Source organism: Streptomyces sp. SS7, assembly GCF_037993025.1.
Taxonomy (GTDB): Bacteria; Actinomycetota; Actinomycetes; order Streptomycetales; family Streptomycetaceae; genus Streptomyces.
Window position 1 is genome coordinate 5,975,425 of sequence record NZ_CP141223.1, and the last position, 57,671, is coordinate 6,033,095.

A 57,671-nucleotide genomic window follows, 5' to 3' on the forward strand; every position below is an offset into this window, starting at 1 on the left:
GGAGGAACACGCCGAAGGTGTACATGGAGGCGGCGGCCCAGCCGTCGGGGGCGACCTGTTCGGTGAAGCTGTGGGCGTGTTCGGGGAGGTAGGGGGAGGGCAGGGTGGTCCAGCGCTGGATGTCGGGGTCCTGGGCGGCGGCGAGGACGGCGTCGGTGTCCTGGGGGCCGACGGGGCGCAGCACCAGGCGGTCGGTGGTGAGGGTGACGGGCTCCATCGGGAGATTGTGGTGGGGTCCGGTGGGCGGGCGCCATCGGTTTCCGGGGTGTGTCCCTGCCGCGCGGTCGGTGGCCGGCCCCGGCCGTTGCGGCGGTGGGTGCGGTCGTGCCGGTTTTGCGGGGCGTGAGCGGGTGATCACAATTCGCGCAATTCGTGGGTGGGGTGCGGCACCATCGGCGGGGGCCGGACGTTGTCCCGTTTGAAGAAGATTTTGGCGCGTGTGCGCGACAGTGTGCGGTCCTCGTCACGGCAGGCCTCCCGGCGTGGCGGGGTCCTCGCATACGATGGCCGTTGCTCAGTGAGCCAAATGGAAACCGACCGTGCCAGGCCCGACCGGCAAGGAGACCAACCCCCGTGTCCGTCCTCTCGAAGATCATGCGTGCAGGCGAAGGCAAGATCCTGCGCAAGCTGCACCGCATCGCGGACCAGGTCAACTCCATCGAAGAGGACTTCGTCGACCTCTCCGACGCCGAGCTGCGAGCTCTCACCGAGGAGTACAAGCAGCGGTACGCCGACGGCGAGTCCCTGGACGACCTGCTGCCCGAGGCGTTCGCCACGGTGCGTGAGGCCGCGAAGCGCGTGCTGGGCCAGCGTCACTACGACGTGCAGATCATGGGCGGTGCGGCTCTGCACCTCGGCTATGTGGCCGAGATGAAGACCGGTGAGGGCAAGACCCTCGTGGGCACGCTGCCCGCTTATCTGAACGCCCTGTCCGGCAAGGGTGTCCACCTGATCACGGTGAACGACTACCTGGCCGAGCGCGACTCCGAGATGATGGGGCGCGTCCACAAGTTCCTGGGTCTGGAAGTCGGCTGCATCCTGGCCAACATGACGCCGGCCCAGCGGCGCGAGCAGTACGCGTGCGACATCACGTACGGCACGAACAACGAGTTCGGCTTCGACTACCTGCGCGACAACATGGCGTGGGCGAAGGACGAGCTGGTGCAGCGGGGCCACAACTTCGCGATCGTGGACGAGGTCGACTCGATCCTGGTCGACGAGGCGCGTACGCCGTTGATCATCTCGGGTCCGGCCGACCAGGCGACGAAGTGGTACGGCGATTTCGCCAAGCTGGTGCTGCGTCTGAAGAAGGGCGAGGCGGGCAACCCGCTGAAGGGCCTGGAGGAGACCGGCGACTACGACGTCGACGAGAAGAAGCGCACGGTCGCCATCCACGAGGCCGGTGTCGGCAAGGTCGAGGACTGGCTGGGCATCGACAACCTCTACGAGTCGGTGAACACGCCTCTGGTGGGCTACCTGAACAACGCCATCAAGGCGAAGGAGCTCTTCAAGAAGGACAAGGACTACGTCGTCATGGACGGCGAGGTCATGATCGTGGACGAGCACACCGGCCGTATCCTCGCCGGTCGCCGCTACAACGAGGGCATGCACCAGGCGATCGAGGCGAAGGAAGGGGTGGACATCAAGGACGAGAACCAGACGCTCGCGACGATCACCCTGCAGAACTTCTTCCGCCTCTACAAGCGGCACGACCACGACGGCAAGGAAGTGCCCGGTCTGTCCGGCATGACCGGTACGGCGATGACCGAGGCCGCCGAGTTCCACCAGATCTACAAGCTCGGCGTGGTGCCGATCCCGACGAACAAGCCGATGATCCGCAAGGACCAGTCGGACCTGATCTACCGCACCGAGGTCGCCAAGTTCGAGGCGGTCGTCGACGACATCGCGGAGAAGCACGAGAAGGGTCAGCCGATCCTGGTCGGCACGACGTCCGTCGAGAAGTCGGAGTACCTCTCGCAGCAGCTCTCCAAGCGGGGCATCCAGCACGAAGTGCTGAACGCCAAGCACCACGAGCGGGAGGCGTCGATCGTCGCCCAGGCGGGCCGCAGGGGCGCGGTGACGGTGGCCACCAACATGGCCGGCCGTGGTACGGACATCAAGCTCGGCGGCAACCCCGAGGACCTCGCGGAGGCGGAGCTGCGCCAGCGCGGCCTGGACCCCGAGGAGCACATCGAGGAGTGGGCGCACGCGCTTCCCGCCGCCCTGGAGAAGGCCGAGCAGGCCGTCAAGGCGGAGAAGGAAGAGGTCGAGGAGCTCGGCGGGCTGTACGTGCTGGGTACGGAGCGGCACGAGTCGCGTCGTATCGACAACCAGCTGCGCGGTCGTTCGGGCCGTCAGGGCGACCCGGGCGAGTCGCGGTTCTACCTGTCGCTGGGTGACGACCTGATGCGTCTGTTCAAGGCGCAGATGGTCGAGCGCGTGATGTCGATGGCGAACGTTCCGGACGACGTGCCGATCGAGAACAAGATGGTCACGCGTGCGATCGCGTCGGCGCAGTCGCAGGTCGAGCAGCAGAACTTCGAGACCCGTAAGAACGTCCTGAAGTACGACGAGGTCCTCAACCGTCAGCGTGAGGTCATCTACGGCGAGCGCCGTCGTGTGCTGGAGGGCGAGGACCTGCAGGAGCAGGTCGTGCACTTCATGGACGACACGATCGACGCGTACGTGTCCGCGGAGACGGCCGAGGGCTTCCCGGAGGACTGGGACCTGGACCGGCTGTGGGGCGCGTTCAAGCAGCTGTACCCGGTGAAGATCACGGTGGAGGAGCTGGAGGAGGCGGCCGGTGACCGGGCGGGTCTGACGGCCGAGTTCATCTCCGAGTCCATCAAGGACGACATCCACGAGCAGTACGAGGCGCGTGAGACGCAGCTCGGCTCCGAGATCATGCGGGAGCTGGAGCGCCGGGTCGTGCTGTCGGTCCTGGACCGCAAGTGGCGTGAGCACCTCTACGAGATGGACTACCTCCAGGAGGGCATCGGTCTGCGCGCGATGGCGCAGAAGGACCCGCTGGTGGAGTACCAGCGTGAGGGCTTCGACATGTTCTCCGCGATGATGGACGGCATCAAGGAGGAGTCGGTCGGCTACCTGTTCAACCTGGAGGTTCAGGTCGAGCAGCAGGTCGAGGAGGTTCCGGTCACGGACGCCGAGCCGGTCGACATGGACAAGCAGGACGTGGTGCCGGCGCAGGCGGGTGCGCGTCCGGAGATCCGTGCCAAGGGGCTGGACGCCCCGCAGCGGCGGAACCTGCACTTCTCGGCGCCGACGGTGGACGGCGAGGGCGGCACCATCGAGGGTGAGTTCGACGACGAGGACGAGCCGGTGCGCTCCGAGGCCGACGGTCTCACGCGTGCGGAGCGCCGCAAGCAGGCGAAGGCGCGGGGCCGTCGCAAGAAGTAGTGGTCGGCGTGGGTGAGGGCCGGGTCGCCTCGGGTGACCCGGCCCTTTCGCGTGTCCGCGGCCCGGGGTGCCTCGGGCGGGTTCAGCCGTCCTGGTCGCGGGGCCTGCGGGGGCCGTCGAGTTCTACGGCGGTGCAGCGCCAGCGGTGGTCGGTGCCGAGTTCCAGGCGGAAGGCCATGGCGCGCAGCCGGTCACCGGTGCCGATACGGGCGAAGGCCTCGATGGCGCCGGGGCGGGGGACGTAGTAGCCGATGTCGCGGACGGTCGGGCCGGCGCCGCGGGTGGTGCGCAGGGGGCCGCGTTCGGCGAGGTGGGAGAGGTCGTCGTAGGCGCTGCCGAGGGTGTGGCGGAGCATCGAGTGGACGGGGCGTCGGCCGCTGAGGACCGCGAGGAGGCGGTCGGCGAAGAGATCGGTGGGGCGGGGCTGTGGCGGGGCGGGAGAGGGGCGCCGGGGGCTCGGGGCGGGGGCGGTGGCTGCGGGGGCCGGGCGGCGGGTCGCGGGGGCGTGGGCCTGGCGGGTGCGGGGTGGGGTGCCGACGGGGCGGCGGGGGTCGCGGCGGCCCGGTGGGCGGGTGGCGGCGGTGCCGGGTGTGGCTGCGGGTGGGCGGGTGCCGGCCGTTCCGGGTGCCGCTGTGCCCGCCCGTGCCGTGCCGGTGGGACGGCTGCCCGCTGTTTCGCCGGTGGCAGGGGCGGGGGCGGTTCGGGGGGCAGGGGCGTGCTTCCTCGTCATGACCTTGTTCATCGTGTCCCCGTCGGATCGACTTGATGGGTGGGCGGCCCCGACCTTCTACCGGTCGGTAACTTTCCGTTGCCGATCTTGTACGTGGTCGCACTGCGTGAGGGCAAGTGGGCGTAGAGTAGCGGCAAAGGGGGAGGGTGGTTCACCTATCAGGGTGGTCCGGGGAGAGAAAGGCCCGGTGGGGGCGGTGTGCAGGGTGAATTCCGGGGCGTGAGGTGGACGCTGCGGCGTCTGCGGGGAGGGGCCCGAAAGGGGACGGCCGCACGTATCCTGAAGGCCTCCGGGCCGAGCGCCCGGGCCGAATCCGACGACGAAAAGAGCGGCCTGCCATGCGCGTCTACGTCCCCCTGACCCTCCCCGGCCTCGCCGAGGCGCACAAGACGGGGGAGCTGGGGTCCGGGCCGCTCGTCGCCTACGCCGTCACGCCCGCGTTGCGCGAGTGGTACCTCTCCGACGACATCGAGGAACTGGAGTACGCGGCGCTGAGCCGTGCCGCGCTCGCCTCGCTGCGGCTGCTCGCGGCGGACGGGGGCGCACCGCGCCGCAGGGTCGTGGTCGCCGTCGACGTACCCGACCGCGCGACCGGCGTCGACCCCGACCGGGGCCTGGACCCGGCGGCGCTCGGCGAGGTGCGGGTGTCGGGGGTCGTGACGCTGGCGAAGGCGGCCTCGGTGCACGTCGACGCCGGGGACGCGGAGGCGGACGTGGCCGCGGCGGCGGAGGCGCTCGCCGCGGCGGACGGCGGGGACGACGACGCGCAGTTCGTGGTGGACGGTGCCGAGGACCACGAGCTGCTGTGGTTCGCCACGCAGGAGATCCCGAACCTGGTCGGCGCGGGCGGCTGACGGCGCCTCCGCTCTTGAGTGTCGGTGCGGGCGGGTACGTTTGCTGCATGGGGAAGCAGCAGGTGGCGGCGCACATCGTCTGGGACTGGAACGGGACGCTGCTCAATGACAACGACGCGATCATCGGGGCGACGAACGCGGCGTTCGCGGAACTGGGCCTGGAGCCGCTGACGCTGGAGCGGTACCGGGCGCTGTACTGCGTGCCGGTGCCGAAGTTCTACGAGCGGCTCATGGGGCGGCTCCCGACGGACGCCGAGTGGGAGCTCATGGACGAGGTCTTCCACCGGTACTACGCGCAGCACCGGGTGCGGTGCGGGCTCACCGACGGGGCGGTGGAACTGCTCACGGGGTGGCGTTCGGCGGGGCACAGCCAGTCCCTGCTGAGCATGTACGTGCACGAGGAACTGGTGCCGGTGGTGCGGGGGTTCGGCATCGAGACGCACTTCGTGCGGGTGGACGGCCGGGTCGGGCCGTCCGGGGGCAGCAAGGCGGAGCACATGGTGCGGCATCTGGCCGCGCTGGGGAAGTCGGTGGAGCCCGCCCGGACCGTGGTGATCGGGGACGCCGCCGACGACGCGGTGGCGGCGCTGCACGCGGGGGCACGGGCCGTGCTCTACACCGGAGGCTCGCACAGCCGGGCGAGCCTGGAGGCGGTGGGCGTACCCGTGGTGGACACCCTCGCGGAGGCGGTGGAGGTCGCCTCCCGGGCGGCCGCGTGACGATGCGGCGCCCCGGTGGCCGAGGCCCCCGGAATGTCGCCACTCCGAGCGACCCGCGCCGCACCCCCGGCCCGGTCAGTCGGCCGGAGTTTTCGCCGCTCGCCCCGGCCCGGTCAGCCAACCGGAGCCTTCGCCGCACCCCGGCCCCGGTCAGCCGGAAGAGCCGACATCACGGCCCTGGCCAGCCGGTAGAAGCCGGCATTGCGGCCCCGGTCAGCCGGTAGAAGCCGGCACCCCGGCCCCGGTCAGCCGGAAGAGCCGGCACCCCGGCCCCGGCCAGCCGGTGGAAGCCGGCATTGCGGCCCCGGTCGGCCGGTGGAAGCCGCCACCACCGGCCCCGGCCAGCCGGTAGGAGCCGCCCCCGACCCCGGTCAGCCGGCCGGGGCCTTCTCTCGTAGTACCTTCAGGAACGCCCGCATCCAGGCCGGGTGGTCGGGCCAGGCGCGGGACGAGACGAGGGTGCCGTCGACCACCGCCTCGCTGTCCTGGAAGGTCGCGCCGGCCGACTGCATGTCGAGCTCCAGCGCGGGGTAGGCCGTGACGCGCCGCCCCTGGAGGGCGTCGGACGCGGCGGTGAGCAGCGGACCGTGGCAGATCTGGGCGACGGGTTTGTCGCCGTCGAAGAACGACTTGAGGATCTTGCGGAGTTCGGGGTCGTTGCGCAGGTACTCGGGTGCGCGGCCGCCGGGGATGACGACGGCGGCGTACTGCCCGGGGTCGACCTCGGAGAAGGCGAGGTCGGCGGGCCAGGTGTAGCCGGGTTTCTCGGTGTAGGTGTCGAAGCCGTCTTCGAAGTCGTGGACGACGAAACGGAGCGTCTTGCGGGTGGGGGCGGCGATGTGCACCTCGTAGCCCTCTTCGCGCAGGCGCTGGTAGGGGTAGAGGACTTCCAGGGACTCCGCCGCGTCGCCGGTGACGATGAGGATCTTCGCGGTCATGGTGCGGCTCCTCTCTCGGGGGCGCTTCCCCCTCAGGGTCTCGCGCCCGCGGCACCGCCGTCGACCTCTCCGGTCAGGCCGAGGGGGCCGGTTTCCCGCCCGGCCCCTGTGCAGAACGTCAAAGTTCTGCCCCTGGTTTTGTACACATACGGCTCATGACGGGTCCCCGGTGGGGAGAGATAGCCTTAGTGGCGTGATCAGCGCGATAGTTCGCGGGGGTTCTGTTGCCCCTGCCCTGCGCCCGGTGTGTGCGGACCAACTCCGCGACCGGGCGGCGGACGCTGGTTCTTGCGGGCGGGACAGGGGCGCAAGGGGCCCCGGGACGCCGTACCCACACGCGGAAGGCGCGACGCGGAGAGCAGCGTCACACCTCGCGGCGGTGTCGAGAATGGCCGATAACCCCCCGCTCATCTCATCTTGCGGCATAGCGTCGGAGCAGACCGGAGACCCCGGGCCGTGGCGGCGAGCCGCAAGGAAAGAGACCGTACTTCCTTCTACGTCACGCAACGGCGCGCGACAGGAGTCAGAGGACAATGCAGACCAAGCTGGACGAAGCCAAGGCCGAGCTGCTCGAGAGGGCGGCGCGGGTCGCTGAGAACAGCCCGGTCGGGGGGTACCTACCGACTGGGACGACGAGCGAGGGCACGCCAGGAGCTCCGGGCACCCCGGACCACGACGCCCTGCTCGCGTTCCTCCAGCGCTACTACCTGCACACCGCCCCGGAGGACCTCAAGGACCGCGACCCGGTCGATGTCTTCGGAGCCGCTCTCTCCCACTACCGGCTCGCCGAGAACCGGCCGCAGGGAACCGCCAACGTCCGGGTCCACACCCCGACCGTCGAGGAGAACGGCTGGACCTGCAGCCACTCCGTCGTCGAGGTCGTCACCGACGACATGCCCTTCCTCGTCGACTCCGTCACCAACGAGCTGACCCGGCAGGGACGCGGCATCCACCTCGTGGTGCATCCGCAGGTCGTGGTGCGGCGCGATGTGACCGGCAAGCTCATCGAGGTGCTGGGCGGCGGGCACGCCGGTGTGCTCCCGCACGACGCGCACGTCGAGTCGTGGATCCACGTCGAGATGGACCGCGAGACCGACCGCGCCGACCTCAAGCAGGTCACCGCCGATCTGCTGCGGGTGCTCTCCGACGTCCGGGAGGCCGTCGAGGACTGGGAGAAGATGCGGGACTCCGCGCTGCGGATCGCCGACGGTCTCACCGAGGAGCACACGCCCGGCGATCTGTCCCCGGCCGACGTCGAGGAGGCGCGTGAGCTGCTGCGCTGGCTCGCCGCCGACCACTTCACCTTCCTCGGCTACCGCGAGTACCAGCTGCGCGGGGACGACTCCCTCGCGGCCGTGCCCGGTACCGGGCTCGGCATCCTGCGCGCCGATCCGCAGCACGCCGGTGAGGACGCGCACCCGGTCAGCCCGTCGTTCGAGCGGCTGCCGGCCGACGCCCGCGCGAAGGCCCGCGAGCACAAGCTGCTCGTGCTGACCAAGGCCAACAGCCGGGCCACCGTGCACCGGCCGTCGTATCTCGACTACGTCGGGGTGAAGAAGTTCGACGCCGAGGGCAATGTCGTCGGCGAGCGCCGTTTCCTCGGACTGTTCTCCTCCGCCGCCTACACCGAGTCCGTGCTGCGGGTCCCCGTCGTGCGCCGCAAGGTCGACGCGGTCCTGACCGGCGCCGGGTTCTCGCCCAACAGCCACGACGGGCGCGACCTGCTCCAGATCATGGAGACGTATCCGCGCGACGAGCTGTTCCAGACCCCGGTCGACGAGCTGCGCTCCATCGTCACCTCGGTGCTGTACCTCCAGGAGCGCCGCCGGCTGCGGCTCTACCTGCGCCAGGACGAGTACGGGCGCTACTACTCGGCGCTCGTCTACCTGCCGCGCGACCGCTACACCACCGGGGTACGGCTGCGGATCATCGACATCCTGAAGGAGGAGCTCGGCGGGTCGAGCGTCGACTTCACCGCCTGGAACACCGAGTCGATCCTGTCCCGGCTGCACTTCGTCGTCCGGGTCGCGCCGGGCACCGAGCTGCCGGAGCTGTCGGAGTCCGACAAGGACCGCATCGAGGCGCGTCTCGTCGAGGCCGCCCGGTCCTGGGCCGACGCGTTCGCCGAGGCGCTCACCGCGGAACTCGGCGAGGAGCGGGCCGCCGAGCTGCTGCGCAGCTACAACAACGCCTTCACCGAGGGCTACAAGGCCGATCACACCCCGCGCGCCGCGGTCGCCGACCTCGTCCACCTCGAGCGGCTCACCGAGGAGCAGAACTTCTCGCTCAGCCTGTACGAGCCGGTGGGTGCCGCGCCCGACGAGCGCCGCTTCAAGATCTACCGCAAGGGTGACGCGATCTCCCTGTCGGCGGTGCTCCCGGTGCTGAACCGGCTCGGTGTCGAGGTCATCGACGAGCGGCCGTACGAACTGCGCTGCGCGGACCGGTCGGTGTCGTGGATCTACGACTTCGGGCTGCGCATCCCCAAGGCGCTGGGCGGCGGCAGCACCGATCTGCTCGGCGACGACGGGCGTGATCGGTTCCAGGAGGCGTTCGCGGCGACCTGGACCGGCCGTGCGGAGAACGACGGGTTCAACGCGCTGGTGCTGGGCGCCGGGCTGAGCTGGCGCCAGGCGATGGTGCTGCGCGCCTACGCCAAGTACCTGCGGCAGGCCGGGTCCACGTTCAGCCAGGACTACATGGAGGACACCCTCCGTACGAACGTCCACACCACCCGGCTGCTCGTCTCCCTGTTCGAGGCGCGGATGTCGCCGGGCCGGCAGCGGGCCGGGCTGGAGATCGTCGACGCGCTCCTCGAGGAGCTCGACGCCGCGCTCGACCAGGTGGCCTCCCTCGACGAGGACCGGATCCTGAGGTCCTTCCTCACCGTCATCAAGGCGACCCTGCGCACCAACTTCTTCCAGAGCACCGCGGACGGCACGCCGCACGCGTACGTGTCGATGAAGTTCGACCCGCAGGCCATCCCGGACCTCCCGGCGCCGCGTCCGGCGTTCGAGATCTGGGTGTACTCGCCGCGGGTGGAGGGTGTGCACCTCAGGTTCGGGAAGGTGGCGCGCGGCGGTCTGCGCTGGTCGGACCGCAGGGAGGACTTCCGTACGGAGATCCTCGGTCTGGTCAAGGCGCAGATGGTGAAGAACACCGTCATCGTGCCGGTGGGCGCCAAGGGCGGCTTCGTCGCCAAGCAGCTGCCCGACCCGGGCGTGGACCGCGACGCGTGGCTCGCCGAGGGCATCGCCAGCTACCGCACCTTCATCTCGGCGCTCCTCGACATCACCGACAACATGGTCGCCGGTGAGGTCGTGCCGCCGTCCGACGTCGTACGGCACGACGAGGACGACACCTACCTGGTGGTCGCGGCCGACAAGGGCACGGCGACGTTCTCCGACATCGCCAACGAGGTCGCCGGATCGTACGGCTTCTGGCTCGGGGACGCCTTCGCCTCCGGCGGCTCGGCCGGCTACGACCACAAGGCGATGGGCATCACCGCCCGCGGCGCCTGGGAGTCCGTCAAGCGGCACTTCCGCGAGCTGGGCGTCGACACCCAGGTGGAGGACTTCACGGTCGTCGGCATCGGTGACATGTCCGGTGACGTGTTCGGCAACGGCATGCTGCTGTCCGAGCACATCCGTCTGGTCGCCGCCTTCGACCACCGGCACATCTTCATCGACCCCACCCCGGACGCCGCGGTCTCCTACGCCGAGCGCCGCCGGCTGTTCGAGCTGCCGCGCAGCTCCTGGGCCGACTACAACGCCGATCTGATCTCCACCGGCGGCGGTGTCTTCCCCCGTACGGCGAAGGCGATCCCCGTCAACACGCACATCCGGCAGGCCCTCGGCATCGAGGCGGGCGTCACCAAGGTGACCCCGGCCGATCTGATGAAGGCGATCCTGTCCGCGCCGGTGGATCTGCTGTGGAACGGCGGCATCGGCACGTACGTCAAGGCGAGCACCGAGTCGAACGCCGACGTCGGCGACAAGGCCAACGACCCGATCCGGGTCGACGGCCAGGACCTGCGGGTCAAGGTCGTCGGCGAGGGCGGCAACCTGGGCCTGACCCAGCTCGGCCGGATCGAGTTCGCCCGCCAGGGCGGCCGGATCAACACCGACGCCATCGACAACAGCGCGGGCGTCGACACCTCCGACCACGAGGTGAACATCAAGATCCTGCTGAACGGGCTGGTCACGGACGGCGACATGACGGTCAAGCAGCGCAACAAGCTGCTCGCCGAGATGACGGACGAGGTCGGCGCGCTGGTCCTGCGCAACAACTACGCGCAGAACACGGCGATCGCCAACGCCCTCGCCCAGTCCAAGGACATGCTCCACGCCCAGCAGCGCTTCCTGCGCCACCTGGTGCGTGAGGGGCACCTCGACCGGGCGCTGGAGTTCCTGCCGAGCGACCGGCAGATCCGGGAGCGGCTCGGCTCCGGCCAGGGCCTGACCGGCCCGGAGACGGCCGTCCTGCTGGCGTACACGAAGATCACCGTCTCGGACGAGCTGCTCCAGACCACCCTGCCGGACGACCCCTATCTGCGCGGTCTGCTGTACGCGTACTTCCCGACCGCGCTGCGCGAGCAGTTCCCGGAGTACATCGACAGCCACCCGCTGCGCCGGGAGATCACCACGACCGTACTGGTCAACGACACGGTGAACACGGGCGGTACGACGTATCTGCACCGGCTGCGGGAGGAGACCGGGGCCTCGCTGGAGGAGATCGTGCGGGCGCAGACCGCGGCGCGGGCGATCTTCCGGTCGGCGCCGGTGTGGGACGCGGTGGAGGAGCTGGACAACACGGTCGAGGCGGCCGTGCAGACCCGGATCCGGCTGCACTCGCGCCGGCTCGTCGAGCGCGGTACGCGCTGGCTGCTCAACAACCGGCCGCAGCCGCTGCAGCTGGCCGAGACGGTCGACTTCTTCGCCGAGCGGGTCGAGCAGGTGTGGTCGCAGCTGACCAAGCTGCTGCGCGGCGCGGACCTGGAGTGGTGGCAGAAGATCTACGACGAGCTGAGCGGCTCGGGTGTGCCGGACGTGCTTGCCGCGCGGGTGGCCGGGTTCTCCTCCGCGTTCCCGGCGCTGGACATCGTGTCGGTGGCCGACCGGATGGGCAAGGACCCGCAGGACGTCGCCGAGGTCTACTACGACCTCGCGGACCGGCTGCACATCACCCAGCTGATGGACCGGATCATCGAGCTGCCGCGGGCCGACCGCTGGCAGTCCATGGCCCGTGCCTCCATCCGTGAGGACCTCTACGCGGCGCACGCGGCGCTGACCGCGGACGTCCTGGCCGTCGGCAACGGCACCTCGACGCCCGAGCAGCGCTTCAAGGCGTGGGAGGAGAAGAACGCGGCGATCCTGGGCCGGGCGCGGACGACCCTGGAGGAGATCCAGGGCTCGGAGACGTTCGACCTGGCGAACCTGTCGGTGGCGATGCGGACGATGCGCACGCTGCTGCGGACGCACTCGTAAGGCAACGCCGTAATGCGGTAAGGGGCGCCTCTCCGGGGGAGGCGCCCCTTACCGTTGGGTGGATGCGGCTCAGATCGTCGAGGTCGATTCCGGAGCCGGCTTCGCCGCACGCTTCTTCGCGGCGGCCTTCTTCTTGCCCTGCGGGTCGCCGGTGAACTCCTCGTAGGCGCTCATGACCTCCTCCGTGGGCCCGTCCATCCTCAGCTCGCCGCGCTCCAGCCACAGCACGCGCTCGCAGGTGTCGCGGATGGAGCTGTTGCTGTGGCTGACGAGGAAGACGGTGCCGGCGTGCTCGCGCATCTCGCGGATGCGGTCGGCCGAGCGCCGCTGGAACTTCGCGTCACCGGTGGACAGTGCCTCGTCGATGAGGAGGACGTCGTGGTCCTTGGCGGCGGCGATGGAGAAGCGCAGCCGGGCCCCCATGCCGGAGGAGTAGGTGCGCATCGGCAGGGTGATGAAGTCGCCCTTCTCGTTGATGCCGGAGAAGTCGACGATCTGCTGGTAGCGCTCCTTGATGACTTCCCGGGACATGCCCATGGCGAGGCCGCCCAGGTAGACGTTGCGTTCGCCGGTCAGGTCGCCCATCAGGGCCGCGTTCACCCCGAGGAGGGAGGGCTGGCCGTGGGTGTAGATACGGCCGTTCTCCACCGGCAGCAGGCCCGCGACCGCCTTGAGCAGCGTCGACTTGCCGGAGCCGTTGGTGCCGATCAGCCCGATGGCCTCGCCCTTGTAGGCGACGAAGGAGACGTTCTTGACCGCGTGGATCCGGCGGACGCCCGCCGCCTGCTCGGCCTTCTTGCGGCGCAGGATGCGGTTGAGGGCGACGGTGGCGGAGCCCCGGCCGGCGCCCGTGCCGTTGACCCGGTAGACGATGTCGACGCCGTCCGCGATGACGGTGGGGGTCCGCTCGGCGGTGTGCTGCTCGGTGTGCGGTGCGTTCTCAGCCACGGCCGTACGTCTCCTCAGCCTTCCAGAAGTAGATGAAGCCGCCGACGCCGGCGAGCAGGGCCCAGCCGGTCGCCCAGGCCCACACGTGCGGCGGCAGCTGGCTCGCGTGGAAGGTGTCGATCAGGGCGAAGCGCATCAGGTCGATGTAGACGGCGGCCGGGTTGGCGCGCAGCAGGTCCGTGGCCCAGGCGGGCCAGTCGCTGTGCTTGCTGAGCAGGTTGTCGATGCTCCACATCACGCCGGAGATGTACATCCAGGTGCGCAGCACGAACGGCATCAGCTGGGCGATGTCGGGAGTCTTCGCGCCCACCCGGGCGAGGATCATCGACACACCGGCGTTGAAGGTGAACTGCAGCAGCAGGGCGGGGACGGCGAGGAACCACGAGGTGGCCGGCGGCACGCCGACGCCGAGCAGGATGAACACCAGCGCGGCCATCGAGAACAGCAGCTGCTGGAGCTGCTGGAGGCAGTACGAGATCGGCAGCGCGGCCCGCGGGAAGTGCAGGGCCCGCACCAGGCCGATGTTGCCGGAGATGGCCCGGGTGCCCGACATGATCGAGCTCTGGGTGAACGTCCACACGAACACGCCCGTGACCAGGAAGGGGATGTAGTCCGGGACGCCCTTCTTGGTCTGCAGCAGCACGCCGAAGATGAAGTAGTAGACCGCCGCGTTCAGCAGGGGGGTCATCACCTGCCAGATCTGGCCCAGCTTCGCCTGGCTGTACTGCGCGGTCAGCTTGGCGGTGGCGAACGCGGTGATGAAGTGGCGACGCGCCCACAGCTGACGGATGTACTGGGGCAGGGAGGGGCGGGCACCGCTGACCGTGAGGCCGTGACGGGCGGCGAGGGCCGCCAGGTCGTCGGCGGGGGGTCCGGCCTGTGTCCTGGGCGGTGTGTGGAGTACCTGGCTCACATCCGCTGCTTTCACTCGGGGGGTGGGGGTGTGTGCGGCCGTTCCGGCTGCACGTGGCCGTCGCCCGGCGTTCTCTTACGCTTCTCTTGACGTTTTCTTACGTCGGGACGGGACCGTATCGTCGCATCGTGAGCGTAGGCCCAATCGACGTCGGAACGCAACCGTTTCGTCGTGACGCCCTATGCTGGAGGACATGACGACGAACGCGACGAACGCCGACGAACCGCAGGCGAAGCCGCGCCGCCGTGCTCCGGCGGGCGCGGCCGTGCTTCGCGAGGATGTGACGGAGGCCATCCGGGCTGCCGTGTTCGAGGAGCTCGCCACCGTCGGCTACGCGCGGATGTCCATCGAGGGCATCGCCCGGCGCGCCGGCGTGGGCAAGACCGCGGTCTACCGGCGCTGGCGCTCCAAGCTGCACCTGGTCCTCGATCTCGTCTCGGCGCTCGCCGTGCAGGGCCTGCCGGCCCCGGAGACGGGCAGCCTGGAGGGCGATCTGCGGATGCTGTACGAGGTGACCTCCCGGGCGCTGCGGCACCCCGCGGCCTCGCAGATCATCCCGGACCTCCAGGCCGAGGCGGCCCGCAACCCGGAGATCGCCGAGGCGCTCCAGAAGACGCTGCGCGAGGGGCAGGAGGGGGTCGCGCTGAAGATCGTCGCGGCGGCGGAGCAGCGCGGTGAGGTCCGGATGGGCCTCGACGACGAACTGGCGCTCGATCTGATCTCCGGTCCGCTCTACTGGCGTTCGGTGGTGATCCGCAGTCCGAAGCTGCCCAAGGGCTATCTGGCCGCGCTGGCGCGGGCGACCGCGGCGGCGATCAAGGCGCTGTGACCGCATGAGAGTCGTGCTGGCCGAGGACAACGCCCTGCTCAGGGAGGGACTCGTCCTGCTGCTGACGTCGGCCGGGCACGAGGTGGCGGCCGCCGCCGGCTCCGGCCCCGAGATCCTTCCGCCGCTGCTGGAGCACCGCCCCGACGTGGCCGTGCTCGACGTGCGGATGCCGCCGGCCTTCCGCGACGAGGGGCTGCGGGCCGCCCTGGAGGCCCGCGAGAGGATTCCGGGCCTGCCGGTGCTGGTGCTCTCCCCGTACGTCGAGGAGTCCTGCGCGGCCGAGGGCTCGGCGGCGGCGCGAACGGCGTCGGCCATCTGCTCAAGGACCGCGTGGGCCGCGTCGACGAGTTCCTCGACGCGCTGCACCGGGTCGCCGGCGGCGGTACGGCACTCGACCCCGAGGTGGTCACCGAAGTGCTGACCCGCCGCAAGGACTCCCCCCTCGACCGGCTCACCCCTTGTGAGCGCGAGGTCTCGCGCCGACGGCCGAGGGCCACGACAACACCACCATCGCGGAGACGCTCCTCGTCACCGAGCGCTCGGTCGGCAAACACATCGGCAACGTCTTCCTGAAGCTGGGCCTCCCCCCGAACGCCCGGCCCTGGCTACGCCCGAGCCGCCTGCGGATGCAGCCGCAGCCAGCCCGCCCAGGCCGAGGTGATCATGTCGTGGACGTCGTGCACGGCCTTCCAGTCCAGTTGGGCGGCGATGCGGTCGGCGCAGGCGACCACGCGGGCCGGGTCGCCGGGGCGGCGGGGGGTGACCGTGGGCGGCCGGTGGTGGCCGGTGACGGCGGCGACCCGGTCGATCATCTCCCGGACGGAGACGCCCTCGCCGCGGCCGACGTTCAGGGTGAGGTCGTGGCCGGGGGAGGTGCGCAGGGCCCGGGCGGCGGCCACATGGGCCGCGGCGAGGTCGGCCACGTGGATGTAGTCACGGACGCAGGTGCCGTCCGGAGTGGGGTAGTCGTCGCCGAAGACGCGGGGCGCCGCGTTCTCCGTGAGCCTTTCGAAGATCATCGGGATGAGGTTGAAGACACCGGTGTCGGCCAGGTCGGGGGAGGCCGCGCCCGCCACGTTGAAGTAGCGCAGGCAGGCCGTGGCCAGGCCGGTGGCGCGGCCGGTCGCGCGGACCAGCCACTCGCCGGCCAGCTTCGTCTCGCCGTACGGCGACATCGGCGCGCAGGGGGTGTCCTCGGTGACGGGATCGACGTCCGGCATGCCGTACACGGCGGCCGAGGAGGAGAACACGAAGGACCCGACACCGGCCTCGGTGACCGCCTCCAGGAGGACTCTGAGGCCCTCCACGTTCTCCCGGTAGTAGTGCAGGGGGCGCTCCACCGACTCGCCGACCTGCTTCTTCGCCGCGAGATGCACGACACCGGTGACCGTGTGCTCGGCCAGGGCACGGGCGACCCGCTCCCCGTCCAGCGTCGAGCCCGTCACCAGCGGCACCCCCGCCGGCACGCGCGCGGCGACACCGGTCGACAGGTCGTCGTACACCACCGCCCGCTCGCCCGCCGCGGTCATCGCCCGGACGACGTGCGCCCCGATGTAGCCGGCGCCGCCGGTGATCAGCCAGGTCATGTGGATTCCCCCAAGCAGGACGGCCGGATGCGAGGCGATTCGTCCGCGATCGGCCTGTTCGTCTCACAGTGAAGCAGGCGTACGGCTCTCCCGCAGGGCCTCCGGACGACTGCCGGCGCGCTCGGGGGCGCGTGTCGTCGTCGCGCGCCACAGGCGGACGTACGACAGCACGGCCGCCGCGAGCAGCAGGCCGTTGCGCAGGACCATCAGCCCGGTGCCGGTCCAGGTGCACTCGATGACCTTGCCGTACTCGACCGGGAAGATCACGGCGCTGATCGCGGTCGACGCGAGGATCAGCGCCACCACCGGGCGCTGCGTGGTGTGCCGGGAGGTGAGGCAGACGGCGGCCAGGCCGACCAGCCAGATCATGTACTGCGGGCTGATCACCCTGCTGGTCACGGTGAACAGCAGGACCGCGCTCAGCGCCGCGTCGAAGGGCACGGCCTCGGTCCAGTGCCGGGCCCGGACCCGCCACAGCAGGAGCAGGCCGAAGGCGACCGCGGTGAGGGCGAGCGAGGCGTGCGCCACGCTGGAGACGTACGGCCCGGTGAACTCCATCGCGCCGTACCGGTAGTGGACCTTGCCCGGCCATCCCGCGTGGGTCGCGAGCGAGAGCAGGGTCCCGCCCAGGGACTCGATCTGCACGCCCCGGCCGCCCTGCTGGCGCACGAAGGCGAGCGGGTTGCGGAACGCGAACACCAGCAGCAGGAACAGCGAGGCCCCGGTCAGCGCCACCGACGACCACACCGAGCGGGAGTCGCGCCCGCGCCGCACACCGATGAGCACCAGCGCCGGCCACACCTTCACCAGTGCCCCCACGGCAGCGAACGCCCCGCACACGCGCGTGGAGCGGGCGAGCGCCAGCAGGGAGAGCACCGCGAGCGCCGTGACCTGCACGTCGTAGCGGGCGAACGGGACGCGGACCAGCAGCGGCAGCCCGCCCACCCAGACGGCCGCCCCGGCCAGCCGGCGGCCGGGGCGGGTGCCCGCGCGGGCGAGCGCGCAGGCGACCGCCGCGTCCGAGAGGACGGTGAGGGCGACGAACGCCTGGAAATACGTCCACCACGGCAGCGCGCCCGGCGACAGCAGCACGAGACCGGCGCCCGGCGGGTACTGCCAGAGGGTGTCGTGCGCGGGGAACGCGCCGTGCGCGAGGACGCCGTACCAGTGGTGGTACAGGTGCCACACCTCCCGGCCCACCCGGCCGCCCAGGATTCCGAGGGAGTCGTGGGCGAGCAGCCACAGCATCAGGGCGCGGGAGGCCAGCCAGGTGGCGGCGAGGGCGACGAGAAGGTGACGACGTCTCATGACGGCGGATCGTAAGGCGCCCGAATGCCTCTTTAGTTCAGATACTCCGTCAATAGCCAAGAAGCGGTACTAAATCCAACAAAATGGGGTCCGTGGACATCAGGAACAGGGCCGGTGCGGCGGTGCTCCTTCCCGTCGGGGCGGGGCTCGCGCTCGGTCTGTGGGGGCTGGACCGCGGGGGCATGTGGCGCGACGAGGCCGTCACCTTCCAGGTGGCGCGGCGCTCGGTGCCGCAGATCTGGCGGCTGCTGCACCGGGTGGACGCCGTGCACGGCCTGTACTACCTCCTCCTGCACCCCGTCCTCGCCGTGCGCCCCGGCGAGGTCCTCCTGCGCCTGCCGTCCGTCTGCGCGGCGGCCCTCACGGCGGGCCTGGTCGCGGCGCTCGGCGTCCGCCTGGCCCGGCCGCGGGTCGGCCTGTGGGCGGGTCTGCTGTACGCCGTCACCCCGCTCGTGGGCCACTACGCGCAGGAGGGCCGCTCCTACGCCGTCGTCTGCGCCGGCGCGGCCGGGGCGACCCTGCTGTTCGTCCGGGGGCTCCAGGGGTGCTCCTGGTGGCCGTACGGCGTCGTCCTCGCGCTGACCTGTCTGCTGCACGAGCTGGCGGTGCTGCTGGTGCTCGCCCACGGGGTGACGCTGCTGCACGCGCGCGTGGCGCGCCGGGACGCCGTGCGGTGGGCCCTGGCGGCGGGGGCCGCGCTGCTGGTCCTGACCCCGCTCGCCGTCGTGTCGCGGGCCCAGGCCGCCCAGGTGGCGTGGCTGGCCCGGCCGGGCGCGGGCAGTGCGCTGCGGCTGCTGCACGCGTTCCTCGGCCCGGGCGGGCCCGTCTTCTGGACCTGTCTTTTCCTCGCCCTCGCCGCCCTGCCGGGCCCCCGTCGGCTGACCCTCGCCTCGGTGGCCCTGCCGTGGGCGGTCGTGCCCCCGTCGGTCCTGCTGGCCGTGTCCCAGCTCCGCCCGATGTACGACGACCGTTATGTGCTGTACGCCCTCGCGGGGGCGCCGCTGCTGGTGGCGGCGGGCGCCGACCGGGTGCTCGGGGCGAAGGGAGCCAAGGGGTCGAGGTCGCCCCTGGTGAGGTGGCCCCTGGTGAGGTGGCCCCTGGTGAGGTGGCCCCTGGTCCCGCTCGCGGGAACGCTGGCCGTCGCCCTCGCGTTCACCCAGTACCTGCCCCTGTACCGCCAGGACCGCACCCTGCGCGGCCGCCCCGGCACCCTCGCCGCCGTCTCGGCGCTGGCCGCGCGCGAGGTGCGGCCGGGCGAGGCCGTGGTGTTCCTGCCGTCCATCGGACGGCGGGCGAAGGTGTCCTACCCCGACGGCTTCCGGAGGGTGCGGGACGTGGCGCTCCAGGCGTCCGGCCCCGCCTCCGGCACGCTCTACGGCCGTGAGCGGGGCGCCGCCGAGCTGCGCCGCGAGCTGCTCGCGCTGGACCGGCTGTGGGTGCTGGCCGAGCCGTACGCGCTGCGCTCCCCGTGGTACCCGCGCAATCCCGCCGAGCGGGTCAAGCTGACCGTGGTGACGGAGGAGTTCGTCCCGAGCGAACGGCGGCGGGAGTTCGTCCGGGACGGGGTCACCCTGAGCCTCTACACCCGCCGTCCCGCGCGCGCCCTGCCTACGCCCTGCCCGCGTCCTGGTTCTGCCGGCCGCCCGGCTCCTCCTCCAGGGCCGCCGTGTCCAGGGCGTCGGTGAGCCGGTCGAGGCGCTCCCGCAGCTCGCTGATCTCCTCCAGCCCGATCCCGGTCGCCGCGACGATCCGCCGGGGCACCTGGAGCGCCCGCTCGCGCAGCGCGGCACCCTCCTCGGTGAGCCGGATCTCCACCGAGCGCTCGTCGCGCGCGCTGCGCTCCCGGATCACCAGACCGGCCGTCTCCAGCCGTTTGAGCAGCGGGGACAGCGTGCCGGAGTCCAGGCGCAGATGTTCGCCCAGCTTCTTCACGGGCAGCTCGCCCTGCTCCCACAGCACCAGCATCACCAGGTACTGGGGATAGGTCAGCCCCAGGTCCTTGAGGATCACGCGGTAGACGCCGTTGAAGGCACGCGAGGCCGCGTGCAGGGAGAAGCAGATCTGGCGGTCCAGGCGCAGCCAGTTCTCCGAGGGGACGGGGGCGGGGAGAGAGGTCGACGTCGGGGTCATGGCTCCAGGGTAACGCCAGTGAGCCATTTAGTTGTGCACAACTGAATTGTGTGCTCTACTTACCCCCGTGAGCGGCCCGGACGCGAGAAGCGACCCGGACCGGCCACCCCCCCGACACAGACCCATCCGAGAAGGACGGTTCATTCATGGACGCGCTCTACACCGCAGTCGCCACCGCCACCCACGGCCGCGAGGGCCGCGCCGTCAGCAACGACGGAAAGATCGACCTCGCCCTGGCCATGCCGGTGGAGCTGGGCGGCAACGGTCAGGGCACCAACCCGGAGCAGCTGTTCGCCGCCGGTTACGCCGCCTGTTTCGGCAGCGCCCTCGGCCTCGTCGGCCGGCAGGCGAAGGTCGACGTCTCCGACGCCGCCGTGACCGCCGAGGTCGGCATAGGCAAGCAGGGTGAGGGCTTCGGTCTGAAGGTGACGCTGCGCGTCGAGCTCCCGGACACCCTGGACGAGGCGACCGGCCGCAAGCTGGTCGAGACCGCCCACCAGGTCTGCCCCTACTCCAACGCCACCCGCGGCAACATCGAGGTCGACCTCGTCATCGAGTAACCCCCGGCGGGGCCGCCGAGCCCCGCAAGTCCGGGGCCTCCCGAGGGTCCGCACAGCGGGCCACCCCCTCGGGAGGCCTCCTCCCCCAGGCCGCGCCCCCGAGCGCCCCCTTCACCGGCCTCCCCGCAGGCCGCCCACCGGCACCCCCGCCTCTCACCCCACCCGCGCCAGCACCTCCCCGGTCCGCCGGCTCCACGCCACCACCACCGCCTCCTCGGGCACCCGGTGCCAGCGCGTCAGCAGCAGCCAGCGGACCCCGTAGCGGCGCACGATCGCGGCCCGCCCGGCCCGCGTCGAACCGGGGGCGAGATACGCCCGGACGTCCGCCGCCCGGCGCAGCCGCGCCCGCTCGTCCAGCGCCGCGTCCGGCCAGGGGGGCGCGGCGAGGTTCGGCCCGTACCCGGCGATCGCGTGCACGGCGAAGTACCCGTCGGTGATCACCACCTCCCCGGGCCCGATGTGCCGCGCCGCCCAGTCGTACGCCGGCCAGCGCGGCGGCTGGTCGAAGCCCACCGGATCCAGCGCACGCGGTACGACCGCGCCCGCCTGCACGGTCAGCAGCCCCGCACAGGCCCCGGCGGCCGCCACCGCGCCCAGCGTCCTGCGCCACGCCCCCCACGGCCTCGGCGCCGCCAGCTCCACCGCCAGCGCGAACTGCGGCGGCACCAGCGTCAGGCCGAGGATCCGCCCGTAGGTGTAGTGACCACTGACGAACCCGTACGCCACCACCACGCAGTCCAGGGCGAACATCAGCACCAGCGGATCGCGCACCGAGCGCCGCGCCCGCGCCCACAGCGCCGGCAGGCCCAGCAGCGCCAGCCAGAACTGGCCGGCCACGTCGTCGTACAGCCGCCGGTGCATCCCGTCGACGCTGCCGTCCCCGGCGAGCGCGAACACGTCGAAGTACGGCCAGGCGGCGGCGACCAGCAGCGCCGCCGTGGCCGTCACCGCCCAGCGCGCCGCCACCGCCGGCCGCCACCGACGCTGCAGGCCGAGGACCACCGCGACAGCGCCCGACACCGCCCCCACCGCCGTGATCGGATGCACCAGCAGGATCGTCCCGTACAGCGCGCCGACCCCCGCGTAGCCGGTGAAGCCGCGCAGGCCGTCCGGACCGACGTAGCGGACCAGACGGCCGTCACGCGCGCGTGCCGCCGTCAGCGCCCACGCCCAGAAGGCCAGGCCGATCCCGAAGGTGGACGGATAGCCGAGGTTGCCGGTCATCGACATCAGCCCCAGATAGCCGCTCCACCAGGCGCGTTCCGTACCCCACAGCAGCGTCATCGCCGCCAGCGCGAGCACCGGCGCCCACGGCCGGGGCGTCAGCGCCCGGACGAACCGGCCGAGACCGGTCAGCAGCACGACCAGGTTCACCGGCCCGGCGACCCTCAGCACCGCCCAGCCCCCCAGCCCGGTCAGCCGGGCGAACACGCCCTCGGCCAGCGCGTAGGGCGAGTAGTAGGGGCTGCCCGCGCCCGGCAGATCGGCCATCGGGTGCCGCGGGTGCAGCAGATCGGCCCTCAGACGCTCCACGACCGCCGCGTGCACCCCCGCGTCGCAGCACAGCGGCACCCGCCAGAACGCCAGCGCCGTCACCAGCCAGAACACGAAACCGAAGACCTGGTACGGGCTCGGGCGCCACACCCGCCGGCGGCGCAGCGCCCCGGCGCCGCGCACCGGACGCCGGATCAGGACACCGGCGCTCACCGGGCGCGGACCGGAGGGGGGCAAAAGTGGGTGGAGTTGCGCAAGAGGGGCATTGGCCGTACCTTCCCGCCCGCGTCAACCTCCTCGCCCCCTGTCACCCCGGCGGGTGAGCCCGAACGGAGTCCGTCCCGCGAACGGGCCGCCCGCCGCTGGTGCTAGTGCCGTGACCGGAAGGGTTCACCGGCTCGCGACGCCCGGCACGGCACTAGGTGGACGCCAGGTGCTCGTGCGCCGCACCCGGCGCAGGTACCCGTGCCGTCCCGACGTCAGGGAACTCCTCGCCCAGCAGCAGACGCCGTACGACCCGTTCGGCGGCGTGTCCGTCGTCGTACGCGCAGAAACGCGCCCGGAACGCGGCCCGCAGCCGGGTGGACTCCGCGTCCCGCCAGCTCCCGGAGGCCAGCAGGGCGGCCAGCTCGTCGAAGGAGCGCGAGACATGGCCCGGCGGCTCGGCCGTGATGTCGAAGTAGGCGCCCCGGCTCGCCGTGTACGCCGCCCAGTCGTCGGCGTGCACCACGATCGGCCGGTCCAGGTTGGCGTAGTCGAACATCAGGGCCGAGTAGTCGGTCACCAGCACGTCCGAGGCGAGCATCACGTCCTCCACGTGCGGCTCGTCCGTCGCGTCGACGAGCACCCCGCGCCGGTGCAGATCCGCCAGGCCCATCCCGCGCGCGTGCCCCGTCGCCAGGGACGGATGCAGCCGTACGACGAGGGTGTGCCCCTCGCCCAGGCACGCCGCGAACCGGGCCAGGTCGATCCGGTCGACGTGTCCGCCCCGGACGTACTCCCGCCGCGTCGGCGCGTACAGCACCACGGTGTGCCCGGCCGGCACGCCCAGCCGGGCCCGCGCCGCCGCGCCCGCCCGCGCGTCCGCGCCGATCAGCACGTCGTTGCGCGGGCTGCCGGTGCGGGCGGAGGCGAAGTGGCACGGGTACGCCCGCTCCCACACCAGCTCCGAGTGCCGGTTGGCGACCAGGCTGTGGTCCCAGCGGTCGGCGCGGCGCAGCATCTGCGGCACGTCCACCCCGTAGCGGGCCCCGGGCCGGTGCAGCAGATCGGCGCCCATGTACTTCAGCGGGGTGCCCTGGTGGGTGTGGACGTGGACGCTGCCGGGGCGCTTGACCAGCGCGCCCGGCCAGTTGACGTTGTTGACGAAGAAACCCGCCCGCGCGGTCACCCGCCGGTAGGCGGGCGAGTCCAGCAGGACGTGCTCGACGCCCGCCGGAAGCCCGGCGGCCGTCTCCTCGTCGCGCACCACCCACACCCCGCGCAGCTGCGGCGCGATCTCCAGCGCCTTGCGGTAGACCGCCCCCGGATCGCCCAGCACCCCGCGGTGCGAGAACGCCGAGTACACGACCAGCTGCGGGTCGACCGGCCGGCGGGCGCGCACCCCGTCCACCGCGCGCTGGGCGCGAGCCCCGGCCGCCCGGCGTACGAGCGTCCCGCGCCGCGCCAGCTCCCGCCCCGCGCGCTCGGCCTGCCGCCGCGCCCGGTAGGCCGCGTACCCGTGCTCCAGCACCCGCAGCCCGGCCGGCACCGGTGCGCCGTCCGGCCGGCGGGAGCGGAACATCTCGGCCGTGCGGCGGAAGAACTCCTTCCTGTCGGACGGCGGCAGCCGGTCCGGCTTGGCCAGGATGTCCAGGCAGTGCTCGCCCATCTTGCGGTGCAGATACGGCCGCCAGTCCGCGAGCGCCGGGCGGGAGTCGACGAAGGCGAAGACCCGCTCGTACTGGTCGTGGATGTCGAAGTGCTTGCGGCTGGTGGTGGACAGGATGTTGCCCTGGCGGCGCTGGCGGTAGTTCAGACAGATCCGGTCCAGCACGGCGATCCGCTCCGCGCTGAGCATGACCGGGAACGTCCAGGGAGTGTCCTCGTAGTAGCCGGGCGGGAAGGCGAAGCCGTTCTCCTCGACGAACGCGCGCCGGTAGACCTTGTTCCAGACGACCATCAGCAGATCGAGGATCTCCGGGCGCTCGGCGGCCGTGAAGGTCGGCCCCGGGGCGCCGTCCACGGCCTCGGCGAGGAGGTGCGCGAGGGCGTTGCGGCGGGTGCCGCCCCACCAGTAGGTGCGCGTGTAGTCGAACACGAGCACGTCCGGGTCCGCGGTCTCGGCGAGCCGGTCCGCCATCGCGTGCAGGGCGCCCGGGGTGAGGGTGTCGTCGCTGTCGAGGAAGAACAGGTAGTCGCCCACCGCGTGCGGCAGACCCGCGTTGCGGGCGCGGCCGAGACCCACGTTCTCCGGCAGATGCAGCACCCGGACCCGCTCGTCACGGGCCGCGTACTCGTCGAGGATCGCGCCGCAGCCGTCGGGCGAACGGTCGTCGACGGCGATCACCTCGAAGTCCGCGTACGACTGCGAAAGGAGCGAGTCGAGACACTCGCGCAGGAAGCCCTGCACCTTGAAACAGGGGACGATGACGCTGAAGCGGGGCACTGCGGGGGTCAGCTCCTCACGGGGGTGGCGGCGGGGGCCGGGACGCGGTCGGCGAGCGGCAGCACGGGCTCGATCGCCTCCGGGGGCTCGCCGAGCAGCACCCTGCGCACCACGCGCTCGGCGGCCCGGCCGTCGTCGAACTGGCAGAAACGGGCCCGGAACGCGGCCCTGAGCTGCGCGGACCCGGGCGAGGCGTACGTGCCGTCGCGGAACACCCGCGCCAGCTCCTGCGGCGTACGGGCCACCGGTCCCGGCGGCGCGGCCATCAGATCGAAGTACACGCCGCGCGTCTCGGTGTAGACGTCCCAGTCGTCGGCGTACACGACGATCGGCCGGTCCAGGTTGGCGTAGTCGAACATGATCGACGAGTAGTCCGTGATCAGGGCGTCGGCGGCCAGGCACACGTCCTCGGAGGAGGGGTGCCCGGTGACGTCGAGGACCCGGCCCGTCCCCCGGGCCCCGCCCCGGTCGTAGAAGTAGTGGGCGCGCAGCAGGACGACGACGTCCTCGCCGGCCGCCTCGCAGAAGGCCTCCAGGTCCAGGCCGCCCTCGAAGCCGGTCCGCCAGTCGCGGTGGGTCGGCGCGTACAGCACGGCCGTCCGCCCCTCGGGCACCCCCAGCTCGCGCCGGACGCGGGCCACGTCCTCGGCGGTCGCCGTGTAGAGGACGTCGTTGCGGGGATAGCCGTACTCCAGGTGCTCGTAGCGGCCCGGGAAGGCGCGCTCCCACATCTGGGTGGAGTGCGTGTTGGAGGAGAGGTTGAAGTCCCAGCGGTCCACCCGCCCGAGCAGCTTGGTGAACGAGCCGCTCGCGGCCGCCACCACCGGGTACGTCGACTGGTCGACGCCCATCTTCTTCAGCGGGGTGCCGTGCTGGGTCTGCACGTGCACACTGCCCTCCCGCTTGACCACGCCCTCGGCGAAGTTGGCGTTGTTGACCAGGTACTTGGCGCGGGCCAGGAGCTGCCAGTAGCGGCGGCTGCCGATCACGGCGTGGTCGACGCCCTCCGGCACGGTGTGCGCCCGGCCGGGCTCGACGAGGAACACCGAGCGGATGTGCGGGGCGAGTTCGGCGGCCTTCGCGTGGATCGCGGCCGGGCTGCACGCGTAACCGCGGCCCCAGTAGGCGCAGTACACCGCCAGGTTCGGGTCGACAGGGCGGCGGAGCTGACGCCGGTAGAACAGGCGGGTGCGCAGCCCCCGGGGGCGCGCGAGGAGCCGGGCGGCGGCCGACAGCCGCTGGTTGGCGCCGCGCAGCGCACGGAACGCCGTGTACGCCCCCGCCGCCAGCAGCCGGTGCTGCACCCCGAGGCTCCCGCCCGGTCCGCGCCAGCCGGCCGGGCGGTGGCGGCGGTGGAGCCGGGCCGCGCGGCGGAAGAAGGCCCGGCGCCGGCGGCCCGGCAGCCGGCGCGGGTGCGCGGCCGTCTTGAGGACGAGCGCGAAGAGCTGCTCGAACAGCGGCCCCGACCGCGCGGCGGACAGCCCGAGTCCGGCCGCCGCAGCCAGCACCGGCTCGATCCGGTCCAGCAGCTCGGTGTGGTGCGCGCCCGGCCGGGTGAGCCGGTTGCCCTGCCGGCGCAGCAGATGCCGTACGACGACCGAGCGCAGCACCGCGATCCGCTCGGCGTGCAGGGTGACCAGGCCGCCGAAGCCGAGGTCGGTGAAGTGCCCCTCGGGGAAGGCGATCCGCCGCTCCTCCAGGAAGGCGCGGCGGTAGGCGGCGCTCCAGGCGGGCAGCAGCACCCCGGTGATCCGGGGCGCCTCGGCCGGGCCGAAGGCGCCCGAGGGGGCCTTCGCCAGCAGTGGCGCCGCCGGGTTGGCGGGCTCGCCCTCCCACCAGGGGACCCGCTCGTGCTCGGTGTACAGGACGTCCACGTCACCGGTGACGGCGAGGCGGGCGTCCAGCGCCGTCAGGGCGCCCGGGGCGAGGGTGTCGTCGCCGTCGAGGAACAGCAGATACGTCCCGTGCGCCGCCCGCGCCCCGGTGTTGCGCGCCCCGGCCAGGCCCGCCGACGGCGGCGAGTGCACCGGCGTCACCCGGGGGTCCCGCTCGGCGTACCCGGCGGCGACGGCGCCGGCCGGGGCGTCCGGCGCGTCGCAGACCGGGATCAGCTCGAAGTCGCCGAAGGACTGGGCGAGGACGGAGTCCAGCGCCAGGGACAGCCGCCCCGCGACCCCATGGGACGGGACGATGATGCTGAAGCGGGGCATGCTGCTCTTTCTCCGTGGGGGCTCTGTCGGGGCTCTGCGGGCCTCTGCGGGGGGCTCTGCCGGGTGTGCCGTGCCGGTGTGTCCGTCGGGGCCAACGGTGTTCAGCGGCCGTCGGTGACGGGCTGTGCGCCGGAAGGCTGCGGTACGGCGGTGAGCGGGGGGTGGCCCGAGGCCGCCGCCGACGGCACGGGCCGGCGCTCGGCGAGCGGCACCACGGGCGGCAGCTGGGTCTCGCCCAGCACGATCCTCCGTACGACCCGCTCGGCGGCGCGCCCGTCGTCGTACGGGCAGAACCGCTCGCGGAACGCGGCCCGCAGCTGGGCCGAGCGGGAACCGTGCCAGTGGCCGGTGCGGAAGATGTCGATCAGCTCGTCCTCGCTGCGGGCCACCACGCCCGGCGGGACGGCCCGCAGATCGAAGTAGACGCCGCGGGCCGCCCGGTACGCCGCCCAGTCCTCGTCGGGGGCGTGGACGACGATCGGCCGGTCCAGGTTGGCGTAGTCGAACATGATCGACGAGTAGTCCGTGACCAGCGCGTCCGAGGCGAGGCAGAGCGACTCGACACTGGGATGGTCGCCGACGTCGATGACCCCGGGCGTGCGCCGGGCGACGAGGGAGCCCTGCCAGTGGTGCGGGCGGGCCAGTACGACGAAGCGCGGCCCCAGACGGCGCAGGACGCGCTCCAGGTCCAGGGCGGGGTACTGGGTGCGCCGGTGGTCGCGGTGGGTGGGGGCGTACAGGATCGCGACCGTGTCGCGGGGGATGCCGAGGGAGTCGCGCAGCCGGGCCACGTCCGCCGCGGTGGCCCGCTGGAAGACGTCGTTGCGCGGGTAGCCGTACTCCAGTGTCCGGTACCGGCCGGGGTAGACGCGCTCCCAGGTCAGGGTGGTGTGGCGGTTGGCGGACAGCACGTAGTCCCAGGTGTCGACGCCGCGCAGCAGCGCCTCGAAGTCCATGTCACGGGCGGCGGCCGGGCGTTCCTGGAGGTCGAGGCCCATGTGCTTGAGGGGGGTGCCGTGCTGGGTCTGCACGAAGACCTGGCCGGGCCGTTTGACCAGGCGGCGGTCGAAGTTGACGTTGTTGACGAGGTACTTGGAGCGGGCCAGCGCCGTCCAGTAGGCGGCCGTGCCGGGGGTGAGGGGGCGCGGGCCCGGCGGCACCGCCTGCCGGTGCTCGGGGCGGGCGATCCACGCGGTGCGCACCTCGGGCGCGTAGGTGCGGAACGCGGCCTCCAGCGCGCCCGGGTTGCAGCCGTGCCCGCGCCCCCAGTACGCCCCGAAGACCGCGCGGTCGGCGCGCAGGGGCAGCCGCAGCTGGACGCGGTAGTGCGTCTGGAGCAGGCCGGCCCGCAGGGCGCGGGCGAGCTTCACGGCGAGCTTCAGGGTGCGGCGGCGCAGGGTCATGGCCGCCTGGAGACCCCGGTAGGTGCGGTGCAGGCCGAGGTGGACGAGGGCGTGGCGCAGCCGGGAGCGGGCCGGGATCGTGGTGCCGGGGGTGAGGTAGCGGCGGTAGTGGGCGCGGGCGCGGCGCAGGAACTCGGCGCGGGCGGCGCTCGGCAGCCGGTCCCGCTTGGCGAAGATCGTCGTGAAGTGGTCGACCATGCGGCGGAACAGCACCGGCCGCCAGCGCGCCAGCTCGGGGTGCTCCTCGACGAACGCGAAGACCCGGTCGTACTGCTCGAAGACGTCGAAGTGCCTGCGGCTGGTGGTGGACAGGATGTTGCCGCGGCGGCGCTGGCGGTAGTGCACACAGACCCGGTCGAGCGTGGCGATCGACTCCGCCGACATCAGCACCGGGTACGTCCACGGCGTGTCCTCGTAGTAGCCCGGGGGGAAGGCCAGGCCCGCGCGGTCGACGAACTCCCGTCTGCAGGCCTTGTTCCAGGCGACCATGAGCAGCCGGAGCAGCTCCGGGCGGTCCCCCAGCCGGAACGGGGTGGGGCCCTGTTCGGCGAGCACGGAGGCGACCTTGTTGCGTTCGGACTCGCCCGTCCAGTAGGTGCGCGCGTAGTCGTAGACCAGGACGTCCGGCTCGCCGGTCTCCTTCAGCCGGTCGGCGATGGCGCGCAGCGCGTCCGGGGTGAGAGTGTCGTCGGAGTCCAGGAACAGCAGGTAGTCGCCGACCGCCACGCGCATCCCGGCGTTGCGGGCCCGGCCCAGACCCGCGTTCTCGGGCAGGTGCACCGCGCGCACCCGCGGGTCACGCGCCGCGAACTCGTCGATGATCTCCCCGCAGGCGTCCGGCGAGCAGTCGTCGACGGCGATCAGTTCGAGATCGGTCCACGACTGGGACAGCACCGATTCGAGGCACTCGTGCAGATACGCCTGAACCTTGTACGCGGGGACGATGACACTGAACCTGGGCAACGGACATCCATGGGTCGGCGCGGACAGGGCCTTGCCCGGGAACGGCCGATGGAGTGAATCGGTTACGGTTCGTACGGCATTCGGGGGATTGCGGGTGAACGGGGAAGGGCGGGACCGTGACGTCCCGCCCCCGTGGCGGTTATTTGACGGCGCCCGCCATCACCCCGGACACGAACTGCCGCTGGAACGCGAAGAACACGGCCAGCGGGATCACCATCGAGATGAAGGCGCCGGGCGCCAGGACGTCGATGTTGTTGCCGAACTGGCGCACCTGGGTCTGGAGGGCGACCGTGATGGGCTGGCTGCCGGCGTCGGTGAACACCAGCGCCACCAGCATGTCGTTCCACACCCACAGGAACTGGAAGATGGCCAGGCTCGCGATCGCCGGACCGCCCAGCGGCATCACCACCCGGAAGAACAGGCGCAGTTCGCCCGCCCCGTCCAGCCGGGCCGCCTCCAGCAGTTCGCGGGGGATCTCCGCGAAGAAGTTCCGCAGCAGGAACACCGCGAACGGCAGACCGAAGCCGACATGGAACAGGATCACCCCGAAGACCGACCCGAACAGGCCGAGCTTGCCGAAGAGTTCGGCGATCGGGATCAGCGCCACCTGCACCGGCACCACCAGCAGCCCCACGACGGCCAGGAAGCACCAGTCGCGACCCGGGAACTCCATCCAGGCGAAGGCGTATCCGGCGAGCGAGCCGATGAAGACCACCAGCAGGGTCGCCGGGACCGTGATCAGCACCGTGTTGACGAGCGAGTCGGTGATGTCGCCGTTCTCCAGGAGCTTGCGGTAGCTGGCGAAGGTGAGCCGGGAGGGCTCGGAGAACACCGTCCACCAGCCGCCGGCGCTCAGGTCCTCCGGGGAGCGCAGCGAGGAGATCAGCAGACCGATCGTCGGCACCAGCCAGAACAGGCCGACGACGAGGAGGAAGCCCCGGACCAGACCGCTGTTGACCTTCCCGACCAGCCACCTGCCCGCGGTCGTCATCGCCGCACCTCCCGCCTGAGCCTGCGGACGTTGAACCACATCACCGGGACCACCAGCAGCAGCAGGAACACGGCGATCGCGCTGGCGATGCCGGGCTGGTTCTCCGAGAAGCCCTTGCGGTACAGCTCCAGCGCCAGCACGTTCGCGTCGTCCTGCGAGGAGCCCGGCGCGATGATGAACACCAGGTCGAACACCTTCAGCACATTGATCATCAGGGTGACGGTGACGACCGCGAGGACCGGCGCGAGCAGCGGGACGGTGACCCTGCGGAACACCTGCCACTCGTTGGCCCCGTCGACCCGCGCCGCCTCCAGCAGTTCCCGCGGCACCCCGGCGAGCCCGGCCGCGATCAGCACCATCGCGAAACCGGCCCACATCCAGATGTACGACCCGATGATCGCGGGCGTGACCAGCGAGGGGCCCAGCCAGTCCAGGCCGTTGTACGGCTCCGCGAAGTTGCTCGCGGGCAGCCGCAGCCGGGCCCCGTCGGCCGCGGCGGGCAGGGTGAAGGTGCCGTCGTCGGCGGCCGTGGTGGACGCGACCACCTTGCCGTCCTTCACGGCCTCGATCCTCATCCCGGCGTAGCCCAGCTCGGTGGGGTCCGGGGCGCCCGGGGTGCCGACGCCCTTGCCCCGGGTGAAGTCCTGCCAGGTGGTGCCGGTGATCGCGGCGGGGTCGGCCTCGGCCGCCGCGGCCTTCTTCGCGTCGCCGGGCATCCGGTCGGGCGCGACACCCACCAGCGGGAGGGAGACCGTCTCGCCGGTGTGCACGGTCGCCCTGGTGACGTAACCGCCGCCCTCGGCCGTCAGGGGCGAGTCACGGCCGGGGTGGGCCTTAGGGAACGCGGACGCCTGGGCGAACGTGTCGTGCACCCCGACCCACACCGCGTTCGCGACCCCCTTGTCGGGGTCCTGGTCGTACACCAGCCGGAAGATGATCCCGGCGGCGAGCATGGAGATCGCCATCGGCATGAAGACGACCAGCTTGAACGCCGTGCCCCAGCGCACCCGCTCGGTCAGCACCGCGAAGACCAGACCGAGGGCGGTCGCCACGGTCGGCGCGAACACCACCCAGATCACGTTGTTCTTCAGGGCCGTGCGGATGCCGTCGTCGGTGAAGAGGGCCTGGTAGTTGTCGACGCCGACGAAACCGTCGCCCGACGGGTCGTAGAAGCTGCGCGCGACCGAGTACCCGATGGGGTACACCACGAGCGCGCCCAGCAGCACGAGGCAGGGCAGCAGGAACAGGGCCGCCACGGTGATGCGCGTGCCGGTTACGGACCGCCGCATCGCCGGGTCAGTTCCCGTACGCAGCCGCCGCGTCCGACTCCAGTTTGCGCTGGGTGCCGGCCACGTCCGTCGGGTTCTTGAGGAAGTCCTGGAGGTCCTTCCACTCGCCCTTGCCGGGCGTGCCGCCGAAGGCCTGCGGGGCCTGGTCGGACATGTCGAAGCGGAAGTCGTCGCCGGACGCGATCAGCGCCTTGGCGATCTTCTGCTGGACCTCGTTCGGGTACGAGGAGATCGCGACGTTCTTGTTCGGCGAGAGGTAGCCGCCCAGCTTCGCCTGGATCGTCGCCGCGTCCGGCGAGGCCAGGAAGGTCGCCAGCGCCTGCGCGCCCTTGGAGTCCTTGAAGACGACCGCCGCGTCACCGCCGGACACCACCGGCGCGGTGTCACCGGCCTTCGGGAAGGGGAACACCTTGGCGTCCGTGCCCACCTCGGCCTTGGTGTCCGCGATGTTGACCTGCACGAAGTCGCCCTCGTAGACCATCGCCGCCTTCGGCTGGTCGCCGCCGGTGAACGTCTGCGTCACCGAGGCCGGGAACTCCGTCTGGAGCGCGCCGCTCGCACCGCCCGCGATCCAGTCCTTCTTGCCCCAGATCTGCGCCAGCGTGGTCAGCGCCTTCGTCACCGACGGATCCGTCCACTTGATCTTGTGCTGGGCGAGCTGGTCGTACTTCTCGGGGCCCGCCTGCGACAGATAGACGTTCTCGAACCAGTCGGTGAGCGTCCAGCCGTCGGCGCCGCCGATCGAGAACGGCGTGACACCGGAGTCGTACACCGTCTGCGCGGTGCTCAGCAACTCGTCCCACGTCTTCGGCTCGCTCGCGCCCGCGTTCTCGAAGACCGGCGCGTTGTACCAGATCAGCGACTTGTTGGCGGCCTTGTAGTAGACGCCGTACGGCTTGCCGTCGACCTTGCCGATGTCCTGCCAGCCCTGCGCGTAGTTCTTCCGCAGCTCCGCCAGGGCGTCGGCGCCCAGCGGCTTCGCCCAGCCCTGGTCGACCGCCTGCTTGATGGCCCCGGGCTGGGGGAGCATCGCCACGTCCGGCGGCGAACCGCCCGCGATCTTCGACCCGAGGAAGTTGATGATCGGGTCCTGCGCGGGCACGAAGGTCACCTTCGCGCCGGTGCGCTTCTCGAACTCCGCCAGGACCTTCTTGAAGTTCGCCTGCTCCGCACCGGTCCACACGGCGGCCACCTCGAGCGTGGTCCCGTCCAGCTTCGGCAGGCTCACTCCGCTGCCGGTGTCCTCGGTGCCGGTTCCGCTTCCGTTGCCGGTGCTCTTGTCGTCGTCCCCGCCGCACGCGGTGAGCGAGAGCGCGAGGGCTCCCGCCGCCAGTGCGGCGGCCGTCCTCACGGTCCTGCGTGTCCGGATGGTGTGGCTCGTCCTGCGCATCACGACCCCGTTCTTCGGATCTCGTCGAACGTCGAGCGCTGTCCCGTGACCACTGGTCTACGCCGGGTGACGGAGATCGGCAAGAGCGCCCGCCCCGTCCACCGGGGGATCGTGACCGCGTCGTGACTGCACGGCGCACGTTCTCGCCCGGGGGGCCTCTCAGACCCCCGAGGGACTGCGCGAGGCCCGCTCCAGCGCGCTCGCCAGCAGCGCCAGGTCCGTCGGACCGTTGCCCAGCTCGCGGACCGGGCGGCGGGCCGGCGGGTCACCCATGCGCTGCCACTCCAGGGGAACCACCGTGGGGCGCAGGGTCGCCGTGCGGGGGATGCGGCCCGTGACCCTGCCGCCCTGGAAGGGCGTGAGACGGCCGTCCGCGCCCCGGAGGCGGCCCCGGCCGGGTGCGGGCTCGTCGACGCCCGAACCCGGCGGCTCCAGGCTGACCCGAACGGTGGAACGGCGGGCCGGTTCCGACTCCGCCGTGCGGGCGTCCGGAGCCGTCGCGGCCACCAGGTGCACGCCGAGCCGGTCGCCCTCGCGGGCCACCGCCTCCAGCGCGCGCATCACCGAACCCGCGGCGGGGCGCCCGGGAGAGCCCAGGGCGGGTGAGACCAGCGCGTCGAGGTCGTCGACCACGACCACCAGACGGGGCAGCGGGGCGGGAGCCTCCTCCTGGCGGCGGGCGGCCGCCGAGGGGCGCAGCCGGATCGTGGCGCTCGGCGGGGTGTCGAGGTCGGCGGCACCGGGGGACGAGGGCGCCGGGGTGCGCTGCGCGACGATCCGGCCGGACACCTCGCGGTGCGTGTGCCACTCCGCGAAGTCGGAGAGCCCGAGCAGCTCCGCCCGCCGCTTCAGCTCGGCGCTCAGCGACTGTGCGAACTCCCGCATCCGGACAGGGTCGTTGGCGGTCAGATGACCGGTGACATGCGGTACGTCCGTACACACGCGCAGACCGTCGCCCTGGCCGGCGGTGCCCTTGCCGACGGTGTCGCCGCCGTCCAGCAGCAGCACGCTCAGCCGGTCCGGGCGCTCGGCGGCGGCCAGCGAGGCCACCACCGCCCGCAGCAGTTCCGTACGGCCGCTGCCGGACGGGCCCTCGATCAGCAGATGCGGGCCCTCGGCGGCGAGGTCCACCGCGACCGGACCGCGCGGGCCCGCGCCCAGCACGGCCCACGCCCGGCCGCCGAGCGCCTCGGTGTCGTCGGCCGCGTCCGCCCAGCGGGCCATCAGGGAGGCCGGGGTGGCCCGGGCCAGGCCCAGTTCGTCGAGGAGCCGCGCGGACGGGGGCAGGGGGGCCGACACGCGGGTGTGCCGCTCGCCGCCGCCGTCGGGGCGCAGCGGGGCCAGGGCGCGCGCGAACCGCTCCGCCCAGGCGGGGGAGACCGCGTCCACGGCGGCCAGCGTGCCCTGGCCCACCGGGCCCGACCGGCCGTCACCCTCCGGCGCCACCCGGAACAGCCGCAGCGCCGTCGCCACGTCCCCGCTCAGCAGTGCCACCGCCCCGCACGCGCGGAACGCCGGTGCCGCCGCGCAGGCCGCCTCATAAGCCTGCGTCACCGGGGCGGCCGGTGACACGGCGGACGTCTCGGCCAGACACAGCACATGGATGCCGGCCCGGGGGCCCGCCACCGCGAGCCGCGTCACCGCCTCGCGCAGGTCGGCGCCGCCCGGGTCGCCGTCCACGACGACCACCGTGTACGGGCCGGGGAACGCCGCCCCGTCCTCGGCCCGCGCCCAGGACGGGCGGTGCGCCGTGGCCGGCGCCGGGGCGCCGCCGTCCGGCTGCCGGTCCGCCAGCCGCCGCAGCAGCTCGTCGGTGCGGGCCGCCGCCTGCTCGTGGTCGTAGGCGAGCAGCAGACGGCAGTCCTGGCCGTGGCCGGGCCGCAGATGGGGCAGCCAGCCGAGCCAGGCCCACTCCGCGGCGCGTTCCTGCTCGCCGCGCGCCCGGTCCGTGCTGATCAGGACGATCTCCAGGACGTCCGGCGAGTGCAGCGCGGCCAGCTGCGCCAGCACCGCGCGGGCCAGCCCCGCGAGCCGCGGGCGCGGTCCGGCCAGGCCCAGCGCACCCGCCTCGCGCAGACCCGCCGTCACCGGGACGGCGGGCAGCAGGCCCGAGCCGTCCGGCGCCGGCCGGTCCGCCGTGCCGAGCCGGACCGTCAGCGCCTCCGGGTGACCGGGGGCGCGCTCCCACAGCCGGGGGCCCGGGGCCAGGGCCGTCAGCAGCAGCGCCGCCGGGTCCGGCCACGTCTCCGGCGCGGGCGCGGCGACGGCCGAGGAGGGGGGTACGGCGCCCGGTGCGTCGTCATGGGCGTCGGTGTCGGTGTCGGGGGTGTCCTGGGAGCCGCCGCGGCCACCGGCCAGCTTCCGCGCCCAGGCGGAGAGACCACCGCGTTTGCGCAGGCCGGGCGGGACGTCGGTGCCGCGCAGGGGGGTGCCCTTGCGGCGGGACGCGGCGGGGGTGTCGTCGTCGGGGGCGGTGCGGTGGGGGGCGTGAGGGGCGTGCTGCGGCTCGGTGCCGTGGGGCTCGCCGTGGTGCGGGCGGCCGTGGTGGGGCTCGCCGTGGTGCGGGCGGGCGAAGGAGCCCGCGCCCGCGTGGCCGGCGTGCGTGTCGGCCTGCGGGTCGATACCGGGAGCGTCGGGTGCCCCGGCGGAGGGCGCGCGGCGTGTCTCGCCGGCGGCCGGGTGGCTCTCGATGTGCGGGGCGCCGCCCTGGCCCGGCACCGAGGGGGGCCCGCCCGAGGGGTGGGGGCGCTCGGGCCGGCGAGCGGCGGCACCGGTCCAGTCGACCGTGCCGTAGGCGTGGCCGGTCGGGCCGTGCGGCGGTGCGGGGGCCGCCGACGGTTGGCGGACCTCGGTCCGCGCGCCCGGCACGCGCGCGGGGGCGGGCAGGGGGGCGGATCCGGGGGTGCCCGCGAGGCCGTCCGGTCGCGTCCCGGGTGTCGCGCGCGCGTGCCCCCCGGCCGCGGGTGCCGAGGGCGGGGCGCCCTGTGCCGTACCGGCGCCGCACGGCACGCGGACGTGCCCCTCGCCGTCCGGGGTGGTGGCCACGGGGGCTCCCGGGCCGCCGGGCGGAGCGAGCCGCAGGGCCGACTCGCCGACCCGGAGCAGCGCGCCGGGGGCCAGCCGGACGGGACGGGACTGGACCCGGCCGCCGTCCAGGGTGGTGCCGTTGGTGGAGCCGAGGTCGGTGACCGTGGCGCGCCCGTCGGGGGTCAGGGTCACCGCGCAGTGCAGCCGGGAGACGTCCGGGTCGTCCAGCGGGACGTCGGCCTCGGCGGAACGGCCCACCCGGACCTGACCGCCGTGCAGCAGGTGCACCCCGCCGGCGTCCGGGCCCGCGACCACGTGCAGCCGCGCCGGGGCGTCGTCGACCTCGGGATGCGGCTCGGGGTCGGCCGGGGCGCCCACCGCCAGGACCGCGCCGTCGATGAGGGGAGGCTCGCCCAGGGTGCAGCGCCGGCCGTCGAGCCGCTCCGCGCCCGCGTACAGGACGACGGGCGCGCCGCTCGTGCTCTCCCCGGAGACCGCGGCGGACAGGGCGGACGCGACCTCGGCCAGCGCCGTGCCGGCGGGCGCCGTGACCAGTACGTCGCAGCTCGCGGCGCGGCCCCGCCCCTCCGTGGACGCGCCCAGCGGGTCTACGACGGTCAGCCGGATCTGCATCGCCGTCAGCGGTCCCTTCTGCCCGGGCGCGGACAACCCCCCACCCCGCACGAGCACATCGGCCAGTACTGCAGGCATCCTCGCACCTGTCACCGACAATCCGCCCACCGCCCGCGAGCAAGTGATCTTGATTGGTCGGCTCTGCCCGCAAAAGTGCCTGACCATTCGATCGCCGGCGACCGGACGACGATCAGTTGAGATCGGTCACGCCGGGGTGCGGCAACCGGGGGACCGGGGCGCGCGTCTTCCCTTCGAACGGGCAGGGAAGAAAGCACGTAACCGTGCGCAAGGCCCACGGGAAACCGCGCGCAAGGCCCACGGGAAACCGTGCGCAAGGCCCACAGGAAGAGGACAGCCCGGTCCGGGGACCCCGGCACTACAGTGGGTCGGACACACAGGCAGTACAGGCAAGCAAGCAGCAGGGAGCGCGTGACGTGCGGCCAGTCGGCAGCAAGTACCTGCTCGAGGAGCCGCTCGGACGCGGCGCCACGGGCACCGTCTGGCGAGCCCGCCAGCGCGAGACCGCGGGCGCCGAGGCGGCCGTGCCCGGTCAGCCCGGGGAGACCGTCGCCATCAAGGTCCTCAAGGAGGAGCTCGCTAGCGACCCCGACGTCGTGATGCGCTTCCTGCGCGAGCGGTCGGTGCTGCTGCGCCTGACCCACCCGAACATCGTCCGGGTCCGCGACCTGGTCGTCGAGGGCGATCTGCTGGCGCTGGTCATGGACCTCGTCGACGGCCCCGACCTGCACCGCTATCTGCGCGAGAACGGACCGCTGACGCCCGTCGCGGCCGCGCTGCTGACCGCCCAGGTCGCCGACGCGCTCGCCGCGAGCCACACCGACGGCGTGGTCCACCGCGACCTGAAGCCGGCCAACGTCCTGCTGAAGCAGGAGGGCGGCCAGATGCACCCGATGCTCACCGACTTCGGCATCGCCCGCCTCGCCGACTCCCCGGGGCTGACCCGCACCAGCGAGTTCGTCGGCACGCCCGCGTACGTGGCGCCCGAGTCGGCGGAGGGCCGTCCGCAGACCTCGGCGGTCGACATCTACGGCGCCGGCATCCTGCTGTACGAACTGGTCACCGGCCGTCCGCCGTTCGCCGGCGGCTCCGCGCTCGAAGTGCTCCACCAGCACCTCAGCGCCGAACCGCGCCGCCCCTCCACCGTCCCCGACCCGCTGTGGACGGTCATAGAGCGCTGCCTGAGCAAGACCCCCGAGACCCGGCCGAGCGCCCAGAACCTCGCGCGCGGGCTGCGGATCGTCGCCGAGGGCATCGGGGTGCACGCCAACTCGATGCAGATCGCCGCCGCCGAGGGAGTCGTCCACCTCCTCGCCCCGGACCCGGCGCCCGCACAGGTGCCGGGCGCGGACGCCGGCGCGGGCCTGTCCCAGGGGGCGTACGACCCGAACGCCGCGACCAGCGTGCTCCCGCACACCGGTGCCGCCGCGGGACCCGCCGGCTCCGCCGACCCCACCGCCGTCCTGCCGCACACGGGCGGCCCGGGCGGCGCCGACCCGACGGCCGTCCTGCCGCCGGTGCCCGGGCACCGGCCCGGACAGCAGCAGCCCGAGCAGCCGCACCCCTGGCAGACCCAGCTGCGGGCGGCCCGCGACCGCAACGAACAGACACAGGTCCAGCAGTACCTCGACCCCGGTGAGGACCCGCTGCGCCGCCGCCCCCAGCGGCAGGTCTCCCGGCAGCCGCAGCCGCAGCCGCCGCAGCGGCCCCAGCAGGGCGGCTACCCGCCCCAGCAGGGCGGCGGCTACGGCTACCAGCAGCCCCAGCAGCAGTACGCGCCGCCGCAGCAGCCCCAGCAGCAGCCGCAGCGGTACGCCCCGGCACCGGCTCCCCAGCCTCAGCCGCAGCGGCAGGCCCCGCGGCCCGCGCCCGAGCCGCGGCAGCCCCGCGAGCCCCGCGAGCCGAGGCAGCGCAGCGCCAACCCGATGAAGATCCCCGGGCTCGGCTGCCTCAAGGGCTGCCTGTTCACGATCGTCATCTTCTTCGTGGCCGGCTGGCTCATCTGGGAGTTCAGCCCGCTCCAGGACTGGATCGGCACGGGCCGGAGCTGGTGGGGCGAGCTGACCCACCTGTTCGGCCAGTTCACCGACTGGGTCGGTGAACTGGGCCAGGACTCGGGCGGACCGGGCAAGCCCTGACGCCGAGTCTGTGGACTTGTCGACATCTGGCGGGTGATTTCCGTCTCCGCGGTGAAGGTTGGCTCGTAGGACGCGTACTTTGTTCGGCAACACGCGTCGGTAGGAGCAGTCTTGGCACGGAAGATCGGCAGCCGGTACACCGCCCACCAGATCCTGGGCCGGGGCAGCGCCGGCACGGTGTGGCTGGGCGAGGGACCCGAGGGGCCCGTCGCCATCAAGCTGCTGCGTGAGGACCTCGCCTCCGACGAGGAGCTCGTGGGCCGCTTCGTGCAGGAGCGCACGGCCCTGCTCGGGCTCGAACACCCGAACGTCGTCTCCGTACGGGACCTGGTGGTCGACGGCAACGACCTGGCGCTCGTCATGGACCTCGTCCGGGGGACCGACCTGCGCACCCGGCTCGACCGGGACCGCCGGCTCGCGCCCGAGGCCGCGGTGGCGATCGTCGCCGACGTCGCGGAGGGACTGGCCGCGGCGCACGCCGCCGGGGTCGTGCACCGGGACGTCAAGCCCGAGAACATCCTGCTCGACATGCAGGGCCCGCTGGGCCCGGGCGGCTCGCACCGCGCGCTGCTGACCGACTTCGGGGTCGCGAAACTGATCGACACCCCGAAGCGGACCCGCGCCACGAAGATCATCGGCACGCCGGACTACCTCGCCCCGGAGATCGTCGAGGGGCTGCCGCCCCGGGCCTCCGTGGACATCTACGCCCTCGCGACCGTGCTCTACGAGCTCCTCGCCGGGTTCACCCCGTTCGGCGGGGGGCATCCGGGGGCCGTGCTGCGGCGCCATGTCACGGAATCGGTCGCGCCGCTCCCCGGCATTTCCGACGAGCTGTGGCAGCTGATCGTGCAGTGCCTGGCGAAGGGGCCGGCCTCACGGCTGCGGGCGTCCGAGCTGGCGGCGCGGCTGCGGGAGCAGCTGCCCACCCTGGCCGGGATGCCGCCGCTCGACGTGGACGAGCCGGACACCGAGCCGACGGCCGAGGGCGGCGAGCCCGCGGACCCGGCCGCGCCCGCCCCCGCGGCGCCCTCCGGCCGGGTACGGCGGGGGTCGGTGCCGCTCGTTCCGGGGGCCAAGCCGGACTCCAACCGGGACACCCACACCTCGATGCGGGTGCCCGCGCCCGACGAACTGGCGGGCGGGGCGCACGGGACGGCACGGGTGCCCAGGGCCGCGGGGGCACCCCGCCCCGGCTCCGCGCGGAACCGGGCGGTCACCCGGCGCCGCCGGATCACCCTGGGCGCGGCGGCGGTCGCGCTGGTCGCGGCGGTGGGCGTCGGCACCTGGGCGGCGACCTCGGGCGACGACGCGGGCGCCTCCCCGCAGGACACCGGCACCTCCGCCCCGTCGGCGCCGTAGTCCCGGGGACCGCGACCGGCGCCGGAGGGGAGCGGATGGCGGGTCCGTTACGCTGGAGGCGTGGCAGTCGTCGATGTATCCGAAGAGCTCAAGTCCCTCTCCTCGACCATGGAGTCGATCGAGGCCGTTCTGGACCTCGACAAGCTGAGGGCAGACATCGCCGTGCTCGAGGAGCAGGCGGCCGCGCCGTCCCTGTGGGACAACCCGGACGAGGCGCAGAAGATCACCAGCAAGCTGAGTCACCTGCAGGCGGAGGTCCGGAAGGCCGAAGCCCTCCGCGGGCGGATCGATGATCTCGCCGTGCTCTTCGAGATGGCCGAGGAGGAGGACGACCCGGACACCCGTGCCGAGGCCGAGTCCGAGCTCGCCGCCGTCCGCAAGGCGCTGGACGAGATGGAGGTGCGGACGCTGCTCAGCGGGGAGTACGACTCCCGCGAGGCGCTCGTGAACATCCGCGCTGAGGCCGGTGGCGTGGACGCCGCCGACTTCGCCGAGAAGCTCCAGCGCATGTACCTGCGCTGGGCGGAGCAGCACGGCTACAAGACCGAGATCTACGAGACCTCGTACGCGGAAGAGGCCGGCATCAAGTCGACCACCTTCGCCGTGCAGGTGCCGTACGCCTACGGAACCCTCTCGGTGGAGCAGGGCACCCACCGGCTGGTGCGCATCTCGCCCTACGACAACCAGGGGCGCCGTCAGACCTCCTTCGCGGGTGTCGAGGTCCTCCCCGTGGTCGAGCAGACCGACCACATCGAGATCGACGAGTCCGAACTCCGCGTGGACGTCTACCGGTCCTCCGGTCCCGGCGGCCAGGGCGTGAACACCACCGACTCCGCGGTGCGCCTCACTCACCTGCCCACCGGCATCGTCGTCTCCTGCCAGAACGAGCGCTCGCAGATCCAGAACAAGGCGACCGCGATGAACGTCCTCCAGGCCAAGCTCCTCGAGCGGCGCCGGCAGGAGGAGCAGGCCAAGATGGACGCCCTGAAGGGCGACGGCGGCAACTCCTGGGGCAACCAGATGCGGTCCTACGTCCTGCACCCGTACCAGATGGTCAAGGACCTGCGCACCGACTTCGAGGTCGGCAACCCCGAGGCCGTCTTCAACGGTGAGCTCGACGGGTTCCTGGAAGCGGGAATTCGCTGGCGCAAGCAGCAGGAGAAGTAGTTTTGTCGACAAGGCAACCGCCCCTGAATCAAGGGCGGTTGCCTTTCGTCTTGCCTTTTACGTCACAATCACGGCTTCAACCTCGGTCAAAGACTCCCGACTTGGACATTGCGCCCGCAACGACCTTGACGTTGATATGAAAAATCGGGAGGGTGCAGTGTGGCATGCGTATCTTCGGGGCGCATGTGAACCGGGGGGTTTGAGCCAGTAGTTCAGCTACCCCCGTCGATCACCGCCCCGAGCGCGCCCTCATCGACGATTCAGCTACTGGGGGTAGCAGCTATATGACAAAGAAGACGCGGATCCGGGTCGCGCGGCTCGCGGCCGGCGCCGTGATCGCCGCGGGCGCCTCCCTGACCGTGGCGGGGGTCGCCTCGGCAACCGGAGACGGCGACAGCAACCTCGTCTCCACGGCCGAGGACGCCGTGGCCGGCACGCGGACGGATCCCGACCCGTGCGACCCGATCGGGGTCTGCACCACCACGGGCACGACGGGCACCACGGGCACGACGGGCACCGACACCACGGGGACGACCGGCACCACCGGTACGGACACCACGGGCACGACCGGCACGACGGGCACCGACACCACGGGCACGACCGGCACGACCGGTACGGACACCACGGGGACGACCGGGACGACCGGTACCACGGGCACCGACACCACGGGCACCACCGGTACCACGGGCACGACCGGTACCACGGGGACGACCGGTACCACGGGCACGACCGGCACGACCGGCACGACCGGCACCACGGGTACCACGGGCACGACCGGCACGACCGGCACCACGGGTACCACGGGCACGACCGGCACGACCGGCACGACCGGTACGACCGGCGACGACTCCACCGGCGGCTCCGGCTCCACCTCGGGCAGCTCCACCGGCACCAGCGGTTCCTCCACCGACGGCGGCAGCTCCACCACCGGGGGCCCCGACACCGACGGCACCTCCACCCAGGAGGAGGGCACCTCCGCCCTGACCGACACCTCGGACAGCGCCTCCGACACCACCGCCCAGGGCGGCGGCGGGGAGCTCGCCGAGACCGGTGCCGGCGAGACCACCTTCCTGATCCTCGGCGCCGCCACCATGATCGCGGGCGGTGTCGCCTTCCGCGTCCTGCCGCGCGTGGTCGCGGGCCGTGGCGGTGCCGCTGCCTGACGGTAGCCGTACCAGCGCGTGACGTGAGGTGACGTACGCGGGAAGGGCCCGGAGCCGATCGGCTCCGGGCCCTTCCCGCGTCATGGGGTCGGCGTCGTGGGGTGGCGGCTACGCGGTCTGGTGGGCCAGCAGCGCCACCGCCGCCACCAGCACCGCCAGCAGCGCGATCAGCGCCATGGGGTTCAGCCCCGAAAGGAAGTTCTCCTGCTGCAGCCGCTCGCGGTTCGCACGGCACACGGGGCACCGGCCCTCGCTCACGGGCGCCGCGCAGTTAGCGCACACCAGCCGGTCGTACGTCATGCGCCTCGCCCTCCTTGCAACCGGTTCCACATATCCCAACGCTCACGCAACCGAGAACGTTCCCCCTCCACTGTGCCAGGTTCCCGGCAGGGCCGCGCGGCCCTGCCGGAGAGGGGCCCGGACGAACTCCTCGACAAAGTCCCGTACAAAAACGCACAAGCCTGCCGCAACCCCTCCCGGCGACTGCGCCCGCGCGCCCTATTCGCGTATGGTCACGCTCATCTACCCCCGGCGACCCGTGGTGCACCCGTGATCCGATTCGACAACGTCTCCAAGGTCTACCCCAAGCAGACCCACCCCGCACTCAGGGATGTCTCCCTGGAAGTGGAGAAGGGCGAATTCGTCTTCCTCGTGGGGTCCTCCGGCTCCGGAAAGTCCACCTTCCTGCGGCTGATCCTCCGCGAGGAGCGGTGCAGCCACGGCCAGGTGCACGTCCTCGGCAAGGACCTCGCGCGGCTCTCCAACTGGAAGGTGCCGCAGATGCGCCGCCAGCTGGGGACCGTCTTCCAGGACTTCCGGCTGCTGCCGAACAAGACGGTGGCGGAGAACGTCGCCTTCGCGCAGGAGGTCATCGGCAAGTCCAAGGGCGAGATCCGCAAGTCCGTGCCGCAGGTGCTCGACCTGGTCGGGCTCGGCGGCAAGGAGGACCGCAGGCCCGGTGAGCTCTCCGGTGGTGAGCAGCAGCGCGTCGCCATCGCGCGAGCCTTCGTCAACCGGCCCAAGCTGCTGATCGCCGACGAGCCGACCGGCAACCTCGACCCGCAGACCTCCGTCGGCATCATGAAGCTGCTCGACCGGATCAACCGGACCGGCACGACCGTCGTGATGGCCACGCACGACCAGAACATCGTGGACCAGATGCGCAAGCGCGTCATCGAGCTGGAAAAGGGCCGCCTCGTCCGTGACCAGGCGCGCGGCGTCTACGGCTACCAGCACTGACCGCCCCCGCAGACGTTCCCGGAAAGGCCTCAAGTACACGCCATGCGTGCCCAGTTCGTACTCTCCGAGATCGGTGTCGGTCTCCGTCGCAATCTGACGATGACCTTCGCCGTCATCGTGTCCGTGGCCCTGTCGCTCGCGCTGTTCGGCGGGTCGCTGCTGATGAGCGACCAGGTCAGCACCATGAAGGGCTACTGGTACGACAAGGTCAACGTCTCGATCTTCCTCTGCAACAAGAGTGACGCCGAGTCGGACCCCAACTGCGCCAAGGGCGCGGTGACCGACGACCAGAAGAAGCAGATCAAGACCGACCTCGGCAAGATGTCGGTGGTGGAGAAGGTGACGTACGAGTCGCAGGACGACGCGTACAAGCACTACAAGGAACAGTTCGGCGACTCGCCGCTGGCCGCCTCCCTCACCCCGGACCAGATGCAGGAGTCGTACCGGATCAAGCTGAAGGACCCGGAGAAGTACCAGGTCATCGCGACCGCCTTCGACGGCCGGGACGGCGTGCAGTCGGTGCAGGACCAGAAGGGCATCCTGGACAACCTCTTCGGGCTCCTCAACGGCATGAACTGGGCCGCGCGCGCGGTGATGGCGCTGATGCTGGTGGTCGCGCTGATGCTGATCGTCAACACGGTGCGGGTCTCGGCGTTCAGCCGCCGCCGGGAGACCGGGATCATGCGCCTCGTCGGCGCCTCCGGCTTCTACATCCAGGCCCCGTTCATCGCCGAGGCCGCGGTCGCCGGGCTGATCGGCGGCACGGTCGCCTGCGGCTTCCTGGTGATCGCCCGGTACTTCATCATCGACCACGGCCTGGCCCTGTCGGAGAAGCTGAACCTGATCAACTTCATCGGCTGGGACGCGGTCCTGACGAAGCTTCCCCTGATCCTCGCGACCAGCCTGCTGATGCCGGCGTTGGCGGCGTTCTTCGCGTTGCGCAAGTACCTCAAGGTTTGACCGCTCCCCTTCCCGACGGGAGGGGATTCCTGGCTCAGGCAGCCTCCTGGAGCGACGCTCCAGGAGGTCTTGCGCCCTCGACACCAGCCGGGTCCAGACCTGCCCGGAGGAGCATCACACGGGCGGAGTTCTTGTCCCGGGAGGACATGTGCCCGCACGCGATGCAGTGATAGGTACGTTCCGACAGCGGGAGGGCGTGGTTGGTTCCCGCTCCGCACCTTCCGCAGTCCATGGTCGTGTGAGCGGGATGTACCAGGCGTACGTCCCGCTCGTGCTTGCGGCCCATCTCGATCAGGGCCTGTTTCGCCGCTCCGATCGCGGCGTCCGCGGCCTTGCGCGCCATGGGCGTCTTGGCAAGGAACTTCGGTCGGAAGTCCTCACGGCGATCGCATCATGATCACGATCTGACGGCACTGTCCGATTCCGTCTGCCCGACGTCGGCTGCGGCGGTGACGCATGCCACGAGAGTCGTACGGTCATGGGCGCATACGGCTCTTCGCGTTCCCCTAGACTCACCGCCATGTCAGGCCGCGACCTGTTCTGTCAGCCCCGCCGTTTCGGCCGCGGGGCCGCCCTGACATTGGTGTTCGCGAGCGTGCTCGTCGCCGGCGCCGCGACCGGGGCGCTGCCGGGCGACGGGCGGCGGAGCGCGGCGGGCGAGACGCGTGAGGTGCCGCCCGCCGGGCACGCGCGGGACGTGACCCGCGCGGCCCAGGAGGCCGCCGCCGTCGGCAAGTCCCCCATGGAGGCGGCGGAGCGCGCGGTCAGCCGCAGCGGCGACCGCTGGGCCGCCGTCTACTCCGCGGGGGAGTACGAGGAGTTCGAGGAGTCCCTCGACGGCCGCTACACGGGCGTCGGCCTGTGGGCGCGACGCGACGCGCAGGGCCGCATCGAGGTCACCGAGGTACGGCCCGGATCGCCCGCGGCCGGTGCCGGGATCCGTCCCGGGGACCGGCTGCGCAGCGTCGACGGGCACGTGGTCGACGGCCGTCCGGTCACCGAGGTGGTCTCCTTACTGCGCGGTGACGCCACGGACGCGGCCGCCGGCACGACCGTCACCCTGGGCCTGCAGCGCGGTCCGCGCGCGTGGCGCGAGACGCTGCGCCGGGTCCTGCTCTCCACGGACCCCGTCACCGTCCGCCACGCCACCGGCGGCGCCGTCGTCATCAGGATCTCCGCGTTCACCAAGGGCGTCGGCGACGCCGTCCGCTCCGCCGTCCGGGCGGCCCCCGCCGGCGCCGGGATCGTCCTGGACCTGCGCGGCAACTCCGGCGGGCTGGTCGCCGAGGCCACCGCCACCGCCTCCGTCTTCCTCGACGGCGGTCTCGTCGCCACCTATGACGTGGACGGCGACCAGCGCGCCCTGCACGCCGATCCCGGTGGCGACACCGACCGCCCCCTCGTCGCCCTCGTCGACGGCGGCACCATGAGCGCGGCCGAACTGCTCACCGGCGCCCTCCAGGACCGCGGCCGCGCGGTCGTCGTGGGCTCGCGCACCTTCGGCAAGGGCTCGGTGCAGATGCCGAGCGAGCTGCCCGACGGCTCGGTCGCCGAGCTGACCGTGGGCCACTACCGCACCCCGTCCGGCCGCGCGGTCGACGGCACCGGCATCACCCCCGACCTGGAGGTCACCCACGGGGCCCTGGAACGGGCCGAGACGGTGCTCGGCGGCCTCGGCGACCCCTCGTGAACGCGTCCGCCGTCCCCGCGTAATCGGCTTTCCCTCCGGCCCCCTCCGGGTGCGAAAATGGCGGCACTATGAGCAAGGGAATGTACGTACCGAAGGAGTCCCAGCCCAAGCAGGGCGGGACGGCCGCCAAGGCCAAGGACGGCGAGAAGGGCGGCAAGCGCAAGATCGTCGCCCAGAACAAGAAGGCCCGCCACGACTACGCGATCATCGACACCTACGAGGCCGGGATCGTCCTGACCGGCACCGAGGTCAAGTCGCTGCGCCAGGGGCGGACCTCGCTGACCGACGGCTTCGTCCAGATCGACGGCGGTGAGGCGTGGCTGCACAACGCCCACATCCCCGAGTACAGCCAGGGCAGCTGGACCAACCACTCGGCGCGCCGCAAGCGCAAGCTGCTGCTGCACCGCGCGGAGATCGACAAGCTGGCGGTGACGTCCGAGGAGACCGGGCACACCATCGTGCCGCTCGCCCTGTACTTCAAGGACGGCCGGGCGAAGGCCGAGATCGCGCTGGCGCGCGGCAAGAAGGAGTACGACAAGCGGCAGACCCTGCGTGAGCAGCAGGACCGCCGGGAGACGGACCGCGCGATCGCGGCGGCCAAGCGGCGGCAGCGGGGCGTCTAGCCAGCCGGAATACAGTGGCATCCGCAGGCGTTGGTCACGTACGATGGCAGCGCACTCCACAGAGGGTGCGACTCCCTCTCCGGAGGGTTTGAAAAATCAACATGGGGATGATCGGTTTCGACAGCGGCTGTCGAAGCAGGGGAAGCGTGTCGAGAAAGCGGCCATGATCTCGTAAACCACAGGCCGAAAAAAATAATCGCCAATTCCAAGAGCGATTCTCCCGAGCTCTACGCTCTCGCTGCCTGATCAGGTAGTGATCGTTTAGCTCCTTCATGGGAGTGTCAGCCCGGGCTCGTTCCCGACCCGGTTCCTGGCATCAGCTAGGGGACTAAACCTTGATCCCGGTCACGGGGTGAAGAGGGAAATCAAACAGTGACTGGGCCCGTCGGCGACTTGTTCGCGTGATCGCCGGGGCCGAGAAAATCGCAGCGAACTGCACACGGAGAAGCCCTGGTTCCGCACCGTTGGACGCGGGTTCGATTCCCGCCATCTCCACTCATCCCATGTGCAGAAGGCCCCGTCGCGTTGCGGCGGGGCCTTCGTGCTGCTCGGGACCGCCCATGGCGCGGCGGCGGCCCCGGCGGACGGCGCGCGGCGGCACGGGGCGGCCGGCCGGGCCGACCGATGGCACGGCATCATCACGTTTCTCACAATTCTCTCAGAAACCTCTTGTCCTGAACCCGTCACCTCTGCCTATGGTGATCGCCGCGCCCGACGGAGCCGACCACTCCGTCACCGTGCGCGACACAAGGCGACCGGGGGGATGTCCGTCGCCACGGGGAGAGACAAACCGTTGCGTCCTGCCGCGAGCCGGCTCTTCACGCATGCCCTGACGCGGGGCCGCCCCCGGGGCGCCTCCATGCGATGAAGGGATGCCTCTTGCGCCCCGTACGAGGGTTCATCAGGCCCGGATCACCACGGTCCGGGCCACTCACCACACTGCTGACGGCCACCGTCGCGGCCGCCGTGCTGGGCGGCCTCGCCGTCCAGCCGTCGCTGCTCGGCCGGTACGCGGCCGACGACATGGCGCCGGTGGCGGACAGCTACGACGGCTTCGACGCGAAGGCGGCCGAACAGCTCCGCCAGGACCAGTGCCTCATGACCGAGGTCCTGCGGATGGGCGGCCCGGCCATGTACGGCGTCGCCCAGAACGGTCTGAACCAGCCACCGGACAAGCTGCACACGGCGGCCGACCGGCAGTACTGGAACACCACCGCGCTGAGCACCGCGTTCCAGAAGGACCGCGACGACATCGACAAGATCGACCTGTACGGGCGGCTCCAGGAATGGAAGAAGCCCCTGTCCACCCTCTCCTACCCGGGTGGCTTCAAGAGCGTCGCCGACTTCCAGGACCCGCCGGGTCTGCCCGGAGGCGGCAAGGACTACTTCGAGCAGGTCGGCATCAGCCCGTGGCTCGGCGCCCGGTGGTGGAAGAGCGAGAGCGACTACTACGAGGACCCGACCCCGAAGGCCGACGACGCGACCGCGAAGGCCGTCACCGACCTCGGCACCCCGCTCTACGGCAAGGACCCCGACCCGCACCTCCCGCATGACGAGTGGAACCGGGCCCTGGCCGAGCAGCGGGCCTGGGAAGACCGCGTCTTCATGCACAAGCAGTGGGCCGACGACGCCCGCATCTTCCTCTCCTCCGGCGGCTTCCCGCGCACGGCGCCCGAGCCGGGCACCGTCGAGCACCGCATCGCGGTCGAGGACCTGAAGTCCCGGTTCGCCTCCTGCGACTGGCACAGCCCCGCCGACCCGAACAAGGTCCTCGGCAAGCAGGTCGCGGACGCCTCCGCCGAGTGGCAGCAGGAGATCGCCGCCCAGGCGACCCAGCGCAACCAGATCCTGAACGCGAGCCGTGACGCCACCAAGGCCCTCGCCGACGGCTCCACCGCGCTGGGCGAGATGCTGGGCCAGTCCTGGATCGCCGACCATCTCGCCCGCTGGCAGGACTGGTGGTCGGCCGGCGGCCCCGGCTGGATCGGCGACAGCCCGTTCGTGATCCACGCCCACGGTGCCACGGACAAGTGCCTGGAGGTCGCGGGCGCCAAGAAGGACAACGGCACGCCCGTGCAGATCTACACCTGCAACGGCGGCGCCGGGCAGAAGTGGCAGATCGAGGGCGACCACCTGGTCAACGTCAACTCGGGCAAGTGCCTGACGGTCAAGGGCGGCGCGAGCGCGAACGGCACGGCCGTGCAGATCTCCACCTGCTCCAGCAGCACCTCGCAGAACTGGGAGTACGGCACCCACGGCACCAGCCGCCTCTACAACCCGGCGACCGGTAACTGCCTGGACCTCGCGGACTACACCAACAGCCGTGACGGCCGGATGTGGGACTGCACCGGCAAGGCCCCGCAGCAGTTCGACGTCGTCCCTTCCGGCCACAACGGCACGGACAAGCTGGACTACCCGACGAAGGCGCAGTTCGACAAGGCGAAGAAGGGTGTCACGGACGCGCAGGCCGCGTCGAAGAAGCAGCTCGATCTGCTGAAGGCGCAGGCCGCCGCGGCGAAGAAGGCCGCCACCGACACCGACACCGCGACCCAGGCCGCCTATGCGATCGCCGACAAGGCGGGCGCGCCGCGTGGCCGAGGTCTGCTGGTGGCGCAGCAGAAGGCCCAGGTGACCAAGGCCTCGGCCGCCGCTCTGGAGGCGCTGGCCAAGGCGGGTGACACGGCGTACTCCGCGACGAAGGCCGCCGCCGGGGACAGTGAGACCATCGCGGCCCGCGCGCTGACGCAGGCGGCGCAGTCGAAGGCGGCGTTCCGTACGGCGGCCGCGAACGAGGCGCGGGCGCAGGCGAAGGCCGCCGCCGACGCCGCCGCCGTCCAGGCGCAGGCCGCGAAGGCGGCCCGTGACCTGGCGAAGGCGAAGCTCGCCGAGACGCAGAAGGCCGAGGCCGACGCCAAGGCCGCGGCGGCCGACGCGCACGCCAAGCGGCTCGCGGCGGAGGCGGAGGAGGCCACGGCGAAGGCGGAGAAGGAGACCGCCGCCGCCAAGCAGGCCGAGGCCGCCCAGCACCGGCGGAACGCCGAGGGCTACGCGACCACCGCGAACGAGGCCAAGGGGCGGGCGGAGAGCGCCGAGTCCACCGCCCGCAGCAGGCGTCAGGACGCCGAGGCGGCCCGTGACCGGGCCAAGGGCAAGCGCGACGACGCCTGGGACGCGGAGTCCAAGGCGAACGCCGCCCGCGCGAAGGCCGACGCCAAGGACGCCTACGCCGACGCCCATGACTCCGACGCGAACGCCAAGGAGTCCCGGGCCGCGGCCGACGCCGCCGACTCGGCGGCCGACGACGCGCAGTCCGCGGCGACTTCGGCCCGTGCCGAGGCGAACGCCGCGACCCAAGCCGCGGCCGACGCGGACGCCGCCGCCACCCGCGCGGAGGCCGCCGCCAAGCGCGCCCGCTCCGACGCGGACGCGGCCCAGGCCGCGAAGCTGAGGGCGGACGCCGCCGTCCGTACGGCGACCAGCGCCGCCGCCGACGCGATCAAGGCCTCCGAGACGGCCGCTTCCGCCGCCCGTACGGCGGTGAAGCTGGCCGATGAGGCGGACAAGCACGCGGCCGACGCCAAGGCCCAGGCCGACGCGGCGAAGGCCGAGTCCGTCAAGGCGCTCGCCTCGGCGGCCGACGCGGCCGGGCACGCCTACACCACCGCCCAGGCCGCCGCCGACGCCGGCGCCTCGGCCCAGCAGGTGGCCGCGCCGGCCAACGACGCGATCCAGCTCGGTTCCCCGTACGTCGACACCGACGCCACCGCGGGGCTGGTGGTCCTGACGGGCCAGTCGTCGAAGACGATCGCCGAGCAGCAGAAGGCGGTCGCGGAGGCGCACGCCGCCAACGCCCAGAAGAACGCCGAACAGGCGGCGAGCCTGGCCGCGGCGGCGACGGGCGACGCGAAGGCGGCGTACACGCTGGCCGCCGAGGCCGCCGGCTTCGCCGCTGCCGCCCGCAAGTCGGCGAAGGAGGCGCTGGGTTACGCGTCCGAGGCCGCGCAGTACGCCGCCGACGCGCAGGCCTCGCTGGCCCGCACCATCGAGTACGACCAGCAGGCCGGCGTCGACGCGGCGGCGGCCGACCAGGCCGCCGGGCGCGCCGAGGGCTACGCCACCGACGCCCGCGCGTCGGCCGACCAGGCCGCCCTGGACGCGGAGGCCGCCCGCAGCGCCGCCGCGCAGGCGGAGCAGGCCGCCAAGGACGCCCGCGCGGCGGCCGACCGCGCCGACGCCGAGGCCACCCTCGCCGAGCAGGCTGCCAAGGACGCCCAGAAGTACGCCGACTCCGCGCAGCAGGCGGCGGACTCCGCCGAGCGCAAGGAGGCCAACGACCAGGTGCAGGCGGGCGCCGGCACCGGTGAGAACGGTGTCTTCTACGTCATCGAGAAGATGACCGACGCGGCCCCGGCCAAGCAGCTCAACAAGTGCGAGTACACCCTGCAGGGCTGCACGGTGACGTACGAGCTGCACCTGGACCTCACGGTCAGCTACTACATGTGCATCAACCCGGACGTCCCGGCCACGGAGTCCGGCTGCCCCGCGGAGGACACCCTCTTCCTCAAGACGGTGGTCCTCAAGGACCAGAAGCAGGAGTGGACCCACCACTTCTCCGCGGGCGACATCACCCGCCTCGGCTGGCAGGCCCTCTTCGGGGACACCCTCGGCGCGGTCCTCTACGAGGTCGTCCTCGGTGACGCGGTCCGCTGCTACCACGGCGACAAGGCGGGCTGCGCCTGGTTCGCGTCCAACTTCATCCCCGGCAAGGCCTTCACCAAGGTGGCCGAGGCGATCCGCGCCCTCGACGCCGCACTGAAGACCGGGGTCGGGGTCGCGGACGCGTACAAGTCGCTGAAGGCCCTGGACCTGTCGGCCGAGACGCTCGCCGACCTGGAGCGGACGGTCAACGCGGCCGAGGACATCGCCGCCTCCTGCAAGATCAACAGTTTCCCCGGGGACACGACGGTGCTCATGGCGGACGGCTCCCACAAGGCCATCCGTGACGTGCGGGTCGGCGACCTCGTGCGGGCCACCGATCCCGGCACCGACCGCAGCGGCGCGCAGCGGGTCACCGCCACCTACCGGCACGACGCGCCGTACCTGAACACCGTCGAGTTCACCGACGGCACCACACTGACCAGCACCCCGGGACACCGCGTGTACACCGAGGACCGGGGTTGGACGTTCGTGTCCGCGCTGAGCCAGGGGGTCACGGTCCGGTCGGCCGACGGAGCCCCGCGCACCGTCGCCGGGCTGCGGGTCCAGGGCCGCCAGACGCACACGGTGTACGACCTGACCGTCGGTGAGACGCACACGTTCTACGTGGGCACCCGGGGCGCAGGCGCCGGGGACGTGCTCGTCCACAACTGCTACAACCTGGCGGACGAGGCCCTGTACCCGGAGACGGGGGCCCACACACGCCGCGACCACATCGGCAAGACGCGCGCCGAGGCGGAGCGGATCGCGGCTTCCAAGGACAGCGGGACCAACACGATCTGGACCGACGAGGACGTCGCGCAGCAGGCCATCGACCGGGTGGTGGCCGACTGGTTCTACCCGGGCGGCAAGCGCAACGCCAAGGAGTTCGAGAAGCTCACCAACTGGATCAACAAGAAGGGCAGGTGGCGGAACGAGCCCTACTTCAAGATCACGGGAAGCTGGGACAAGTACCCTTCGCTGGGCACGATGTACAAGGCGGACCGGTCGGCGCCCGTCGCCGTCGGGAACGACGTGATCATCCTTCTCAAGAGGAACCCGGGCAAGAGCGGACACGGGGGCTTCATCATCTACACGGCCTACCCGGTCTAGTCTCCTGACCTTTCGCATTCCCGCGGCCCGCTCCTCCCCCGACGGGGAGGGGCGGGCCGCTCCGATCGACGGACAGAACGAGAAAAGCAGCCATGAGCCCACGACGTGACCGGTATATCGAGCTGTACGACGGCGACTTCGGCCTCAGCGGGGTCACCGAGAGCCTCGCCCACCCAAGTGCGCCGTCCGTGCTCGACGTGGTGGCGGCGCGAGCGGAGGAGGCCGAGGGGGAGTACGCGCGGGACCTGGGCCGGGAGGTCCGGGCGCTGTGCGGTTCGCCCCTGTCCGACGACCGGATCCGCGCCGTGCTGCTGGCGGCGACCCGGCGGGTCTTCGACCCCGGGCACGGGTCCGGCCCCCGCGACTGGCTGCGCCGTGTCGCGCAGGTCTGCGACGCCCGCACCCCGCGCGGAAGACGCCCGCAGGCCCGCACCGGCCTGCCCGGTGACCCGGCCACGGGCCCGCAGGACCTCCGGGGGGCGGTCCTGAGGGAGCTGCGGACAGCCTCCGACGACCTGGAACGGGCGCTGGAGACCAGCGGTGCCCCCGTGCCCGACGTGGTGCCCGCCCTGGAGCAGGTCGTCGCCGACGTCGACGCGGACCTCGGACTCAGGCTCGTACTCAGGGTCCTCAAGGCGTACTCCGTCCCGGTCCCGCTGGGCGGGTACGACCGTCTGTGGGCGCTCGGCGAGGAGCTCGGCTACAGCTGGCCGCTCGTCGTCGACGGACTGAACGTCCTGTGGCCCCCCTTCGACGAACCGGCCGCCACGCGGCGGCGGTTCCCCGACGACTTCGGGCTCTCCGAGCTGACCGCCGCGGTGGAGCGCTCCTACCCGGAGGAGGAGACCCCCGCAGACGTCCTGCGCCGCGCCGTCGCCGCCGACCCGGACGTTCCGGGCGCCCAGGCCTTCCTGCTGCTCCAGGACGTCTCCCGGTTGCGGGACTCGACGCTCTCCCCCGAGGCGATCACCGCGCTGTGGAGGGCCGCGACCGGTCAGGATCTCGGCGTGGACGGCGTCGAAGGCCGTGACCTGCTGCGCCGGATCGAGGACGCCTGCGTCGAGCGGCTGCGCACGTTGCGGCCGGGCTTCGCACCGACCCCGCCCGGCACACCCCCGACCGCGGGGACGGAGGAGGTACTGAGGGAGCTGCACGACCTCGCACCCGCACTGAACGCCGCACTGACGGGCCGTCCGTCCCGTCCCGTGCAGGGCGCCGTTTCCGCCCTGGAGGAGGTGTGCGCCCGTGTCGATCCCGATCTCGGATTCCGGCTCCTGCTCAGGATCCTGACGGCCTCCTCGGTCTCCCTCACCGGTACCCGGTACGCCCGGTTCACCGCTCTCGGCGAGCGGCTGGGACTCGCCGCCGGCCTCGTCGCCGAGGCCGAACACCTCGTGCGTCACGACTAATGGCCGGACGGCCGACCGACGTCTGCGGCGTGGGTCGGGTCTGTCAGTCGCAGGTGGTGAAGAGGTCGTCGGCGGTGGTGGCGTGGACCGCTCGCCGGGACCAGGTGGTGAGCGGGTCGAGGTCGGTGCAGGCCTCGACGCGGTCGCGCACCTCATCGGTGACGTCGATGCCGCGCCGGCGCAGAATGTTCAGGACCATCTCGGCCCGCCCCTGGACCCGCCCCTCCTCGCGGCCTTCTTCGCGGCCCTCTTCCCTGGCTTCCTCGGCGAACGGGTGGCGCCAGAAGTACTTCATGGCCGTCATCAGGTCTCTCCACATCTGCCGGCCTTGGGGGTCTGCCAGGCCCGAGTCGGCGTTCATGGCCGCGAAGTCGTGTGGCTCGGGGCAGGGGATGTGCAGCACCTGTCCGACGTGATCAACGAGCTACGCCGCCGGAGGTTCGCAGCGGACCCGACCCGCGCCCGTTGACGTTGCCGGGCGGTGCGGCGGGCATCCGTGGGGCCGCCGGCGTGCGGCCCAGTGGCTGCGGAGCCGTCAGGTGACCGGGCTGACGCCGCCCCGACGTCGCGGGCGCGCCACGGTGAGGGAGATGAGCAGGGCCGTCGTCGCCGCCGTGAGCGGGACGGTGAGGGCGGTCGCGGGGGAGGCGTGTTCGGTCAGCCAGCCGGCCGTCGCGCTGCCGCAGGCGATGCCGCCGAGCAGGCCGGTGACCGCGAGGGTCATGCCTTCGTTCAGGCGGGCCACCGGGGTGCGTTCCTGGATCAGGGCCATGGTGGTGACCATCGTGGGGGCCGTCGCCGTGCCCGACAGGAGCAGCGCCACGGCCAGCAGGGGGAGCGAGTCGAGGACGGTCGCCGCCAGCAAGGGCAGGGTGAGGAGCGCGGTCATCGCCGCCACGCACCAGGGGTGTCGTCGGGAGGCGGGGGCGGAGGGGCGTATCGCTCCGTACGCCAGACCGGCCGCGCAGGAGCCGGCCGCCTGCAGGGCGAGCGCGAGTCCCGCCGCCGTAGGGTGGCCGTGCTCGTCGGCGAACGCGATCGTCGCCACCTCCGTCGCCCCGAACACCGCGCCCAGGGCGAGGCAGACGGCGAGGAGAGGGGGCAGGGCGCGGCTGCGCAGCGGGGATGCGGCCGTCGGGCGGGGGTGCGGGGGCGGCTCGGTCGTGCGCTGGGCGGCGAACGTCAGGATGCCCGTGACCAGCAGCACCACCCCCACCAGCGTGCCCGCCTCCGGGAAGAACGTGCCGCACAGGAAGGCCGCGACCACCGGGCCCAGCATGAAGCACAGTTCGTCGACGGCCTGTTCGAAGGAGTTCGCGGTGTGCAGGGCGGCCGGATCGCCGGCCAGCAGGTGGTTCCAGCGGGCGCGGGACATCCCGCCGGTGTTGGGGGTCGTCGCGGTGGCGGCGTACGCGGCGAACAGGGTCCAGTCCGGGGCGTCGTAGCGGACGCAGAGCAGCAGGGCCAGGCTGCCGAGTGCGGCGAAGAGCGTCGCCGGCACCGCGACCCTGGACTGCCCGTACCGGTCGACCAGCCGGGCGGTCCAGGGGGCGAGGAGTGCGGTGACCGCGAGGCCGGTCGCGGTGACAGACCCGGCGAGGGCGTACGAGCCGCGCGCCCCGGCGATCATCACCACCGCGCTCACGCTGAACATGCCCATGGGCAGCCGGGCGAGCAGGTTCCCGGCGGTGAAGGCGCGGGCTCCGGGGAGGGAGAGGAGACGGCGGTAGGAGTGGGGCGGGGGTTCGGGGGCGCGGCGGTCGAGGTCGACGATCACCAACGTGTCGGCGGTGACCGTGAAGAGAGGCTGCGGTGGTGGAGTGCGGTGGGGTGGCTGGCTGTCCGGCATGGGGAAACGGTCCCCCGGGGGGGATCAGGGGGTCCAACACCTCTTCGGTGCCGATTCACGCATCCTCGTTGTAAGTTCGCCCGATGTCCGCATCCGGCCGTTCCCCCGTCGACCCCCGTCTGCTGCGCGCCTTCCTCGCCGTCGCCGAGGAGCTGCACTTCACCCGCGCCGCCGCCCGGCTGTACGTCGCCCAGCAGGCGCTCAGCCGGGACGTGCGGCGGCTGGAGCGTGAGCTCGGGGCCGAGCTGTTCGTCCGGACCACCCGGCAGGTGACGCTGACGGCGGACGGGGAGCGGCTGGTGCCGTTCGCGCGCCGGGTGCTCCAGGCGCAGGACGACCTGGTCGCCGCGTTCGGGCAGGCCCGGCCGCTGCTGGTCGACCTGAACTCGCCGAACCTGGCCACCGGGCGGCGCGTCCTGCACCGGGCCCGGGAACTCGCCCCCGAGCTGGAGCTGATGGCCCGGTACGAGAGCGGGCTCACGGGCGCGGCGGCCGAGATCGTCGCGGGCCGGCTGGACGCGTCGTTCGGGCGGTACGCCGGGCTGGACCCGGTGCTGCGCGGGAGGCTGGAGCACCGGCTCGTGCGCTACGAGCCGATGGCGCTGGTGCTGCCCGAGGGGCACCCGCTGGCGGGGCTGACCGAGGTGCCGCTGGCCGCGCTCGCCGGGGAGACGGTGTACGCCGGGGCCGGCAACCCCCGGACGCCGGAGTGGACCGATCTCGCGGAGCGGCTGTTCGAGGGGCACGGCATCCGCCTCGCGCCGCCCGCGCCACTCGCCGTCGGGGAGGAGGAGTTCCGGCGCATCACGACGACGGTGGGCAGACCCGTCCTTGCCGTGGTGGGTTTTCAGGCCATGACGGGGACCGTGTCGCGGCCCTTGACCGACCCGGTCCCGTTGTCGCCCGTGTCACTGGTGTGGCGCAAGGGGCTGGTCCATCCCGGCCTCGACGCGCTGCGGCGGGCCGCGGCCGAGATCGCCGGAGCGGAAGGCTGGCTTCAGCGGCCCGCCGACGGATGGATTCCCGCCACGGACATGGCCGTGACGGCCGTACGCACATGACACGTCGCCCGACGGCCCGTGCACCCGTACCGCCGACCTCTCACCCGGCCGCCGCCGGAGGTGAGAGCAACGTTCCCTTCCGGTCACCGACAGCCACAGGACCGGAAACGCGCCCTCCCTACCTTCGGGACTCATCACCGCTCATCCCCCCGAACCGCCCGAGCCCGGAGCACGTGGAGGCGTCATGACAGCCCCGAGCACAGACACCGCACCCCCGTCCCCCACCGTCTCCCCCACCAGGAAGGGGAGCCGCTGGATCGAGGAGTGGGACCCGGAGAACGAGACCTTCTGGAACGACAAGGGCGAGAAGATCGCCCGCCGCAACCTCCTGTTCTCCGTCCTCTCCGAGCACATCGGCTTCTCGATCTGGACGATGTGGTCCGTGCTGGTGCTCTTCATGGGCCCGGAGTACGGCCTCACCCCGGCCGACAAGTTCCTGCTGACGTCGATGGTGACGCTGGTCGGCGCGGTCGTCCGGGTGCCGTACACCTTCGCCGTCGCGATCTTCGGCGGCCGCAACTGGACGATCGTCTCCGCGGCGCTGCTGCTGATCCCGACCGTCGCCGCCTTCGCGGTGATGGAGCCGGGGACCTCCTTCTCCACCTTCCTGCTGGTCGGCCTGCTCGCGGGCATCGGCGGCGGTAACTTCGCCTCCTCCATGACCAACATCAACGCCTTCTTCCCGCTGCGGAAGAAGGGCTGGGCGCTCGGTCTGAACGCGG

The 57,671-nt window shown here is 72.2% G+C and carries 38 protein-coding genes, 1 other RNA gene and 2 pseudogenes (2 of these 41 only partly in view); 21 read left to right on the forward strand and 20 right to left on the reverse strand.

What is annotated here, in order from left to right; translation table 11 throughout:
- On the reverse strand, window positions 1-217 hold the 5' portion of the coding sequence (locus U5640_RS27705) for a GNAT family protein (protein WP_340378434.1). It extends 365 nt beyond the left edge of the window; only the first 217 of its 582 coding nucleotides appear in the window; its start codon is at window positions 215-217; its stop codon lies off the left edge, out of view.
- Window positions 218-573: 356 nt separating this feature from the next.
- Between U5640_RS27705 and secA the strand changes: the two genes are divergently transcribed.
- Window positions 574-3,417: a preprotein translocase subunit SecA gene (gene secA / locus U5640_RS27710; RefSeq protein ID WP_340378435.1), complete on the forward strand. Its 2,844-nt coding sequence runs from the start codon at window positions 574-576 to the stop codon at window positions 3,415-3,417.
- 82 nt (window positions 3,418-3,499) lie between these two features.
- Here the strand turns inward: secA and U5640_RS27715 are convergent, their stop codons facing one another.
- Complete coding sequence (locus tag U5640_RS27715) at window positions 3,500-4,147, reverse strand: Rv3235 family protein (RefSeq protein WP_340378436.1); 648 nt, start codon at window positions 4,145-4,147, stop codon at window positions 3,500-3,502.
- A 338-nt stretch (window positions 4,148-4,485) separates the two neighbouring features.
- Between U5640_RS27715 and U5640_RS27720 the strand changes: the two genes are divergently transcribed.
- Window positions 4,486-5,001: a hypothetical protein gene (locus U5640_RS27720; RefSeq protein ID WP_067243597.1), complete on the forward strand. Its 516-nt coding sequence runs from the start codon at window positions 4,486-4,488 to the stop codon at window positions 4,999-5,001.
- A 47-nt stretch (window positions 5,002-5,048) separates the two neighbouring features.
- Window positions 5,049-5,720: an HAD family hydrolase gene (locus U5640_RS27725; protein WP_340378437.1), complete on the forward strand. Its 672-nt coding sequence runs from the start codon at window positions 5,049-5,051 to the stop codon at window positions 5,718-5,720.
- A 371-nt stretch (window positions 5,721-6,091) separates the two neighbouring features.
- Here the strand turns inward: U5640_RS27725 and U5640_RS27730 are convergent, their stop codons facing one another.
- Window positions 6,092-6,658, reverse strand: a complete 567-nt coding sequence (locus tag U5640_RS27730; RefSeq protein WP_340378438.1) for a DJ-1/PfpI family protein — start codon at window positions 6,656-6,658, stop codon at window positions 6,092-6,094.
- Between the two features lie 533 nt (window positions 6,659-7,191).
- On the opposite strand from U5640_RS27730, the gene U5640_RS27735 reads away from it, so the two are divergent.
- Window positions 7,192-12,144 carry an NAD-glutamate dehydrogenase gene (locus U5640_RS27735; protein WP_340378439.1) on the forward strand — a complete coding sequence of 1,651 codons (4,953 nt, stop codon included), beginning with the start codon at window positions 7,192-7,194 and terminating at the stop codon, window positions 12,142-12,144.
- Window positions 12,145-12,213: 69 nt separating this feature from the next.
- On the opposite strand, the gene U5640_RS27740 is transcribed toward U5640_RS27735, so the two are convergent.
- Both U5640_RS27740 and U5640_RS27745 read right to left on the reverse strand, forming a co-directional pair.
- Window positions 12,214-13,092, reverse strand: a complete 879-nt coding sequence (locus U5640_RS27740) for an ABC transporter ATP-binding protein (protein WP_340378440.1) — start codon at window positions 13,090-13,092, stop codon at window positions 12,214-12,216.
- Entirely contained in the window at window positions 13,085-14,005 is a 921-nt protein-coding gene (locus U5640_RS27745) for an ABC transporter permease (RefSeq protein ID WP_340378441.1), read from the reverse strand. The genes U5640_RS27740 and U5640_RS27745 overlap by 8 nt, the downstream gene beginning before the upstream one ends.
- Window positions 14,006-14,198: 193 nt before the next feature.
- Here U5640_RS27745 and U5640_RS27750 point away from each other — a divergent pair, with 193 nt between their 5' ends.
- A complete protein-coding gene (locus tag U5640_RS27750; protein ID WP_340378442.1) occupies window positions 14,199-14,834 on the forward strand; it encodes a TetR/AcrR family transcriptional regulator in 636 nt (211 codons plus the stop codon).
- Between the two features lie 4 nt (window positions 14,835-14,838).
- Window positions 14,839-15,427: pseudogene (locus tag U5640_RS27755) on the forward strand (response regulator transcription factor); the annotation flags it as partial.
- A 12-nt stretch (window positions 15,428-15,439) separates the two neighbouring features.
- Here U5640_RS27755 and galE read toward each other — a convergent pair.
- Entirely contained in the window at window positions 15,440-16,420 is a 981-nt protein-coding gene (gene galE, locus U5640_RS27760) for a UDP-glucose 4-epimerase GalE (RefSeq protein ID WP_340378443.1), read from the reverse strand.
- Window positions 16,421-16,483: 63 nt separating this feature from the next.
- On the reverse strand, window positions 16,484-17,728 hold the full coding sequence (locus U5640_RS27765) for a glycosyltransferase family 87 protein (RefSeq protein WP_340378444.1): 1,245 nt from the start codon (window positions 17,726-17,728) through the stop codon (window positions 16,484-16,486).
- 92 nt (window positions 17,729-17,820) lie between these two features.
- Here U5640_RS27765 and U5640_RS27770 point away from each other — a divergent pair, with 92 nt between their 5' ends.
- Window positions 17,821-19,413 (forward strand): glycosyltransferase family 39 protein, encoded by a 1,593-nt coding sequence (locus tag U5640_RS27770; protein WP_340378445.1) that lies wholly within the window; start codon window positions 17,821-17,823, stop codon window positions 19,411-19,413.
- On the opposite strand, the gene U5640_RS27775 is transcribed toward U5640_RS27770, so the two are convergent.
- On the reverse strand, window positions 19,337-19,858 hold the full coding sequence (locus U5640_RS27775) for a MarR family transcriptional regulator (protein WP_340378446.1): 522 nt from the start codon (window positions 19,856-19,858) through the stop codon (window positions 19,337-19,339). The genes U5640_RS27770 and U5640_RS27775 overlap by 77 nt on opposite strands.
- 146 nt (window positions 19,859-20,004) lie before the next feature.
- On the opposite strand from U5640_RS27775, the gene U5640_RS27780 reads away from it, so the two are divergent.
- Window positions 20,005-20,418 carry an organic hydroperoxide resistance protein gene (locus U5640_RS27780; protein WP_340378447.1) on the forward strand — a complete coding sequence of 138 codons (414 nt, stop codon included), beginning with the start codon at window positions 20,005-20,007 and terminating at the stop codon, window positions 20,416-20,418.
- Between the two features lie 153 nt (window positions 20,419-20,571).
- On the opposite strand, the gene U5640_RS27785 is transcribed toward U5640_RS27780, so the two are convergent.
- The 8 genes from U5640_RS27785 to U5640_RS27820 form a co-directional block, all read right to left on the reverse strand.
- Window positions 20,572-22,125 (reverse strand): hypothetical protein, encoded by a 1,554-nt coding sequence (locus U5640_RS27785; protein ID WP_340378448.1) that lies wholly within the window; start codon window positions 22,123-22,125, stop codon window positions 20,572-20,574.
- 205 nt (window positions 22,126-22,330) lie between these two features.
- Entirely contained in the window at window positions 22,331-24,559 is a 2,229-nt protein-coding gene (locus U5640_RS27790; RefSeq protein WP_340378449.1) for a CDP-glycerol glycerophosphotransferase family protein, read from the reverse strand.
- An 8-nt stretch (window positions 24,560-24,567) separates the two neighbouring features.
- A complete protein-coding gene (locus tag U5640_RS27795) occupies window positions 24,568-26,769 on the reverse strand; it encodes a CDP-glycerol glycerophosphotransferase family protein (protein ID WP_340378450.1) in 2,202 nt (733 codons plus the stop codon).
- Window positions 26,770-26,870: 101 nt separating this feature from the next.
- Complete coding sequence (locus U5640_RS27800) at window positions 26,871-29,135, reverse strand: bifunctional glycosyltransferase family 2 protein/CDP-glycerol:glycerophosphate glycerophosphotransferase (protein WP_340378451.1); 2,265 nt, start codon at window positions 29,133-29,135, stop codon at window positions 26,871-26,873.
- A gap of 139 nt (window positions 29,136-29,274) precedes the next feature.
- Window positions 29,275-30,126: a carbohydrate ABC transporter permease gene (locus U5640_RS27805; RefSeq protein WP_340378452.1), complete on the reverse strand. Its 852-nt coding sequence runs from the start codon at window positions 30,124-30,126 to the stop codon at window positions 29,275-29,277.
- Window positions 30,123-31,415: a sugar ABC transporter permease gene (locus U5640_RS27810; RefSeq protein WP_340378453.1), complete on the reverse strand. Its 1,293-nt coding sequence runs from the start codon at window positions 31,413-31,415 to the stop codon at window positions 30,123-30,125. Before U5640_RS27810 ends, U5640_RS27805 begins: the two co-directional genes overlap by 4 nt.
- Window positions 31,416-31,422: 7 nt before the next feature.
- A complete protein-coding gene (locus U5640_RS27815) occupies window positions 31,423-32,805 on the reverse strand; it encodes an ABC transporter substrate-binding protein (protein ID WP_340378454.1) in 1,383 nt (460 codons plus the stop codon).
- 159 nt (window positions 32,806-32,964) lie between these two features.
- Window positions 32,965-36,465 carry an FHA domain-containing protein gene (locus U5640_RS27820; protein ID WP_340385375.1) on the reverse strand — a complete coding sequence of 1,167 codons (3,501 nt, stop codon included), beginning with the start codon at window positions 36,463-36,465 and terminating at the stop codon, window positions 32,965-32,967.
- 434 nt (window positions 36,466-36,899) lie between these two features.
- Here U5640_RS27820 and U5640_RS27825 point away from each other — a divergent pair, with 434 nt between their 5' ends.
- The 4 genes from U5640_RS27825 to U5640_RS27840 all read left to right on the forward strand — a co-directional run bounded on the left by U5640_RS27825 (window position 36,900) and on the right by U5640_RS27840 (window position 42,310).
- Window positions 36,900-38,621, forward strand: a complete 1,722-nt coding sequence (locus U5640_RS27825; RefSeq protein WP_340378455.1) for a serine/threonine-protein kinase — start codon at window positions 36,900-36,902, stop codon at window positions 38,619-38,621.
- Between the two features lie 111 nt (window positions 38,622-38,732).
- On the forward strand, window positions 38,733-39,980 hold the full coding sequence (locus tag U5640_RS27830; RefSeq protein WP_340378456.1) for a serine/threonine-protein kinase: 1,248 nt from the start codon (window positions 38,733-38,735) through the stop codon (window positions 39,978-39,980).
- 60 nt (window positions 39,981-40,040) lie between these two features.
- The gene (prfB, locus tag U5640_RS27835) at window positions 40,041-41,147 is read left to right on the forward strand and encodes a peptide chain release factor 2 (protein WP_340378457.1); all 1,107 of its coding nucleotides are present in this window, start codon (window positions 40,041-40,043) and stop codon (window positions 41,145-41,147) included.
- Between the two features lie 284 nt (window positions 41,148-41,431).
- The gene (locus U5640_RS27840) at window positions 41,432-42,310 is read left to right on the forward strand and encodes a hypothetical protein (protein WP_340378458.1); all 879 of its coding nucleotides are present in this window, start codon (window positions 41,432-41,434) and stop codon (window positions 42,308-42,310) included.
- Window positions 42,311-42,418: 108 nt separating this feature from the next.
- Here U5640_RS27840 and U5640_RS27845 read toward each other — a convergent pair whose 3' ends face one another.
- Window positions 42,419-42,610: a hypothetical protein gene (locus U5640_RS27845; protein ID WP_067243640.1), complete on the reverse strand. Its 192-nt coding sequence runs from the start codon at window positions 42,608-42,610 to the stop codon at window positions 42,419-42,421.
- Window positions 42,611-42,859: 249 nt separating this feature from the next.
- Between U5640_RS27845 and ftsE the strand changes: the two genes are divergently transcribed.
- Window positions 42,860-43,549, forward strand: a complete 690-nt coding sequence (ftsE, locus tag U5640_RS27850) for a cell division ATP-binding protein FtsE (protein WP_059203505.1) — start codon at window positions 42,860-42,862, stop codon at window positions 43,547-43,549.
- A gap of 42 nt (window positions 43,550-43,591) precedes the next feature.
- Complete coding sequence (gene ftsX, locus U5640_RS27855; protein ID WP_059203504.1) at window positions 43,592-44,509, forward strand: permease-like cell division protein FtsX; 918 nt, start codon at window positions 43,592-43,594, stop codon at window positions 44,507-44,509.
- 34 nt (window positions 44,510-44,543) lie between these two features.
- Here the strand turns inward: ftsX and U5640_RS27860 are convergent.
- Window positions 44,544-44,911: pseudogene (locus tag U5640_RS27860) on the reverse strand (zinc ribbon domain-containing protein); the annotation flags it as partial.
- Between the two features lie 118 nt (window positions 44,912-45,029).
- On the opposite strand from U5640_RS27860, the gene U5640_RS27865 reads away from it, so the two are divergent.
- The 5 genes from U5640_RS27865 to U5640_RS27885 all read left to right on the forward strand — a co-directional run bounded on the left by U5640_RS27865 (window position 45,030) and on the right by U5640_RS27885 (window position 54,039).
- Entirely contained in the window at window positions 45,030-46,199 is a 1,170-nt protein-coding gene (locus U5640_RS27865; protein WP_340378459.1) for a S41 family peptidase, read from the forward strand.
- 80 nt (window positions 46,200-46,279) lie between these two features.
- Window positions 46,280-46,822, forward strand: a complete 543-nt coding sequence (gene smpB, locus U5640_RS27870) for an SsrA-binding protein SmpB (RefSeq protein WP_340378460.1) — start codon at window positions 46,280-46,282, stop codon at window positions 46,820-46,822.
- A gap of 103 nt (window positions 46,823-46,925) precedes the next feature.
- Window positions 46,926-47,320, forward strand: a transfer-messenger RNA (tmRNA) gene (ssrA, locus tag U5640_RS27875).
- Window positions 47,321-47,845: 525 nt separating this feature from the next.
- Entirely contained in the window at window positions 47,846-52,630 is a 4,785-nt protein-coding gene (locus U5640_RS27880) for a ricin-type beta-trefoil lectin domain protein (RefSeq protein ID WP_340385377.1), read from the forward strand.
- A 92-nt stretch (window positions 52,631-52,722) separates the two neighbouring features.
- Window positions 52,723-54,039, forward strand: coding sequence for a hypothetical protein (locus U5640_RS27885; RefSeq protein ID WP_340378461.1), 1,317 nt, complete (start codon window positions 52,723-52,725; stop codon window positions 54,037-54,039).
- 43 nt (window positions 54,040-54,082) lie between these two features.
- On the opposite strand, the gene U5640_RS27890 is transcribed toward U5640_RS27885, so the two are convergent.
- Together U5640_RS27890 and U5640_RS27895 are read right to left on the reverse strand one after the other, a co-directional pair.
- A complete protein-coding gene (locus U5640_RS27890) occupies window positions 54,083-54,343 on the reverse strand; it encodes a hypothetical protein (protein ID WP_340378462.1) in 261 nt (86 codons plus the stop codon).
- A gap of 231 nt (window positions 54,344-54,574) precedes the next feature.
- Window positions 54,575-55,888: an MFS transporter gene (locus tag U5640_RS27895; protein ID WP_340378463.1), complete on the reverse strand. Its 1,314-nt coding sequence runs from the start codon at window positions 55,886-55,888 to the stop codon at window positions 54,575-54,577.
- An 83-nt stretch (window positions 55,889-55,971) separates the two neighbouring features.
- Here U5640_RS27895 and U5640_RS27900 point away from each other — a divergent pair, with 83 nt between their 5' ends.
- Window positions 55,972-56,949 (forward strand): LysR family transcriptional regulator, encoded by a 978-nt coding sequence (locus U5640_RS27900; RefSeq protein ID WP_340378464.1) that lies wholly within the window; start codon window positions 55,972-55,974, stop codon window positions 56,947-56,949.
- Window positions 56,950-57,133: 184 nt separating this feature from the next.
- Window positions 57,134-57,671, forward strand: the 5' portion of a protein-coding gene (locus U5640_RS27905) for a nitrate/nitrite transporter (RefSeq protein WP_340378465.1). The gene runs 869 nt beyond the window's last position; the window shows 538 of its 1,407 coding nt (coding positions 1-538); its start codon is at window positions 57,134-57,136; its stop codon lies beyond the right edge, outside the window.

What these genes read in the sequence shown, in the direction of transcription:
- U5640_RS27730 (WP_340378438.1), bottom strand. Translation starts at nt 6,658, where the DNA reads ATGACCGCGAAGATCCTCATCGTCACCGGCGACGCGGCGGAGTCCCTG.
- U5640_RS27725 (WP_340378437.1), top strand. Translation starts at nt 5,049, where the DNA reads ATGGGGAAGCAGCAGGTGGCGGCGCACATCGTCTGGGACTGGAACGGG.
- U5640_RS27780 (WP_340378447.1), top strand. Translation starts at nt 20,005, where the DNA reads ATGGACGCGCTCTACACCGCAGTCGCCACCGCCACCCACGGCCGCGAG.
- U5640_RS27820 (WP_340385375.1), bottom strand. Translation starts at nt 36,465, where the DNA reads ATGCAGATCCGGCTGACCGTCGTAGACCCGCTGGGCGCGTCCACGGAG.
- U5640_RS27765 (WP_340378444.1), bottom strand. Translation starts at nt 17,728, where the DNA reads ATGAGACGTCGTCACCTTCTCGTCGCCCTCGCCGCCACCTGGCTGGCC.
- U5640_RS27895 (WP_340378463.1), bottom strand. Translation starts at nt 55,888, where the DNA reads ATGCCGGACAGCCAGCCACCCCACCGCACTCCACCACCGCAGCCTCTC.
- U5640_RS27885 (WP_340378461.1), top strand. Translation starts at nt 52,723, where the DNA reads ATGAGCCCACGACGTGACCGGTATATCGAGCTGTACGACGGCGACTTC.
- smpB (WP_340378460.1), top strand. Translation starts at nt 46,280, where the DNA reads ATGTACGTACCGAAGGAGTCCCAGCCCAAGCAGGGCGGGACGGCCGCC.
- U5640_RS27775 (WP_340378446.1), bottom strand. Translation starts at nt 19,858, where the DNA reads ATGACCCCGACGTCGACCTCTCTCCCCGCCCCCGTCCCCTCGGAGAAC.
- U5640_RS27865 (WP_340378459.1), top strand. Translation starts at nt 45,030, where the DNA reads ATGTCAGGCCGCGACCTGTTCTGTCAGCCCCGCCGTTTCGGCCGCGGG.
- U5640_RS27735 (WP_340378439.1), top strand. Translation starts at nt 7,192, where the DNA reads ATGCAGACCAAGCTGGACGAAGCCAAGGCCGAGCTGCTCGAGAGGGCG.
- U5640_RS27845 (WP_067243640.1), bottom strand. Translation starts at nt 42,610, where the DNA reads ATGACGTACGACCGGCTGGTGTGCGCTAACTGCGCGGCGCCCGTGAGC.
- ftsX (WP_059203504.1), top strand. Translation starts at nt 43,592, where the DNA reads ATGCGTGCCCAGTTCGTACTCTCCGAGATCGGTGTCGGTCTCCGTCGC.
- U5640_RS27715 (WP_340378436.1), bottom strand. Translation starts at nt 4,147, where the DNA reads ATGACGAGGAAGCACGCCCCTGCCCCCCGAACCGCCCCCGCCCCTGCC.
- U5640_RS27900 (WP_340378464.1), top strand. Translation starts at nt 55,972, where the DNA reads ATGTCCGCATCCGGCCGTTCCCCCGTCGACCCCCGTCTGCTGCGCGCC.
- U5640_RS27880 (WP_340385377.1), top strand. Translation starts at nt 47,846, where the DNA reads ATGGCGCCGGTGGCGGACAGCTACGACGGCTTCGACGCGAAGGCGGCC.
- galE (WP_340378443.1), bottom strand. Translation starts at nt 16,420, where the DNA reads ATGACCTGGCTGATCACCGGCGGCGCCGGCTACATCGGGGCGCACGTC.
- U5640_RS27795 (WP_340378450.1), bottom strand. Translation starts at nt 26,769, where the DNA reads ATGCCCCGCTTCAGCATCATCGTCCCGTCCCATGGGGTCGCGGGGCGG.
- U5640_RS27750 (WP_340378442.1), top strand. Translation starts at nt 14,199, where the DNA reads ATGACGACGAACGCGACGAACGCCGACGAACCGCAGGCGAAGCCGCGC.
- U5640_RS27805 (WP_340378452.1), bottom strand. Translation starts at nt 30,126, where the DNA reads ATGACGACCGCGGGCAGGTGGCTGGTCGGGAAGGTCAACAGCGGTCTG.
- U5640_RS27810 (WP_340378453.1), bottom strand. Translation starts at nt 31,415, where the DNA reads ATGCGGCGGTCCGTAACCGGCACGCGCATCACCGTGGCGGCCCTGTTC.
- U5640_RS27840 (WP_340378458.1), top strand. Translation starts at nt 41,432, where the DNA reads ATGACAAAGAAGACGCGGATCCGGGTCGCGCGGCTCGCGGCCGGCGCC.
- U5640_RS27815 (WP_340378454.1), bottom strand. Translation starts at nt 32,805, where the DNA reads ATGCGCAGGACGAGCCACACCATCCGGACACGCAGGACCGTGAGGACG.
- U5640_RS27720 (WP_067243597.1), top strand. Translation starts at nt 4,486, where the DNA reads ATGCGCGTCTACGTCCCCCTGACCCTCCCCGGCCTCGCCGAGGCGCAC.
- U5640_RS27890 (WP_340378462.1), bottom strand. Translation starts at nt 54,343, where the DNA reads ATGACGGCCATGAAGTACTTCTGGCGCCACCCGTTCGCCGAGGAAGCC.